The 57,671-nt window shown below is 38.8% G+C and carries 58 protein-coding genes (1 of these 58 running past the window's edge); 32 read left to right on the top strand and 26 right to left on the bottom strand.

The window, feature by feature from the left end; translation table 11 throughout:
* A protein-coding gene (gene htpG, locus DSM02_RS17200; protein WP_128766762.1) for a molecular chaperone HtpG crosses the window boundary here: on the bottom strand, positions 1 to 613 show its 5' portion. 1,277 nt of this gene lie to the left of the window's left edge; 613 of the gene's 1,890 nt are visible here — the first part of the coding sequence; its start codon is at positions 611 to 613; its stop codon lies beyond the left edge, outside the window.
* Between the two features lie 236 nt (positions 614 to 849).
* Here htpG and DSM02_RS17195 point away from each other — a divergent pair, with 236 nt between their 5' ends.
* Both DSM02_RS17195 and DSM02_RS17190 read left to right on the top strand, forming a co-directional pair.
* Entirely contained in the window at positions 850 to 1,536 is a 687-nt protein-coding gene (locus tag DSM02_RS17195) for a TetR/AcrR family transcriptional regulator (protein ID WP_128766761.1), read from the top strand.
* A gap of 6 nt (positions 1,537 to 1,542) precedes the next feature.
* Entirely contained in the window at positions 1,543 to 2,856 is a 1,314-nt protein-coding gene (locus DSM02_RS17190) for an ABC1 kinase family protein (protein ID WP_128766760.1), read from the top strand.
* Between the two features lie 79 nt (positions 2,857 to 2,935).
* On the opposite strand, the gene DSM02_RS17185 is transcribed toward DSM02_RS17190, so the two are convergent.
* From DSM02_RS17185 to DSM02_RS17135, 11 genes are all read right to left on the bottom strand, one after another.
* Complete coding sequence (locus DSM02_RS17185) at positions 2,936 to 3,757, bottom strand: Cof-type HAD-IIB family hydrolase (protein ID WP_128766759.1); 822 nt, start codon at positions 3,755 to 3,757, stop codon at positions 2,936 to 2,938.
* A gap of 88 nt (positions 3,758 to 3,845) precedes the next feature.
* Complete coding sequence (locus tag DSM02_RS17180) at positions 3,846 to 4,322, bottom strand: DUF4199 domain-containing protein (protein ID WP_128766758.1); 477 nt, start codon at positions 4,320 to 4,322, stop codon at positions 3,846 to 3,848.
* A 74-nt stretch (positions 4,323 to 4,396) separates the two neighbouring features.
* On the bottom strand, positions 4,397 to 4,753 hold the full coding sequence (locus tag DSM02_RS17175) for a DUF3140 domain-containing protein (RefSeq protein ID WP_128766757.1): 357 nt from the start codon (positions 4,751 to 4,753) through the stop codon (positions 4,397 to 4,399).
* A 98-nt stretch (positions 4,754 to 4,851) separates the two neighbouring features.
* Entirely contained in the window at positions 4,852 to 5,460 is a 609-nt protein-coding gene (locus DSM02_RS17170; protein ID WP_128766756.1) for a DUF1989 domain-containing protein, read from the bottom strand.
* 3 nt (positions 5,461 to 5,463) lie between these two features.
* Positions 5,464 to 6,177: a guanitoxin biosynthesis heme-dependent pre-guanitoxin N-hydroxylase GntA gene (gene gntA / locus DSM02_RS17165; protein ID WP_128766755.1), complete on the bottom strand. Its 714-nt coding sequence runs from the start codon at positions 6,175 to 6,177 to the stop codon at positions 5,464 to 5,466.
* A 229-nt stretch (positions 6,178 to 6,406) separates the two neighbouring features.
* On the bottom strand, positions 6,407 to 9,769 hold the full coding sequence (secA, locus tag DSM02_RS17160; RefSeq protein ID WP_128766754.1) for a preprotein translocase subunit SecA: 3,363 nt from the start codon (positions 9,767 to 9,769) through the stop codon (positions 6,407 to 6,409).
* Positions 9,770 to 10,011: 242 nt separating this feature from the next.
* The gene (locus tag DSM02_RS17155) at positions 10,012 to 10,233 is read right to left on the bottom strand and encodes a DUF2795 domain-containing protein (RefSeq protein ID WP_028374482.1); all 222 of its coding nucleotides are present in this window, start codon (positions 10,231 to 10,233) and stop codon (positions 10,012 to 10,014) included.
* A 152-nt stretch (positions 10,234 to 10,385) separates the two neighbouring features.
* Complete coding sequence (locus tag DSM02_RS17150) at positions 10,386 to 10,958, bottom strand: cob(I)yrinic acid a,c-diamide adenosyltransferase (protein ID WP_128766753.1); 573 nt, start codon at positions 10,956 to 10,958, stop codon at positions 10,386 to 10,388.
* A 44-nt stretch (positions 10,959 to 11,002) separates the two neighbouring features.
* Entirely contained in the window at positions 11,003 to 11,197 is a 195-nt protein-coding gene (locus tag DSM02_RS17145) for a hypothetical protein (protein WP_128766752.1), read from the bottom strand.
* Positions 11,198 to 11,228: 31 nt separating this feature from the next.
* The gene (locus DSM02_RS17140; protein WP_128766751.1) at positions 11,229 to 12,263 is read right to left on the bottom strand and encodes an RluA family pseudouridine synthase; all 1,035 of its coding nucleotides are present in this window, start codon (positions 12,261 to 12,263) and stop codon (positions 11,229 to 11,231) included.
* Complete coding sequence (locus tag DSM02_RS17135; RefSeq protein WP_128766750.1) at positions 12,250 to 12,873, bottom strand: PASTA domain-containing protein; 624 nt, start codon at positions 12,871 to 12,873, stop codon at positions 12,250 to 12,252. The genes DSM02_RS17140 and DSM02_RS17135 overlap by 14 nt, the downstream gene beginning before the upstream one ends.
* Before the next feature lie 321 nt (positions 12,874 to 13,194).
* Here DSM02_RS17135 and DSM02_RS17130 point away from each other — a divergent pair, with 321 nt between their 5' ends.
* The 4 genes from DSM02_RS17130 to DSM02_RS17115 all read left to right on the top strand — a co-directional run bounded on the left by DSM02_RS17130 (position 13,195) and on the right by DSM02_RS17115 (position 16,346).
* Positions 13,195 to 14,175, top strand: a complete 981-nt coding sequence (locus DSM02_RS17130) for a D-alanine--D-alanine ligase (protein WP_128766749.1) — start codon at positions 13,195 to 13,197, stop codon at positions 14,173 to 14,175.
* Positions 14,176 to 14,274: 99 nt separating this feature from the next.
* Positions 14,275 to 14,727 (top strand): pantetheine-phosphate adenylyltransferase, encoded by a 453-nt coding sequence (gene coaD / locus DSM02_RS17125; protein WP_073100355.1) that lies wholly within the window; start codon positions 14,275 to 14,277, stop codon positions 14,725 to 14,727.
* A gap of 52 nt (positions 14,728 to 14,779) precedes the next feature.
* Complete coding sequence (locus tag DSM02_RS17120; RefSeq protein WP_128766748.1) at positions 14,780 to 15,538, top strand: hypothetical protein; 759 nt, start codon at positions 14,780 to 14,782, stop codon at positions 15,536 to 15,538.
* Between the two features lie 28 nt (positions 15,539 to 15,566).
* Complete coding sequence (locus DSM02_RS17115) at positions 15,567 to 16,346, top strand: hypothetical protein (protein WP_128761854.1); 780 nt, start codon at positions 15,567 to 15,569, stop codon at positions 16,344 to 16,346.
* Between the two features lie 20 nt (positions 16,347 to 16,366).
* On the opposite strand, the gene DSM02_RS17110 is transcribed toward DSM02_RS17115, so the two are convergent.
* The 3 genes from DSM02_RS17110 to DSM02_RS17100 are packed head-to-tail and all read right to left on the bottom strand — an operon-like array spanning position 16,367 to position 19,697.
* On the bottom strand, positions 16,367 to 17,074 hold the full coding sequence (locus DSM02_RS17110) for a TonB-dependent receptor domain-containing protein (protein ID WP_128766747.1): 708 nt from the start codon (positions 17,072 to 17,074) through the stop codon (positions 16,367 to 16,369).
* A complete protein-coding gene (locus DSM02_RS17105) occupies positions 17,025 to 18,422 on the bottom strand; it encodes a TonB-dependent receptor (RefSeq protein WP_128766746.1) in 1,398 nt (465 codons plus the stop codon). The genes DSM02_RS17110 and DSM02_RS17105 overlap by 50 nt, the downstream gene beginning before the upstream one ends.
* Before the next feature lie 3 nt (positions 18,423 to 18,425).
* Positions 18,426 to 19,697, bottom strand: a complete 1,272-nt coding sequence (locus DSM02_RS17100; protein ID WP_128766745.1) for a PQQ-dependent sugar dehydrogenase — start codon at positions 19,695 to 19,697, stop codon at positions 18,426 to 18,428.
* Positions 19,698 to 20,128: 431 nt separating this feature from the next.
* Between DSM02_RS17100 and DSM02_RS17095 the strand changes: the two genes are divergently transcribed.
* The gene (locus tag DSM02_RS17095; RefSeq protein ID WP_128766744.1) at positions 20,129 to 21,673 is read left to right on the top strand and encodes a SulP family inorganic anion transporter; all 1,545 of its coding nucleotides are present in this window, start codon (positions 20,129 to 20,131) and stop codon (positions 21,671 to 21,673) included.
* 72 nt (positions 21,674 to 21,745) lie between these two features.
* Here the strand turns inward: DSM02_RS17095 and DSM02_RS20700 are convergent, their stop codons facing one another.
* The 11 genes from DSM02_RS20700 to DSM02_RS17045 form a co-directional block, all read right to left on the bottom strand.
* Positions 21,746 to 21,874, bottom strand: a complete 129-nt coding sequence (locus DSM02_RS20700; protein ID WP_262707738.1) for a hypothetical protein — start codon at positions 21,872 to 21,874, stop codon at positions 21,746 to 21,748.
* 94 nt (positions 21,875 to 21,968) lie between these two features.
* Positions 21,969 to 22,733 carry a tryptophan synthase subunit alpha gene (gene trpA, locus DSM02_RS17090; protein WP_128766743.1) on the bottom strand — a complete coding sequence of 255 codons (765 nt, stop codon included), beginning with the start codon at positions 22,731 to 22,733 and terminating at the stop codon, positions 21,969 to 21,971.
* A gap of 185 nt (positions 22,734 to 22,918) precedes the next feature.
* Complete coding sequence (gene trpB, locus DSM02_RS17085; protein WP_128766742.1) at positions 22,919 to 24,103, bottom strand: tryptophan synthase subunit beta; 1,185 nt, start codon at positions 24,101 to 24,103, stop codon at positions 22,919 to 22,921.
* Between the two features lie 86 nt (positions 24,104 to 24,189).
* Positions 24,190 to 24,909 (bottom strand): phosphoribosylanthranilate isomerase, encoded by a 720-nt coding sequence (locus DSM02_RS17080; RefSeq protein ID WP_449405356.1) that lies wholly within the window; start codon positions 24,907 to 24,909, stop codon positions 24,190 to 24,192.
* Between the two features lie 86 nt (positions 24,910 to 24,995).
* Positions 24,996 to 25,775 carry an indole-3-glycerol phosphate synthase TrpC gene (gene trpC, locus DSM02_RS17075; RefSeq protein WP_128766741.1) on the bottom strand — a complete coding sequence of 260 codons (780 nt, stop codon included), beginning with the start codon at positions 25,773 to 25,775 and terminating at the stop codon, positions 24,996 to 24,998.
* A gap of 1 nt (position 25,776) precedes the next feature.
* Entirely contained in the window at positions 25,777 to 26,772 is a 996-nt protein-coding gene (gene trpD, locus DSM02_RS17070) for an anthranilate phosphoribosyltransferase (RefSeq protein ID WP_128761862.1), read from the bottom strand.
* A gap of 143 nt (positions 26,773 to 26,915) precedes the next feature.
* Entirely contained in the window at positions 26,916 to 27,488 is a 573-nt protein-coding gene (locus DSM02_RS17065) for an anthranilate synthase component II (protein WP_128761863.1), read from the bottom strand.
* A gap of 1 nt (position 27,489) precedes the next feature.
* Positions 27,490 to 28,887, bottom strand: coding sequence for an anthranilate synthase component I family protein (locus DSM02_RS17060; protein ID WP_128766740.1), 1,398 nt, complete (start codon positions 28,885 to 28,887; stop codon positions 27,490 to 27,492).
* A gap of 207 nt (positions 28,888 to 29,094) precedes the next feature.
* On the bottom strand, positions 29,095 to 29,751 hold the full coding sequence (locus DSM02_RS17055; protein WP_128766739.1) for a YceI family protein: 657 nt from the start codon (positions 29,749 to 29,751) through the stop codon (positions 29,095 to 29,097).
* A 46-nt stretch (positions 29,752 to 29,797) separates the two neighbouring features.
* Positions 29,798 to 30,430 (bottom strand): NAD(P)H-dependent oxidoreductase, encoded by a 633-nt coding sequence (locus tag DSM02_RS17050; RefSeq protein ID WP_128766785.1) that lies wholly within the window; start codon positions 30,428 to 30,430, stop codon positions 29,798 to 29,800.
* Positions 30,423 to 30,881, bottom strand: a complete 459-nt coding sequence (locus DSM02_RS17045) for a MarR family winged helix-turn-helix transcriptional regulator (RefSeq protein ID WP_128766738.1) — start codon at positions 30,879 to 30,881, stop codon at positions 30,423 to 30,425. Before DSM02_RS17045 ends, DSM02_RS17050 begins: the two co-directional genes overlap by 8 nt.
* A gap of 206 nt (positions 30,882 to 31,087) precedes the next feature.
* On the opposite strand from DSM02_RS17045, the gene DSM02_RS17040 reads away from it, so the two are divergent.
* The 25 genes from DSM02_RS17040 to DSM02_RS16920 all read left to right on the top strand — a co-directional run.
* Entirely contained in the window at positions 31,088 to 31,621 is a 534-nt protein-coding gene (locus tag DSM02_RS17040) for a TlpA disulfide reductase family protein (protein ID WP_240674095.1), read from the top strand.
* A 10-nt stretch (positions 31,622 to 31,631) separates the two neighbouring features.
* Positions 31,632 to 32,252, top strand: coding sequence for a thioredoxin family protein (locus DSM02_RS17035; protein WP_128766737.1), 621 nt, complete (start codon positions 31,632 to 31,634; stop codon positions 32,250 to 32,252).
* 269 nt (positions 32,253 to 32,521) lie between these two features.
* On the top strand, positions 32,522 to 32,842 hold the full coding sequence (locus DSM02_RS17030; RefSeq protein ID WP_128766736.1) for a rhodanese-like domain-containing protein: 321 nt from the start codon (positions 32,522 to 32,524) through the stop codon (positions 32,840 to 32,842).
* Between the two features lie 35 nt (positions 32,843 to 32,877).
* Positions 32,878 to 33,081, top strand: a complete 204-nt coding sequence (locus DSM02_RS17025; protein WP_128766735.1) for a hypothetical protein — start codon at positions 32,878 to 32,880, stop codon at positions 33,079 to 33,081.
* Positions 33,082 to 33,261: 180 nt separating this feature from the next.
* Entirely contained in the window at positions 33,262 to 33,741 is a 480-nt protein-coding gene (locus DSM02_RS17020; RefSeq protein WP_128761871.1) for a UpxY family transcription antiterminator, read from the top strand.
* A 403-nt stretch (positions 33,742 to 34,144) separates the two neighbouring features.
* Entirely contained in the window at positions 34,145 to 35,512 is a 1,368-nt protein-coding gene (locus tag DSM02_RS17015) for a capsule assembly Wzi family protein (protein ID WP_128766734.1), read from the top strand.
* A 290-nt stretch (positions 35,513 to 35,802) separates the two neighbouring features.
* Positions 35,803 to 37,197 carry a nucleotide sugar dehydrogenase gene (locus DSM02_RS17010; RefSeq protein WP_128766733.1) on the top strand — a complete coding sequence of 465 codons (1,395 nt, stop codon included), beginning with the start codon at positions 35,803 to 35,805 and terminating at the stop codon, positions 37,195 to 37,197.
* A gap of 412 nt (positions 37,198 to 37,609) precedes the next feature.
* Positions 37,610 to 38,659 carry a dTDP-glucose 4,6-dehydratase gene (rfbB, locus tag DSM02_RS17005; RefSeq protein ID WP_128766732.1) on the top strand — a complete coding sequence of 350 codons (1,050 nt, stop codon included), beginning with the start codon at positions 37,610 to 37,612 and terminating at the stop codon, positions 38,657 to 38,659.
* A 150-nt stretch (positions 38,660 to 38,809) separates the two neighbouring features.
* Positions 38,810 to 39,673: a dTDP-4-dehydrorhamnose reductase gene (rfbD, locus tag DSM02_RS17000; RefSeq protein WP_128766731.1), complete on the top strand. Its 864-nt coding sequence runs from the start codon at positions 38,810 to 38,812 to the stop codon at positions 39,671 to 39,673.
* Positions 39,674 to 39,683: 10 nt separating this feature from the next.
* Positions 39,684 to 40,574: a glucose-1-phosphate thymidylyltransferase RfbA gene (gene rfbA / locus DSM02_RS16995; RefSeq protein WP_128766730.1), complete on the top strand. Its 891-nt coding sequence runs from the start codon at positions 39,684 to 39,686 to the stop codon at positions 40,572 to 40,574.
* Between the two features lie 7 nt (positions 40,575 to 40,581).
* Positions 40,582 to 41,112, top strand: coding sequence for a dTDP-4-dehydrorhamnose 3,5-epimerase (gene rfbC, locus DSM02_RS16990; RefSeq protein WP_128766729.1), 531 nt, complete (start codon positions 40,582 to 40,584; stop codon positions 41,110 to 41,112).
* 10 nt (positions 41,113 to 41,122) lie between these two features.
* Positions 41,123 to 42,142 (top strand): NAD-dependent epimerase/dehydratase family protein, encoded by a 1,020-nt coding sequence (locus DSM02_RS16985; RefSeq protein ID WP_317128256.1) that lies wholly within the window; start codon positions 41,123 to 41,125, stop codon positions 42,140 to 42,142.
* Complete coding sequence (locus tag DSM02_RS16980) at positions 42,135 to 43,391, top strand: oligosaccharide flippase family protein (protein WP_128766727.1); 1,257 nt, start codon at positions 42,135 to 42,137, stop codon at positions 43,389 to 43,391. Before DSM02_RS16985 ends, DSM02_RS16980 begins: the two co-directional genes overlap by 8 nt.
* Positions 43,392 to 43,411: 20 nt before the next feature.
* A complete protein-coding gene (locus DSM02_RS16975) occupies positions 43,412 to 44,317 on the top strand; it encodes a glycosyltransferase family 2 protein (protein WP_164918335.1) in 906 nt (301 codons plus the stop codon).
* Entirely contained in the window at positions 44,314 to 45,036 is a 723-nt protein-coding gene (locus DSM02_RS16970) for a glycosyltransferase domain-containing protein (protein WP_128766725.1), read from the top strand. Before DSM02_RS16975 ends, DSM02_RS16970 begins: the two co-directional genes overlap by 4 nt.
* 1 nt (position 45,037) lies before the next feature.
* Positions 45,038 to 46,030, top strand: coding sequence for a glycosyltransferase family 2 protein (locus DSM02_RS16965; RefSeq protein WP_128766724.1), 993 nt, complete (start codon positions 45,038 to 45,040; stop codon positions 46,028 to 46,030).
* Positions 46,031 to 46,040: 10 nt separating this feature from the next.
* A complete protein-coding gene (locus tag DSM02_RS16960) occupies positions 46,041 to 47,291 on the top strand; it encodes an O-antigen ligase family protein (RefSeq protein ID WP_128766723.1) in 1,251 nt (416 codons plus the stop codon).
* 59 nt (positions 47,292 to 47,350) lie between these two features.
* On the top strand, positions 47,351 to 48,622 hold the full coding sequence (locus tag DSM02_RS16955; RefSeq protein WP_128766722.1) for a hypothetical protein: 1,272 nt from the start codon (positions 47,351 to 47,353) through the stop codon (positions 48,620 to 48,622).
* A gap of 6 nt (positions 48,623 to 48,628) precedes the next feature.
* Positions 48,629 to 49,729 (top strand): glycosyltransferase family 4 protein, encoded by a 1,101-nt coding sequence (locus DSM02_RS16950; protein ID WP_205875167.1) that lies wholly within the window; start codon positions 48,629 to 48,631, stop codon positions 49,727 to 49,729.
* Positions 49,726 to 50,862 carry a glycosyltransferase family 4 protein gene (locus DSM02_RS16945; RefSeq protein WP_128766721.1) on the top strand — a complete coding sequence of 379 codons (1,137 nt, stop codon included), beginning with the start codon at positions 49,726 to 49,728 and terminating at the stop codon, positions 50,860 to 50,862. The genes DSM02_RS16950 and DSM02_RS16945 overlap by 4 nt, the downstream gene beginning before the upstream one ends.
* A gap of 3 nt (positions 50,863 to 50,865) precedes the next feature.
* The gene (locus DSM02_RS16940; RefSeq protein ID WP_128766720.1) at positions 50,866 to 51,813 is read left to right on the top strand and encodes a UDP-glucuronic acid decarboxylase family protein; all 948 of its coding nucleotides are present in this window, start codon (positions 50,866 to 50,868) and stop codon (positions 51,811 to 51,813) included.
* 89 nt (positions 51,814 to 51,902) lie between these two features.
* Positions 51,903 to 53,249, top strand: coding sequence for an exopolysaccharide biosynthesis polyprenyl glycosylphosphotransferase (locus DSM02_RS16935; RefSeq protein WP_128766719.1), 1,347 nt, complete (start codon positions 51,903 to 51,905; stop codon positions 53,247 to 53,249).
* Between the two features lie 57 nt (positions 53,250 to 53,306).
* The gene (locus tag DSM02_RS16930; RefSeq protein WP_128766718.1) at positions 53,307 to 54,107 is read left to right on the top strand and encodes a polysaccharide biosynthesis/export family protein; all 801 of its coding nucleotides are present in this window, start codon (positions 53,307 to 53,309) and stop codon (positions 54,105 to 54,107) included.
* A gap of 22 nt (positions 54,108 to 54,129) precedes the next feature.
* Complete coding sequence (locus tag DSM02_RS16925) at positions 54,130 to 56,499, top strand: GumC family protein (protein ID WP_128766717.1); 2,370 nt, start codon at positions 54,130 to 54,132, stop codon at positions 56,497 to 56,499.
* Between the two features lie 392 nt (positions 56,500 to 56,891).
* Positions 56,892 to 57,671: mannose-1-phosphate guanylyltransferase (locus tag DSM02_RS16920; RefSeq protein WP_240674094.1), on the top strand; the 780-nt coding region annotated here is incomplete at its 3' end.

Below are 57,671 nucleotides of genomic sequence, written 5' to 3'. Positions count from 1 at the left end.
TACCAAATTTAATTGGCACCGGCATAAACTTGTTGTATTTAGTAAGCAACTCGCTGATGCGATTTTCTTCTAAAAACTCTTCAGAATCCTCTGCGATATGTAAGATGATTTCGGTACCTCGCTCTGTCTTATCAGCAGGAGAAATGGTGAACTCAGGAGATCCATCACATTCCCATTTTACAGCAGGCTCCTCTTTAAAAGACTTAGTGATGATCTCAACTTTACGGGCAACCATAAAAGCAGAGTAAAAACCAAGACCAAAATGGCCAATGATCCCACTATCTTTAGCAGAATCTTTATACTTATCTAAGAATTCTTCAGCGCCAGAAAATGCAACTTCGTTGATGTATTTCTGAACTTCTTCTTCGGTCATCCCGATACCCTGATCTATGATACTTAAGGTTTTTGCATCCTTATCAACCTTAACTTCGATTACAGGGTTCCCATATTCAACACTAGCTTCGCCAATGTTAGTTAAGTGTTTCAGTTTTAAAGTAGCATCAGTTGCATTAGAGATTAGCTCCCGCAAAAAGATCTCGTGATCACTGTATAAGAACTTCTTTATCAGCGGGAAAATGTTCTCAACAGCAACATTAATTTTACCTGTAGACATAGTGTTATGTGATTTTTAGTACCGATTCTTTAAAATCGGATTATATGATTTTATTTGAAAGGTTTGCATTATAGCAAATCTGAAAGCTAAGAGTCAAAAAAAGTACCAAAGGCAGGTGCGTGACAAACTGACACAACTTTCATTTTTACTGAAAGAACTTTAACGTAAGGTTTTGTTTAAGAATTTTGAAATAATATTAAACAAGCTTAATTTTACTTATCTAAATCACTCAAGATATGGCGACTACCCAAAAGAAAACTACAGCTAAAAAGAAACCAGAATTAACTCAACAACGTGTAATGACACTGTATATGGAGTATGTTTTGGAACACGGTGAGCGACCTGCTTCAGTATTTAAATTTTGTAAAGATCATGGGATTGAAGAAGGTGCCTTTTATAACTTTTTTGGTTCTTTTCAGGGAATTCGTGAAGCTATATGGGTTGCATTCTTTGACAATACAAGTGCTGTACTTCACAAAAATAAAGAATATGCAACCTACCCTAACCGGGAAAAAATGCTTTCATTCTTTTATACTTTCTTTGAAGTTTTAACAGCAAACAGAAGTTATATACTTTTTGCTTTGCAAGAGCAAAAAGATAGTTTGAAGACTTTGGGACAGTTGAGAGATCTGCGATTAAAAGTGAGAAATTTTGCGGGAGACCTAATTGAGCAAGCCAACGACGAAAAGTCTTCTAGACTTACAAAAAATCCGGTTTCTGTATTTAGTGAAGGAGCTTGGTTACAAACCTTATTTCTTTTAAAATACTGGATGGACGACAACTCCGCACGTTTTGAAAAAACAGATGTTGCAATTGAGAAATCTGTTAATGCCATTTTTGACGTATTTAATACAACACCTTTAGAAAGTGTTCTTGATTTTGGAAAGTTTTTATTCAAAGAGAATTTCTCAAGATCTAAATAAACGCTTATGAAAACGATAGATCATATCCCGACTAATAAGTTACAGCGTGCTTCTAAACTGGTTAAAACAGGAGTGAAAGTGGGAGGTAACTATGCAAAATATTATGGAAAGAAAGCGTTTAATAGCGAACTTACCCGTGAGGAGTTAGATGATGATAATGCAGAAGATATATACGACGGCCTCAAAAGCTTAAAAGGAAGTGCGCTAAAGGTGGCGCAAATGCTAAGTATGGAAAAGAATATTCTTCCGAAGGCATATGTTGAGAAATTTTCGCTTTCGCAATTTTCGGTGCCACCGCTTTCTGCAGCATTAGTTAGAAAAACATTTAAAAAGTATTTAGATAAATATCCGGAAGAGCTATACGATACGTTTACAACCCAAAGTATAAACGCCGCGAGCATCGGTCAGGTGCACCAGGCGACGAAAGATGGGAAAAAACTTGCTGTGAAAATTCAATACCCCGGGGTTGCAGACAGTATCAGTAGCGATTTGGCTCTAGTGAAGCCAATCGCCAGCCGGATGTTTAATCTAAAAGGAAAGGATAAAGAGAAGTATTTTAAGGAGGTAGAAGATAAACTACTTGAAGAAACAGATTATATTCTTGAAGTAAAGCAGAGTCAGGAAATCACTGAAAAATGTGGCGTGATCCCTAATCTTAAGTTTCCAAAGTATTACCCGGAATGGTCTAGCGAGCGTATCATTACAATGGATTGGATGGTAGGGGAGCACTTGAGTGAGTTTACTGCTAGAAATACAGATCAGAATTCTGCAGATAAAATAGGGCAGGCACTTTGGGATTTTTATATGTATCAAATGCATCATTTGAAGCAGGTGCATGCAGATCCTCATCCCGGTAATTTTTTAGTGGATAAAGACCAAAATCTTATTGCTATAGATTTTGGTTGTATAAAGAAAGTTCCACACGAATTTTATACTCCCTATTTTGAATTGGCAGAGCCGGAAAACATCAATAATCCAGACATTTTTATGACAAAAATGTTTGAGTTAGAAATCTTGAGAAAAGATGATTCCCCAGAAGAAATCAAATTCTTTTCAGAATTATTTCACGAGATGCTGAGTCTGTTTACAAAACCTTTCCATCTAGAAGATTTTGACTTTAGTGATGAACGCTTTTTTGCTCAAATCGCAGACTTAAGCGACAAATATTCAAAAGATACTCAGCTTCGTAAAATGAACGGAAACAGAGGAAGTAAACATTTTTTATACATCAACCGTACATTCTTTGGTTTATATAATCTGATGCACGATTTAGGAGCAAAAATAAAGGTAAATAACTATGAAAATTATTTAAATAAATAGTTAGTAAGACTATTGGTTAGGTTGTTTGGAGAGGCGTACTTTTTGGTTGGAGTGCGCCTCTCTATTTTTAGCTGTTTACTTAATTAAGTATAAACTCTTCCAATGTCTTTGCTACAGCGTGCTCTTTGTTTGTAAACGCACTCACATAATCTGCAACATCTTTAACTTCTTGAGTAGCATTAGCCACCGCTACCCCAAAGCCAACGGTTTTTATCATCGTCGTGTCGTTAAAATTGTCACCAAAGGCAATAACCTGATCGAGCGTTAGCTTATATTTCTTTTCGATCAATTCATTTAATGCAGTGCTCTTATCAATATTTTTAGGTGTAATCTCAATATAAACATCCTTAGATCTGTAAAAATGCGCTTCGTCACCATGCTTATGTTGTAAAACCTCTATAAGGCTGTCTAAAGCTCGTGGAGAGCCCATACACATGATTTTATGTGGTTGCTCATCAATTTCTTTCAAAATCGCTATGTGCTCGTTAATCGGAGTTAAAAGAGGTTCTACTCGAGTACTTCGTATTTCACGTAAGGTCCAGTAATCTACATGTGCCGTGCGCCAAGTATCAGTACAATAGGTACTGATGTTGTAATCATATTTTTTTTGATGCTCAATAACAGTAGCAAGAAAATCTAAAGAAACGGTATTGCTTCTTAATTTTGTACCGTCAGTGTCTAAAACCAGTCCGCCATTGTAGCTGATTATTGGACTATTTATTCTGTTTAATTTTTCTTGTAAATAATACATAGCAGAAGGCATTCTTGAAGAGGCCAGAATCACCGGAAAATCTGCTGGTAACTTATTAATTGCATCAGCTGTTTCTGGAGCGATATCGCGTTTTGCGTTGAGAAGTGTACCGTCTATGTCACAACATAGCAGTTTAATTTGATCTTTCATTTTACAAAGATAAATGAAGCAAATTTCCCAAAGAAAATTCTGCGGGTCCTTGTTTGTTTGATATTAGAGAATTTAATATGGAGAATGCTTATTTTCTTTTTACTACAAGTGCTACCAAAGCACTAAAGACCAAGCCAAAAGTAAGACTACTTACCACAGCCTGTATAATGTAGCTCTGTAGATTGAAAAAACCTTCGGCTTCTTCAGGAGAAGTTTTTCCGGTTTCAATGGCATAGGCAATGACATTTTCAAAATAATAAGGCGTAATAAATGTGCTTATGATGTATTGGGCGGGAGCTGCCAGTACAGCTATAAATACAGTAAAAATAAGCCCTGATATGAAGGCTTGTTGAAAACTAATGATTCCGCCGTAAAAATTATTGCGTTTGTCGCTCAAAGCACAATAGTAGAGCACTGCCGCCGGAATGTAGAATATAAGGGTATAGATGTGATGCCTATCTATATGTGCATCGTGCCAACCCATAAGCCGTTCAAAGATCATCCACACCAATAAAAAGACGGTGTAGATAGCAGCCCATTTTAATTCAAGTTGATAATTATTCATAGATGCCCTTCAATATAAAAGATGAAGGTACTGCAAATCCTGTAAAAAGTAAAGCACTTGTAACTGATAAAAGCCTAGTAATAAGCTTTAGCCTTTTTAATAGTTTTAACCTGCTTTTTGATATCGTAGCCTAAATTGCGCAGGCTGTTTTCCCAGTCTAACCTTGCATAACGATCAGTACTGCGATTATTTTTAAGGTATTTAATGCGTTGCAAAATACTCTGAATAAAAAAGCAATCTGTTTTGGTTAGTTCGTCTGTAGATTTCATTAGAATCATCAGCAATCTGTTAGATTGATCCAGTGATGGAGCATCTTTATAATTGGCCACAGTAATAGGCGCAATATCGGTGCGTAACCAAGCGCGTAATTCTACTGCAGTCATATTTGTAGACTGTAATAACTCGTTGTGTAGACGTTCTTTAGAAAACAATATAATATAATTTTAGGTGACAAAGCTAGCGGTATTCACATAGCTCAAAAAGGCTGCAATATTAAGTTTATGTAAAGAATATACAATACCGTTTTTGATTAATTTTTAGGCTTGTCCTCTGATCCTAAAATTTGATATTGAATGGGTTTAAAAGTACCTCCATTGCTGTCTTCTGCACTACAGGCTGTCATTCCGATTATAAGATCCATTTGAGCTTCAAGAAGGACATAATCACCAGCTGTACTGGTAGGAGGTAAAACCGAAAGTTTACCATCTGGTTCAAATTGAACATTCATAAAAATATTGAATGCTGTGGGAATGTCGTCTGGTGTAATTCCGAAATTTTCCAAGTTGGTATGTAGATTCTCAAAACAACTGGGGTGATACCCCTTGTGATCATACATTATCTCAAAGGTTTCCGGGCTACAAGGTGCGAGTAAGATATCATTGCGACCATTTGTGTCTTTAATGATTTTCATCATTTTTCTGCTGCGGTTGCTCCACAGAAAATTATTTTCAGAAATCAGTATAGATTCTTCGAAATCCATCGTTTTTCCTGCGGAAATTTTTTCTCGAACATCAGCTTCATTAAAAAGAACAAGATCACTTACCTGGCCACCTTGTGGATCTATTACTTTCAGCAGTTGTCCTTTTTTAAGTCTAAAGGCACTTCCTGTTTGTTTTGCAATGGTAATTAAGTCACTCATGAGTTATCTGATTTCTACATTTTTATTTAGAAAGGGGCATTTCCAAGAATTATCAACAGCTCTTCCGCTATATTGTTTGGCTTCACTTTGTTTACCAAAATCTTTAAGCATCGGGTTAATACTGCCATTCGTTTCGGAATCGCGTTTTCGAATACGATCTCTTACATTATCATAAACATTCATCGTTCTTAATTTTTCGAACTGCCAATGTAGATTGAATACCAAAGTCGCAAATGGAGCTTTACGCGCATTTCTGGAGCTATCAGGATGCATCCCTACAATATAAAATGAAACGCCGTTAAGACTAAAGCTAAACTTCGTGTCATTAGGATCACTACTCACTGAAGTATCCCAGTCTTTAGTGTCCAGCTCGTGCAATGATTGTAGTTGTTTCCATAGTGCTTTTTCAAAACGACGCTCATCTTCTCTTGGGTGATTAGGAAATACAGCAATTAGTGTTTCAAAATCATTGTTTTCAAACTGATAAGATTCTATGTAATTTTTGACAGCAACTAATAATCTTGAAGTTACCGAATCTGAGTCAAGGCGCTCTTGAAACACCTCAAAATTGACTGACTTTTGTTTGAATGTGGTTTGGGCCATAATGCACGGATGATCATTCTTTAAAATGAAATCTTCAAACATCTTATAATAAGGGGTAGACCTGGATTTGGATTTAAGCGGTATGGATGTTTCTGGTATTTCGGTAGTTGTCATAGATAATAGATACTAGTATTCGAAGAATTGAAAAACAAAATTCAACTCAGCAATTATTATCTAAAACTATATTTTATTATCGTAGTCAAATTATCTATTAACAAAGATTGGCAACAGGTTTAATAAATATTTATAGGTTTTTTTAGGTAGAATCTTGTTGGGGTGGATTTAAAAGAAAAAGGCCTGCGATAACGCAAGCCTTTCAATATGATTATTATGAGTTATTATCTTACTCATCTACAAGCACCCAATCTCCTTTATCAAGAAGAGGAATAGCTTGTTTAAACTTCATTGTTTTATTTTCGCCATTCATGACGTGTTTTATCGTCACTTTGTCGTTACGGCCTATTTTAGGTCGCTCCCGCGTAATGGTTTCGGTAATTTGCTGACGTTGTGCTTGTGTATTACCGCTGGCAGCTCTGCTTTGTGCAGCACGCTCGTCAAGATTGGGGATTTCTTCTTTTGATGTTTGTGTCTGTTCTTTTTGCTGAATCTGGCGCGCTTCGCGTATCTGATTTTGCTGTTGAACCGGAAGCTCTCCCTTAAACAAGAATGAGATCACATCTTTATTCACTTGATCCATCATTTGTTTGAAGAGTTCAAAAGCTTCAAACTTATAGATCAATAATGGATCTTTTTGTTCGTGAACCGCTAACTGTACACTCTGCTTCAATTCATCCATCTTGCGTAAATGCGTTTTCCACGCATCATCTATAATGGCAAGAGTAATGTTTTTCTCAAAGTCTGTGATAAGTTGTTTCCCTTGAGATTCATAAGCCTCTTTTAGGTTTGTAACCACTTTGAGTTCTTTGTTTCCGTCAGAGAAAGGAACCACGATACGTTCGTAGTTGCTGTCTGGATTTTCGTAAACATTACTAATGATAGGAAATGCAATTGCTGCATTACGCTCCATTTTTTCTCTATAATGTTTTAGCGCAGCATCATACACTTTTACGGCAAGTTGTTTTGCTGAAGAACTACCAAATTCTGCTTCATCAACCGGACTACTCATTGAGAAGAAACGGATCAATTCAAATTCAAAATTCTTAAAGTCCTGAGCCATTTTATTGGTCTCAGCAATCACTTCTGAAGTGTCGTAGATCATATTTGCAATATCTACACGCAGACGCTCTCCAAATAACGCGTGGTAACGACGCTTGTAAATAACTTCACGTTGTGCGTTCATCACATCATCATACTCAAGCAAACGCTTACGAACCCCAAAGTTATTTTCTTCCACTTTCTTCTGAGCTCGTTCAATAGATTTTGAGATCATTCCATGCTGAATCACTTCACCTTCCTGAAGCCCCATTCGGTCCATCATTTTAGCGATACGTTCAGAACCAAACAAGCGCATCAGGTTGTCTTCAAGAGACACATAAAACTGTGAACTGCCCGGATCTCCCTGACGACCAGAACGCCCTCTTAACTGGCGGTCAACACGACGTGAATCGTGACGTTCTGTACCTATAATGGCCAGACCTCCTGCTTCTTTTACTTCTTTACTTAGTTTAATATCGGTTCCACGACCCGCCATGTTTGTAGCGATTGTTACCTGACCAGAGTTACCCGCATCAGCAACAATATCAGCCTCTTTTTTATGGAGTTTCGCATTCAATACATTATGAGGAATCTTTCTTAATGAAAGCATACGTCCCAATAATTCTGAAATCTCTACGGATGTTGTACCGATAAGTACCGGTCTGTTCTGTTCAACAAGATGCTGAACTTCGTCAATAACAGCGTTGTATTTTTCACGCTTGGTTTTGTAAACCTTGTCATCTTTATCATCACGGGCGATAGGACGATTTGTAGGGATTTCAACAACATCAAGTTTATAGATTTCCCATAATTCACCGGCTTCAGTTACCGCAGTACCCGTCATACCACTCAATTTGCGGTACATTCTAAAGTAATTCTGAAGGGTTACTGTTGCAAAAGTTTGGGTCGCATCTTCAATCTTTACATTTTCTTTTGCTTCGATCGCCTGGTGTAAGCCATCGCTATAACGACGCCCATCCATAATACGACCGGTTTGCTCGTCAACGATTTTCACTTTATTATCCATCACCACATACTCGGTGTCTTTCTCAAACAAGGTGTATGCCTTAAGCAATTGATTCATCGTGTGAATACGCTCACTCTTAACGCTGAATTCTCTAAAAAGTTCTTCTTTTTTCTCAGCTTCTTCTTCTGGAGATAAGTTGGCATTCTCGATCTTGCTGATCTCAACACCCATTTCTGGCATGATAAAGAAGTTAGGATCGTCTTTACCAGAAAGGTGGTCAATACCCTTATCAGTCAGTTCTATCTGATTGTTCTTTTCATCTATAGTGAAATACAGATCTTCATCAATCACGTGCATTTCGCGATTGTTGTCTTGCATATAGTGGTTTTCGGTCTTCTGTAAAAGTTGACGAATCCCATCTTCACTTAAATATTTTATAAGTGCTTTGTTTTTAGGAAGACCTCTGTAAACCCGTAATAATTTTATAGCTCCTTCTTTAGAATCTCCAGCAGCAATAAGTTTTTTAGCTTCCGCTAATACACTTGTTAATTGCTGACGTTGAAGGCTTACGATGCTGTCAATTTTAGGTTTTAAAGCGTCAAACTCGTGTTGATCTCCTTTTGGTACAGGACCTGAAATAATCAAGGGTGTACGCGCATCATCTACTAATACCGAGTCGACTTCATCTACAATGGCATAGTTAGGAGCGCGCTGTACCAAATCATTGGGTGCGTGCGCCATATTATCACGCAGGTAGTCAAAACCAAATTCATTATTAGTTCCATAGGTGATATCTGCTGCATAGGCCTTACGACGTGCTGCAGAATTGGGTTTGTGATAATCAATACAGTCTACGGTTAAACCGTGAAAGTTAAACAAAGGAGCCATCCATGCGCTATCTCGTTTTGCAAGATAATCGTTAACAGTAACAAGGTGAACTCCGTTTCCGGTTAAGGCATTGAGATAAACCGGAAGGGTAGCAACCAATGTTTTACCCTCACCTGTTTGCATCTCTGCAATTTTACCTTGATGCATTGCAACACCACCTATAAGCTGCACATCATAGTGAATCATATCCCAGGTTATTGGTTTTCCTGCAGCATCCCAGCTGTTAGACCAAATGGCATCATCACCTTCAAGTTGAACGTAAGCTTGTTCTGCGCTAAGCTCACGGTCAAAGGCACTTGCTGTAACTTTGATTTGAGGATTGTGGAAAAATCGTTTTGCGGTTTCTTTTACAACAGCAAATGCCTCAGGCAGTATTTCGTTGAGAACCCCTTCACTTATTGAGTAAGATTCGTCTTTAAGCTTGTCGATTTCAGCATAAATTTCTTCTTTGCGGTCTATATCGTCAGTCTCGTCTGCTTCTTTCTCAAGGGCGAGTAGCTTAGCATTTGTATCTGCAAGAGCAGCAGCTATTTTGGCTTTAAACGCTGTGGTCTTTTGCCTGAGTTCATCGTGAGACAATTTTTCAAGAGCAGCTTCAAAACTTTTTATCTGATCTACAATAGGTTGAATTGCGGCGACATCCTGTTTAGATTTGTCTCCTACAAATACCTTTAATACTTTGTCTAATAATCCCATAATTGGTATTTAAATTTATTCCCGCCAAAGGGTCTCTGGATCCCCGTGGCTCTTTTAACGGGAAATTAATTTCCTGTTTTTTTCCGCTCTGCGGAAGTAATAACCAGTATTAACCGGTTGTTTATTTTTAAATGCTTATTTAATCACTATAGTGGTAATCAAAACTTTTTTAAAGCGTTTCAAATTTAAGCAAAAAAAAAGCCTCATAGCGAGACTTTTTATGTGTTTACATGATGTAAAATCTAGTATTCATCCTCGTTCCAGAGGTAGTCGTCATCAGACGGATAGTCTGGCCATATTTCATCGATAGAATCGTAAGAATCACCTTCGTCTTCCATAGATTGTAAATTCTCTACGACCTCTAATGGTGCTCCCGTTCTAATCGCATAATCAATCAATTCATCTTTAGTTGCAGGCCAAGGTGCGTCGCTCAAATGAGAAGCCAGTTCTAATGTCCAGTACATAGGTTAACGTATTTATTTTTTTGCAAAAATAAATTTATTACCATAAAATCCAAGAAAATTGAAGATTATTTCAAAATTATTTTTAAGAACGTACGTAACCTCTTGTGATTACGAGCATTGAAGTTTCATTTTTTTAGGAGAAAACCTGAAAATCATTTCTTTTCTGGTATCCATTTAATCTCTTCTGCTTGTAGCTGTTTTGACAACATTCGTGCCAGCACAAATAGATAGTCAGAAAGACGGTTCAAATATTTTAAAGCGTTTTCTTCAAACGGAACTTCCTGATTAAGAGCTGTTGCAAGGCGTTCTGCTCTGCGACAGACTGAACGGCTTATGTGACAGAATGACACGGTTTGATGTCCTCCAGGAAGTATAAAATGGGTCATAGGCGGTAACTGCTCGTCCATAGTATCCATTTCATTTTCTAAAAAGGAAATATCGTCAAGACTTACTTTATCAATATTCAGGCGTTCTTTACCGTTTTTTAAAGTTGCTTTCTCAGGGTCTGTTGCTAAAATTGCACCGATTACAAAAAGTTTTTCCTGAATTTTGATCAGTACTTCTTTACTGTGTGCATCAATATTCTGATCTCGCAGCAGTCCCAGGTATGAATTGAGCTCATCTAATGTGCCGTAGCTTTCTATACGAATATTGTGCTTGGCAACACGAGTGCCGCCAAAAAGGGCAGTAGTACCATTATCACCGGTTTTAGTATAAATTTTCACAGGGATCGTTTTATTCCGCATAGCGGAAATTAATAGTAGAATCGCTATTTAGCCTTTTCTTGCTCTTCGCGTTCTAAAGCTTTTTTTCGCTCGATATAATCGGCTTTAAAACTGCGTTTTCTATGCTTACGTAATTTGCTTTGATTACGCTTGTTATTTGCCATTACTGCCAGAAAAAGCACTGCCAGTACGATAACAATTATAATGCATTGTAAATTTTCGGGTATAAAATCTAGCATAATACAAAGGTATAGTATTTATAGCGCAAGGCTATTCCATAGCATGCTTGGCATAGCTGCGCCACTTTTCAATACAAGCAACCATATCTTCTGGGAGTTCGCTGTCAAAACGCATCCACTCGCCAGTTTTAGGATGTTCAAATCCCAGAGTCTTAGCATGTAAGGCTTGTCTGGGTAATATTTTAAAGCAGTTATCTACAAACTGTTTGTACTTCGTAAAGGTTGTTCCTTTTAAAATAGCATCACCACCATAGCGCTCGTCATTAAAGAGGGTATGGCCAATATACTTCATATGCACTCTAATCTGATGCGTTCGACCTGTTTCAAGCCTGCATGAGATTTTGGTCACATAACCTAAACGCTCTAATACTGCATAATGCGTTACGGCTTCTTTACCCTGATCACCATCTTCATAAACGGTGTTTTGCATGCGGTTTTTAGGATGACGACCTATATGACCTTCTATAGTGCCGCTCTCTGCTTCTACATTACCCCAAACAATAGCGATGTATTCCCGTTCGCTGGTTTTGTCAAAGAATTGTTTAGCAAGATGGGTCATTGCAGCTTCGGTTTTAGCTACTACAAGAAGACCGCTGGTGTCTTTGTCTATACGGTGAACGAGACCGGGTCTGCCGCTGCTGTTTTCCGGTAGGTTTTCAAAATGATAGATCAGCGCATTGATCAGGGTGCCGCTGTAATTGCCGTGACCGGGATGAACGACCATTCCGGCAGGCTTGTTAACTACGAGAAGGGTGTCGTCTTCATAAACAATATCCAGAGGGATATCTTCCGGCGTCAATAAAAACTCATACGGCGGGTGTTCAAATAGCACGCGCACCACATCATCAGCTTTTACTTTGTAATTCTGTTTAACAACAACTCCGTTAACTTGGATATTTCCATTTTTTGCTGCTTGTTGAATTTTATTACGTGTTGCTTTTTCGATAAAATTCATCAAGAATTTATCTACACGTAGAGGTTCCTGACCTTTACCTGCGGTAAAGCTGTAATGCTCATACAATTCATCATCCTGCTCGTCTGGTCCTTCGGTATTAATATCCTGCATCTTCTAAATCATCTGCCTCGTTAATAGAATCTTCTGCTGCGTCTGCTGAAGTGCGATAACTGCCTTTGCCGTTGCCTACTACCATGTCAATAACAGAAGTTTTACGCAGGGCGTCACCTGCTTGTATTGTTTGTCCGTCGTGTCTCAATTCTAAAACTTCGTCTGGCGAAATATGATCGCGGTAATCTATTTTGCCTATTTTAAAACCAAGAGCCAAAAGCGTTGGTTCTACTTGGCGTTGTGTTCTTCCTACCAATTGTGGGATTTCAATCTCACGAAATCCACTGGGGTTGAGCACTAGATATATTTTTCTTCCTTCTTTTACAAATTTACCGGCAGCGGGATTTTGCTCTATTACAGAAAAAGTAGGATAGTCTGGGTTGTAGTTAGAAGAGTCTATAACGACATAGTTTAAATCTGCGTTGTCAAGCTCTTGTTGTACCAGTCCCAGAGACATTTTGCTGAGGTCTGGCACGGCAATGCGTTCGTCGTGATTGGTAGAAGCGCGCAGCCCATACAGGAGCACGAAGGTTAGTATAACAAGAGCTAGTACTGCGAGCACAAGCTGCATTAAAAAGGTCTTGCTAAATAAAAATTTAAAGAATCCCATAGGTACGCGATTTTGCGGCTACAAACTTAGTTTAAAATTGGCTGACGCTCAATTGCAATCATTTTTTTTGCCTATTTATTCTAAAAATAACGTTCTTTGAAGCCTTGTTTACTCGATAATCGAGGGTTGAATGAGTTGAAAATTATCTTCTTTTAAAATTTACTCGATAATCGAAGTTTAAATGTTTCGAGGCTTGCCTCGTAGTTAAAAAATTGTTTCATTTAAATACCTCGTAGGTTTGCCTGCAAGGTGATTTACTGAAAGATTTGAGCAATTTTGCCAGACTTTCTAAATACGTAACGTTAAGCTTTCTGTTTTACTATGTCAAAAAAAAATATTGCAGTCGTAATGGGTGGATATTCCAGTGAGGTGAATATCTCTATATTGAGCGGAAATACGGTTTGCAAACATCTTGATACTTCAAAATATGCGGTTTATCCCATTCATATTTTAAAAGAGGGTTGGTTTTGTAAGCACGCCGACCATAAACCCATTCCTGTTGATAAACACGATTTTTCGATACATGTTGAAGGAACTAAAATCACCTTTGACTGTGTGTTTAATTCCATTCACGGTACGCCTGGAGAGGATGGTATTCTACAGGCTTATTTCAACTTACTTGGTATTCCGCAAACTGCTTGTAATTATTATGAAGCAGCACTTAGTTTTAATAAACGAGACTGCATCAGTGTTTTGAAGGCCTATGGTATAAAAACGGCTACAAACTATCTGTTGAACACAGGTGATGCAATCAATACTTCAGAAATTGTTGAGAAGGTGGGGCTGCCGTGTTTTGTGAAAGCCAATAAAGCGGGTAGTAGTTTTGGGGTTTCTAAGGTTTATGAAGAAGAAGAACTTGAAGGGGCAATTGCAGTTTCTTTTAAAGAAGATGATGAAATTATTATTGAATCCTTCTTAGAGGGTACCGAAGTTTCTGTAGGTGTGATCAATTATCAAGGTAAGGTAATGGCATTGCCGGTAACTGAAATTGTTAGCGAGAATGATTTCTTTGATTATCAAGCCAAATACGAAGGGAAGAGTCAGGAGATCACACCTGCCCGAATCTCACCAGAACAAACAGAAGCGGTACAACGCGAGGCAGAAAAGGTTTTTAAACTATTGAAGCTAAAAGGACTTACGCGTGCAGAGTTTATTTTTCATAAGGGCGAACCGCATTTCTTAGAGGTAAATACCACTCCTGGGTTGAGTCCGGCGAGTATTATCCCGCAGCAGGCAAAGGTAGCCGGTATCAATTTATCCGATTTGTTTGACAATGTTATTCAGCAAGCGATCTCCAAGTAAGAAATGCAAAATATGAAGTCAGAGTTGTACTAGGTGAAACCTAAAAGCCAGCTATAATTTGTATTTTTATATTTCATTTTCAACCTTGAAAAACTAACTATGAAACGTGCTGTATTTCCCGGATCTTTTGATCCACTTACTTTAGGTCATTATGATATTATAGAGCGCGGACTCAAACTTTTTGATGAGATCATTCTGGCTATAGGTGTGAATGCAGATAAAAAATATATGTTCAGCCTGGAGCAGCGCGAGCATTTTTTGAAAGAGTCATTTAAAGATGAGCCCAAGATAAAAGTAATGACTTATAAAGGGCTGACAGTTGATTTTTGTAATGCTACAGATTCCGGGTTTATCTTGAGAGGTTTACGCAATCCGGGTGATTTTGAGTTTGAGAAAGCAATCGCACATACGAATAGAAAGCTGTCTCAAATAGAGACAGTTTTCTTATTGACTTCTTCGGGTAAAAGTTATATATCTTCTTCTATAGTGCGAGATGTAATACGTAATGGAGGTGATTATACCGGTCTGGTGCCAGACGCTGTGCGGGTATAAATTGATGCAACGCAAGCGTAAAACTCGGGTCTTTTAAGCACAGCTCTAGTTTATGCCAAGAATTTTCAGTTGCCTTTTCATTATTTTCTTCGGAATTAAAATCCATTCTCAGACTACTGCGGGTAAAGTATATGCTGAGGATAAGACTAAAGAAGGTGTACTTATCATTAATACTACTCAAGATAAAATGGTAGCTACAGATAAGTGGGGGAATTTCGACATCGCCGCAGCAGTAGGAGACTCTCTCATTTTTAGCGCTTCGTTTTTTGGGACTCAAAAATTTAAAGTGCAGCAGTATCAGCTTGAAGAGAAATGGGTCGTAGAGCTTAAAGAAGTTTTGAATCAATTAGATGAAGTGCGACTTACAAGCACCACTTCAAAAATCAAAGAATTCAGTGTGGTGGAATACGATAAGAATTTCAACACCTGGCTGCAGAAGGATATACAGGAAAATTACGGAAAGTATAGTCCGCCATCTTCGGGTTCAGGGATTGATTTTATTGCTATTGGTAAAATGCTTTTTAAAAATAATAAGAAGCCTAAAAAAGAGAAGTCCAATCCCAACCATTTTAGAATCCTTGAGCTAGAAGAACTAGTAGCTTTTTTTAAAACCGATGCTTTTTTTGATAAAAATCTATTGAGAAATCAATTAGAAATTAGCGCCAAAGAAGAAGGTATGTTTTTTGACTATTGTGAGAGTCAGCAAGTAGATGCGCGTTTGCTGCAAAAGAAAAATCAAATACGATTTTTAGATTATCTGTTAAAACGAAGTAAAGAGTTTCATAAGTTGTCGCAAGAAACTTTAAATTAAAAGTACTTTGTACAACCTAAACACACTTATGAGTATTAAGATCTTTTTTACAATTTGTTTTTTAGCTGTTTCCACTTCAGTATTTGCTCAGAATACAACGGGGAAGGTCTATGCAGGCGACAAACGCGTCCCGGGTGTTTTAGTGGAGAACAGGACTCAGAATAAGAGTACGGTTACTACAGATGCCGGGGATTTTAGTATTGCCGCACGGCTCAATGATTCTTTAGTGTTTAGCGCGCCTTTTATGGAAACACAATTTTTCACGGTTGAAAAATATCAACTGGAGAAAGTCTGGGTGGTGGAACTCAGTGAAAGTTTAAATGAACTTGCTGAAGTACGTCTTACCGAAGCACCAAAAGAGAAAAAATTTGATCAGACTGAATACAATGAGCAAGTAAATGAGTTGGTGCGTAATGATGTCAAACAAAGCCCGCAGGAGTACAGACCTAAATATACCAGTAACGGGATCGATTTTATTATGCTGGCGAAGCGATTTATAGGGTTGTTTAAAAAAGACCCTTCTAAGCAGCAAAAAGAATATGCTCCCATAACCTACGAGCAGTATCAAATACTGTTTGCCACAGATGATTATTTTGATCAAAAATTCTTAAATCGTCAATTGCAAATAGAACCCTATTATCAGAGTTTGTTTTTTGAATATTGTGATGCGATGCAATTACCGGGAGATTTGTTGTTACCCGAGCGTCAATTGGATCTTCTGGATGCCTTGATGAAGTTAAGTGGCGATTTTAGAGCCGAACTCAAAAAGTTTGAAGAGCAAGAAACTTCACTTCCCGAAGACAATTAGTAACTTCTACTTATTCTGAATCAATTCAAATTAAAATTCAATCCCACGTAAAAATTAATAGGTTCTCCCGGGTAATAATAACGAGGAGCAGCCCCGCCAAAACCGGTTGCGTTAGGTAACACCTGCGCTGCATAAGCGGTGTCAAACACATTGTTGACCCCAGCATAAGCAGCAGCTTGTAGCTTATTCAAAAAATTAAAAGTGTAATCGGTTCTTAGATTGACGAGCTTGTACGAATCGCTATAGATCGTGTTGGCATCATCCAGTGGAATGTTTCCATTATGTCTGTAATTGATATGGAATGAGTATCTGTTTTTATACTTCAGATCCAGCCCAAGGTTGATTACTTTGTCGGCAACTCCGGTCAAGTCGTTCCCGTTATAATTGATGTCGTTATCGGTAAATTCATCAAAAGAATAATCGTTTAAAGCTAGAGATCCATACGGCTGAACCATCCAGTTTGTAGTAAGATGGGTTCTGTAATTCACCAATACTTCTATTCCGTTGTGATCAGTAGCTCCGGCATTCCGTCCTACATATTGGTCATTGCCCACACGTTCAGCAACCAACAAATCATTTACTTGCACGGTATACAAAGCCAACTCGGTATACAGGCTTTTATCAAGCCATTGCGCTTTTAAACCCAGTTCATAATTCACTCCGGTTTCGGGTTTGATCTCAGGGTTTATGGCGCCTTCGGGAGTTAAAGTCTCTGCTAACCGTAGCATACAAAAACTTATCAGTCGCTACTTCATAAGACAAGCCAGCTTGCGGCAAAAAGATTCTTGGGTAGGTGTATACTCCACTATTATCTGTGTCAGATTTATTTAGATAATCATCTAAAATATATCTACTGTGATTATAGTTGAGCCCCAGATCTGCTTTAAGGCGTTGAGTAAGCTGCAGACTTATTTGTGCAAAAAGGTTGAGGTATTTTCGGTCTTGCTCCTGATTGCTAAAGCGAGCACCTTGCAAACTTCCGTTACCGGAATTGTCTTCGTATAAATTTTCAAAGAGCTGGGCTTTGTAGTTTTCATCAAAATACTCTACACCTATGCTGCTTTTCGCGGGAATATTAAAAATCGTAAACTGGGATTTGAGATTGCTTCTAATCCCAAAAGCAAAGGATTCTTCATCTAAAATATCAAAGGGGCGGGGCTCATAGCCATCGCGGTAGTTTCCAAAAACACTGGTTTGCCACAAATTATTTTCACTAAAATTCCAAGAATATGAAATACCGGCTAAGGCTTTATCATAGGATTCGTATCCCTGAGCTTGTCCCCAGGTGAATGCAGCATTTTGAGGACTATTGATTAAAGTTTCCTTATTGACAGAGCTGGGTATGAAAGCTTTTAAACGCGTGTAGTTCCCGAAAAAGCTAAGCGAACTGACGGCGTTTAAAGCTGTTTTCGCATAAGCTGTATACGTATTTCTATTGTAGTTGCTGTTTTCCCGATATCCGTCTTTCTCTAAATGATTATAGCTGATAAACCCCTTTGTTTTGGCAGAAGCTAAAGCCGCTGTTGCTCCACTTTTTAGCAAGCCGTATGAACCCGTGAGTCCGTTGATGCTGACAGTGGTTTTTTGGGGTTTGATGACTGAAATATTGATCGCCCCTCCTAGACCTGCACCATAGCTGCTGGAAGCTGGACCTTTAATAATTTCGAGACGCTCGATCAGGTTGAGGTCCAGATCTTCTAAAGTAGTCTCGCCTTCACCTGTAGTAAGCGGTATGCCTTCGATATAGGCTTTGACACGGTTTGTAGAATACTGGCTGCGCGCGCCCAATCCGCGTATGCTTATCCGGCTAGTGTTTAAGGCACCCTGTTGCATTTGAATTCCGGGATTTTTATTGATCTCGTTAGCTATTGAAAGTGGTGTGCCGCGCTGTAGGTCTTCAGCATTGATAAGGTTTACAGCCGCCGGAATGCGTTGCAATTTATCTTGAATAGGGGTAGAAGTCAGGATGACTTCTCCTAATGTGTTGCGTACTAAAACAGAATCTGCTGTTACCGATTCTTGAGCAAAAGCAAAACAAGAAAGTAACAGCAGAAAACTTAAAATATAGTTGCCCATATATTATTTTACAGATACACGCCAGATCACTCCGCCGTCATCATCGTTAACTAAAAGAGAGCCATCTGGAGCAACTGTAGTTGCAACAGGGCGACCGTAAACTTCATTTCCATTTTCATCAGGAACAAAGCCGGTTAGGAAATCAACAGGTTCTTTTGGAATCCCATTTTCAAAGGGAATGAAAACCACTTTGTAGCCTGAGAACGGTTCGCGATTCCAAGAACCGTGTTGCCCAACAAATGCTCCGTTTTGATACATCTGAGGAAATTGATCTGCAGTATAAAAGGTAAAGCCTAATGAGGCTGTATGTGGTCCTAAAGGCACATCTGGAATAATTGCTTTGTCTACCAAATCCTGATGCGGATCTTCATCCCATCTTGGGTCATTGATTTGACCATAGTAGCTATAAGGCCATCCATACCAGCCGCCTTTTTTTACACTTGTAGCATAATCAGGAACCAGATTATTGCCCAACTCGTCACGCTCGTTAACAGCAGTCCAAAGATCACCAGTAACCGGATTCCAGTCCATGCCTACAGGGTTTCTCAAACCGGAAGCATAAACGATTTCTCCGCTTCCGTCCGGATTAACTTCGAGAATATTCGCGCGGCGTTCTTCTTTCTCCATTCCTTGTTCCCCTACATTACTTGCAGAACCTACAGAGATGTAAATCTTATCGCCAGCTTCGTTCGTGATGATATTTCGCGTCCAGTGGTTGTTGTAACCACTAGCAGAAAGTTCTACTATTTTTTCTCCTTCACCTTCTAATTTGGTTTGTCCTTCGGTATAGGGAAAGCGATAAAGTCCATCTGTATTAGCGATGTAGAAAAAATCACCAAGAACCAGCATTCCGAAGTTTTGATTCAACTTATCCTTAAAAACAAAGCGTTCATCTATTTTTCCATCCTCGTCTGTATCGCGTAATAATGTGATTCGGTTGGCGCTGTCTTTAGTATTAGATTCTGCAACAAAAATGTCGTTATTAGGAGCTACATAGGTCCAGCGTGGATGCTTTAAAGAATCTGCAAAACGCTCTACTTTAAACCCTTCAGCAGCAATAGGGGTTTTCCCAGCAGGCCAATTAACGACCTTGCTTTGTTTGGTCACGGACTCTGAGGTAAAGGGAGCAGGAAGTTCCAAAGGACCAACAGTAGTTTGTACAGTAACCGGTCCATTGTCTGCAAGTTCTTCTTTTTCATCTTCAGAGACTTTGGTATCGTTTTTACAACTACCCAGAACTAATAAGCCGGCTAGTAAATATAAGTGTGCTTTCATAAGTATTCATTTTATACGAAAATAAGACATTGATACAGGCTGGCAACTCCACCAATCTGCATTAGTATAAGTTTAACGAGATTTTGAACTGAAACAGACCTGATCTGATAGCGAAATCCTTGTAGTGAAATTAGCTGATGTAAACCTTTACTTCTGAGTGCTAATGAGCAGGTTTATCGCTTTGCCTTCTGATTAAAAAAGCTATTTTTGCAGCCAAATTGAGAAGGATGTTAACAAGCTAAATTCCAATACGTTCAGTTTTTAATGGCACTGCCAAAGGGTTTACTACCCCTGAGGCTTGCCGCGAAATTGAAAATTTGTTTCTAACAAATGCCTCGTGGGCCTGCCCCGAGGTAGTTTGCTCTTGTTTTTTTAATCCACTTAACGCGTAAAGACCTAAAAACCGAAGCACTAGGCATTAAACTACCTTTATGAAAAAAGTATTCAACTTATTTGATCTCACTCAAAAGGTTAATTATAAAACAGAAGTATTAGCAGGTTTGACTGTTGCGATGACGATGATACCCGAGTCGTTATCTTTTGCTATCCTGGCTGGCTTTCCGCCATTGATGGGCTTATATGCTTCTTTTATAGCAGGATTGATCACAGCAATTTTTGGTGGAAGACCGGGAATGATCTCCGGGGGAGCAGGTGCTACTGTTATTACCCTGATAGCCTTGATGAATTCTAACGGACTGGAATACGTGTTGGCGGCTGTTGCTTTAGCGGGAGTTATCCAGATTTTTATAGGACTTTTTAAACTGGGAAAATTCATCAGGCTGGTCCCACATCCGGTGATGTTTGGGTTTGTAAACGGTCTGGCAATTGTGATTTTCATGTCTCAGATCAAGCAGTTTAAAACCATTGTAAATGGTGAAGTTTCCTGGCTGACCGGAACGCCTTTATTGATTATGGCCGGACTGGTAGCTTTGACGATTGCAATTGTGATCTTTTTACCGAAATTAACCAAAGCAGTTCCTTCTTCTTTAGTAGCAATTGTTGTGGTTTTTCTTTTGGTTTATTTCTTAGGGATTGACACCAAAACTGTAAAAGATATCGCTTCTGTAAGCGGTGGTTTTCCTCCATTTCACATTCCTGAAATTCCGATTTCTTTTGAAACTTTAAAGATTATCGCACCCTATTCTATGGTGATGGCAGCTGTAGGGCTTACCGAAGGTTTGTTAACCTTAAACTTAGTTGATGAGATCACAGAAACTAAAGGAAATGGTAACCGGGAGTGTATTGCACAAGGAAGTTCTAATATGTTGAACGGCTTTTTCTTTGGAATGGGCGGGTGCCCTATGATCGCTCAAACTTTGGTAAACCTTTCAGCAGGATCTCGCGCGAGACTTTCGGGTATTATTGCAGCACTTACCATCCTGATTATTGTTTTGTTTGGAGCTCCGGTAATCGAAAAAGTACCTATGGCGGCACTGGTAGGAGTTATGATTATGGTGGCAATAGGAACCTTTGAATGGGTGAGTTTAAAAATTATAAATAAAGTACCTAAAAAGGATGTCTTCCTTGTAATTATTGTGGCGGTGATCACTGTTATTTTGCACAACCTGGCTCTAGCTGTGTTAGTAGGGGTAATCCTTTCTGCACTCTTTTTTGCCTGGGAAAGCGCTAAACGCATTAGAGCTCGCAAGTATGTAGATGATGACGGAATTAAACATTATGAGATATTTGGTCCGTTGTTTTTTGCTTCAACGACTAACTTTATAGAAAAGTTTGATGTTTTAAATGATCCTGAAGAAGTGATCATAGATTTTAAGGAAAGCCGTGTTTCTGACATGTCTGCTATTGAAGCCTTAAATGTAATTACACAGCGCTATCATAAAATAGGTAAAAAAGTACATTTACGCTATTTGAGTAAAGATTGTATCCGTTTGTTGAAAAATGCGGAAGCCATAATCGATGTGAATATTATGGAAGACCCAACCTACAAGATTGTCGAAAACCGAATAGAATACTAGACGAAGAATCACATAAAAAAGCCGATTTAGAAACTCTAAATCGGCTTTTTATCTGAATTTTAATATATCGTCTTATTGCTTATTCTGTTGATCTTTAATGGTTTTTTCATCAATATCAACCTTATTTGTTTTCTCGTTTCTATTACCTGTAGGATTTGTTGGGTTCTTTTGTTCTACAGTTCTTTCAAATTTCTTATCCATAATATTTTCTCTTTTTTGTTATTCTAAAGATACAAAGAAGAGTTGTTAATTATTAATAAGGTCTTGCTAAGACAAGGTTAAGACTTGTTGTTAATCAAGGTCTTATTGATTTGATAAAGCTTGAAATCCCTTCAATTCCTTTTTCAGTAAGCATTTTTATAAATGCTGAACCAATAATGGCGCCTTTTGCGGTTTTAGTAGCCGCTTTAAACGTCTCTTCATCTTTTATTCCAAAACCTACGATCTGTGGGTTTTTAAGATTCAAAGCATCAATTCGTTCAAAATAATCCCTTTGCACGTTGCTGAAGCCTGAAGTTTTACCGGTAGTGCTCGCACTACTCACCATATAAATGAAGCCGTCACTAGCAGTATCTATCTGTTTAATACGCTTGTCTGAAGTCTGCGGTGTGATCAAAAAGACCATTTTAAGATCATACTTTTCAAATGTAGCTTTGTAATGTTCTTCATATTCAGCAAGCGGCAGATCTGGCATGATGAGTCCGTCAATACCGATTTCAGAACATGCTTTGCAAAATTTCTCAACACCGTACTGAAGCATGGGGTTGAAATACCCCATAACGATTAAAGGAATGTCAACCGTTTTTCTAATGTCTTTGATCTGATCAAAAAGCTTTGCGGTGGTCATTCCGTTTTTTAGCGCAGTAGTAGAGCTCTCCTGAATGGTAGGTCCATCTGCTAAAGGGTCACTAAACGGAAGCCCAATCTCAATCATATCAACTCCGGATTTAACCAACTCTTCCAATACCGGTACTGTATCTTCCAATTTGGGATATCCTGCCGTAAAATAGATAGAAAGCAACTTCTTGTCTTCCTGTAATTTTTTATTTATTCTGTTCATTTATATCTTTTTTTAGTCATTACCGTCCTTCGACTCACGCTCAGGATAATCCTTAGGCGGAAATGTTATTTTAAAGTTTGCGTTAGGGAATTAGGCTTTGTTGGAGCTCTTTTTTAAGTGGTTTTTATCATAAAATAAAAGCGACTGCCGAAAGCTCGCCTTGCGCAATAGCACAAGGAACACCCTTATGCAAGGTCAAAATATTCTATATAGGTATTCAAATCTTTATCACCTCGACCACTTAAATTAACCACAACTACATCATCTTTCCTGAACTTTCGGTCTTCAAAAATGGCAAGTGCATGAGACGATTCAATTGCCGGGATGATGCCTTCTAGCTTACATAAGTCTAAACCGGCTTGCATTGCATCCGCATCCGTTACGCTGATGAATTCACCGCGGCCACTTCTAAACAAATGTGCGTGCATGGGTCCAACTCCCGGGTAGTCCAATCCTGCTGAAATGGAATACGGCTCGGTGATCTGACCATCATCGGTTTGCATCAAAAGGGTTTTGCTTCCGTGGATGATGCCCTCTTTACCTAAAGCTGAAGTCGCAGCACTTTCTCCAGAGTGTATTCCTTTTCCGGCAGCTTCAACAGCAATAATGCCTACTTCAGGTTTGTCTAAGTAATGATAAAAGATCCCTGCAGCATTACTCCCGCCACCAACACAAGCCACAACATAATCCGGATTTTCACGTCCTTCTTTTTCCAGCAACTGCTTTTTTACCTCTTCAGAAATCACACTCTGAAAACGTGCAACCATATCTGGATACGGATGTGGACCCACTACACTACCTATGATATAATGCGTATCTGTAGGATTGTTGATCCAGTCGCGAATGGCTTCATTAGTAGCATCTTTAAGTGTTTTACTACCAGATTCTGCCGAAACTACTGTTGCTCCCAGCATTTTCATACGGGCCACATTAGGAGCCTGGCGTTTGATGTCGATAGCGCCCATATACACGATACACTCTAAGCCCATTAATGCGCAAACCGTGGCCGTTGCAACTCCATGTTGACCGGCACCGGTCTCAGCGATGATTCGATTCTTACCCAAGCGCTTTGCCATTAAAATTTGTCCAATGGTATTGTTTACTTTATGCGCACCAGTGTGACACAGGTCTTCCCGTTTTAGATAGACTTTAGTACCGTATTTTTCAGAAAAACGCTTCGCATAATAAAGTGGAGTAGGGCGACCTACATATTCTTTCAAGAGCTCTTTAAACTCCTTTTGAAAATCAGGTTCTTGCATCACTTTTATGTAATTCTGGCGCAATTCTTCTACATTTGGATACAGCATTTCGGGTATGTAAGCGCCTCCAAAATCACCGTAATATCCTTTTTCGTTTACGTTGTAGTTCATTTTTTATTCTATATTTTCATTTCCGCCCTTCGACTATCGCTTAGGATAAACTCGTAGCTGAAATCTTTTATTGCTATTTCTATTTTTTATTCTGCTCTTTTAATAGGTTCAAAAGAACCCATCAATTTATTTAGATTTTCGATATTCTTCAATCCAGGTCGGTCTTCAAATTTGCTATTTACATCAATAGCATACAGTGGTAAATCCGTTTTTTGTAATTCTTGCACAGCAGCTAATTCTTCCAAACCAATTCCGCCACTTAGGATGAACGGTTTCTGAGCCTTGTAATCATTTAAAACGCTCCAGTCAAAGGTATAGCCGTTACCACCTTTTTCTTTGCCTTTGGTGTCAAATAAAAATTTGTCAACCACAGCCTCATAGTCTTCTAAGATTGAAAAATCAAAGGTGTCTTTGATGCTGAAGACTTTCCAGATATCCATTCTAGATCCATACTCTTTATCAATTAATTTTTTGTCTAATTTGTGATTCAGTTCCTCACAATATTCAGGAGACTCGTTCCCGTGGAGCTGAATAACATCAAAATTGAATTGATCGATTTTTTCTAAAACAAAATTCAGGTCAGCATTTACAAACACACCCACTTTTTTAATTCCGAGCGTGAGCGAAGGAATTTCAGAAAGGTCGTAATTACGCGGACTCTTTTCGTAAAAAATAAACCCTAAATAATCCGGTTGAAGCTGTGCAACTTCAGCAGTATTGTATTTCATTCCGCAAATTTTAAGCTGCAGCTCGGCAGGCTTTAAAGAAGCTGAAGGTTGATTTTTAGTTGTGTCCTGATCTTTCATTTTATAATTCTTATCAGAGGGAGTATAACATACCCTGTTTCAGTAAGCTGAAATTTCCCCTCCTTGGAAAGGAAGGGAGCTTTTTATCAAAGGTTTTTTATAAACTCGGTTGCACTTGCGCCCGGGTTGTCTGTTTTCATAAAGTTTTCGCCTATCAAAAACCCTTTGTACCCATAAGGTTGCAATTCTTTAATAGCGTCGATCGAGCTGATGCCGCTTTCAGAAACTTTCACAAAATCATCGGGAATTTTAGTTGACAAGGTTTTACTGGTGTCTAAACTCACCTCAAAAGTTTTAAGGTTGCGGTTGTTGACGCCCAGCATATCTAATGAAGGCATAATTGACTTTTCTAACTCCTCCAGATTGTGGACTTCTAAAAGTACATCCAGTCCTAAAGACTTCGCAAATTCAGAAAAGTTTTTAATCTCTTCACGCGTAAGAACCGCAGCGATCAGTAAGATCACATCAGCACCATAGGCTTTGGCTTCTAAGATCTGATACTCATCAATAATAAATTCTTTGCGCAAAAGCGGAAACTTGCTTACTGCGCGGGCTAAAAGCAAATCATCTAGGGAGCCACCAAAATATTTTCCGTCTGTAAGCACGCTCATACCACAAACACCTGCATTTTCATACCCGGTTGCTACATCCTGAACATTGAGGGTATGATTGATAACCTGCTTGCTTGGAGAGCGGCGTTTGTGTTCTGCGATAATCCCAGAATTACTCGTACTTAAAGCGGTAGCCAATGATGGGGATTTCCGGTCAAAAAGAACCGATTGCTCCAGTTGACTAGCCGGAATAAGCTGTTTGCGTAAGGCAACCTCCTTAAATTTATCTGCAACTATTTTATCTAAAATGTTCATTTTACTTGCTGCTGAGTTCTATTAATTTATTCAGTTTTTCTAATCCTTTACCACTAAGCAACGACTCTTTAGCCAGATCAAAACCTGCTTTAGGTTCCAGGTTTTTTACTGTGGCAATGGCCATACCTGCATTTGCGGCAACCACATTGTTTTGCGCTTCAGTGCCTTTACCGCTTATTACCTTTTTGAAGATTTCCGCTGAAGATTCAACACTATTACCACCATAGATGTCTTCTTGTTTAATAGTTGAAACCCCAAAGTCTTCTGCACTCAGCATGCGCTCGCTGTTGTTTCGGATCGCTTTGGTATTTCCGGTCAATGAAATTTCATCATAACCATCAATACTGTGTAGAATCGTAAAGTTTTTATCGGTCTTTTGATATAAATAACCGTACAGTCTTGCTAATTCCAGATTGAAAACACCTACCAATTGATTCTCCGGAAAAGCAGGATTAACCATAGGGCCGAGCATATTGAAAAAGGTTTTTACGCCCAGTTCCCGACGGATGGGTCCCACATTTTTCATTGCCGGGTGAAATAGGGGAGCGTGTAGTACACAAATGCCCGCTTCATCCAGACAACGTTTTAAAAAGTCTTTATCATTGCTGAACTTGATGCCCAGATGCTCCATCACATTACTACTTCCGCTCACAGAAGATACGCCGTAATTGCCGTGTTTAGTGACATTTATTCCTGCACCCGCAGCAACAAAAGAAGATAAGGTAGAAATGTTGAATGTATCTTTACCATCCCCACCGGTACCACATAAGTCGATCGCATTATAGCCTTTAAAAGGCACAGCGATACACAGATCCTGCAACGCATCCCTAAAACCTGCCAACTCCTCGACAGTAATGCTACGCATCATATAGACCGTTATGAATGCAGCGATCTGGCTGGTGTTGTACTTTCCTTCTGATATGTTGACCAGCACGTCACGTGCCTCTGATTTGTTGAGTTGCTCGTGATTGATCAGTCTGTTTAATAGTATTTTCATGTCCCTCTCTGCCCTCCGGGCATCTCTCCACAAGGGAGAGTGCTTTTTTAATGTTTGTAGTTCTGTTTTAAGAGATTTCTGCCTTCGCGGAAATGTAATTTTTTTTAATTGAGATTTCCGCCTTTACGGAAATGGAAAAACGATTAGCTCGTTACCCAATTTTTGATCATTTTCTTCCCTTCCGGAGTTAAAACCGACTCGGGATGAAACTGTACGCCGCGCACATCGTATTCTCTATGGCGTAATGACATGATTTGACCGTTAACATCTACAGCAGTAATCTCGAGATCTTTTGGGAAATTTTCAGGGGCAACCACCCAAGAGTGATACCGGCCTATTTCAAACTCCTCAGGAATATCTTTAAATAAAGGTTCGTCTGTAACCAATTGCTTAGCCGAGGTGGCCACCCCATGAAAAACCTGATCGAGATTAATAAGTGTTCCACCAAAAACTTCGCCGATAGCTTGTTGCCCCAGGCAGACCCCAAACATACTTTTGGTAGCCGCGTAGGTTTTGATGATGTCTTTTAAAAGTCCGGCTTCATCCGGTATTCCCGGTCCCGGAGATAATAAGATTTTATCATATGCAGCGACTTCTTCCAGTTGGAGTTGGTCGTTACGTTTTACAGTTACCTGGCAGTCCAGATCTTCTAAATAGTGAACCAGATTGTACACAAAACTGTCGTAATTGTCGATTACTAAAACTTGTATTTTCATTTTATATTTCTTCAGCCAGTTTAAGTGCTTTAGTAAGCGCTCCTAATTTGTTATATACTTCTTCGAGTTCTTTTGAAGGGACACTGTCGCTTACAATACCAGCACCTGCCTGATAATGCAATTGATGGTTTTTACTTAAAAAAGAACGAATGATTATGGCGTGATTGAAGTTTCCGTTAAAGTCCATAAAGCCTATGGCGCCACCGTAGAAATCTCTATTTATCGGTTCGTATTTCTCTAGCAATTTCATCGCATTATGCTTGGGAGCTCCGCTTAGTGTTCCTGCCGGGAAGGTGTCTGCAACCACCCGCATCGTAGAGGTTTCCGGGTGTTTGGTCCCGGTTACTTTACTAACCAGGTGAATCACATGGGAGAAGTATTGTACCTCGCGGTAGGTTTCTACTTTTACATTGCTTCCATTACGGCTGAGGTCGTTGCGTGCCAGATCAACCAGCATCACATGCTCGCTGTTCTCTTTTGCATCTTCTGATAATTTTTTAGCTAAAGCAGCATCTTTCTCATCATTACCGGTACGTTTAAAGGTGCCCGCGATGGGGTGAATTTCGGCTTTGCCATCCTGAACAATTAGTTGCGCTTCAGGCGAACTGCCAAAGATTTTGAAATTTCCGTAGTCAAAATAGAACAGATACGGAGAGGGGTTTACACTACGCAGGCTTCGGTATACGTTAAATTCATCACCGCTGAAACCCTGTGAAAAGCGTTTAGAAGGTACAATTTGAAAAACATCCCCTCGCTGACAGTGCTTTTTGCAGGTGTCGACCAAAGCAATAAACTCCTCATCTGTAATCACCGATTTTTGCTCCCCTTCTAACTTGAAGTTGTATTCAGCAAAACTCTTTACCCTTAATAATTGTGCAATCTGATCCAGATTATTTTCGCTCTCGTAGGTATGTGAAAAAATATGCGCTTCGTTGTTGAAGTGATTGATCGCAATGATGTTTTGATACACTGCGTAATACATATCGGGAATATCAAGAGCGCCTTCTTTTTTAGTGATCTCAATATCTTCAAAATACCGAACACCATCATAACTCATATAGCCAAAAAGACCATTTTGTATGAACTTTTTCTCGTTGGTGTCCGTTTCAAAATTTTTAGCAAAACCTTCAATAATGCCCACAACATCAGTGTCTGATTCTATTGGAGTAACCTGCAAAGTTCCATCAGGAAACGCTTCTTTTATTTCCTCATTTTTAATGGAAATAGAGGCGATAGGATTACAGCAAATATAACTGAAGGTGTTGTCATTAGCTCGATAATCACTACTCTCCAGGAGTAAACTATTGGGAAATTTATCTCTCAGGCGCAAATAGACCGAAACGGGAGTTATCGTATCGGCCAGGATCTTTTTGCTGTGTGTTTTTAAAATGTACTTCATCTTGGGTTGATATGCTGGTAAAACAAAAAAGGCCTGTCGTGAGACAGGCCTTTTTTTTATTTGAAATTTAAATACAAGGTTGCTTCACGACGTTACTGTTGCGAGATCCACCACCAAGTATTTACTGTTTTGTTTTTCATAATGAGCACCAAAGATAAAAATTGATGCTGAAGCGGCAAACAAAAATTTCAATTAGTTCAAAAAATATTAAATAGATAAGTTGATATCTAAGGTGAAATCATCGTAAATGGTTTTATCACCTAAATTATCAAAGAAACTTCCTGAACCGTAACGTACATTGTATTTACTTCGGTCTATAGTTAAAGTGGTCGTGAAGGTATCACCCGCTTTTTCTAGTTCAAAAGTAACAGGCTCTGTAGTTTCTTTAATTGTTAGATCACCGCTTACTGCATAAGAATTGCCTTCTTTTACTGCTTTTGTAATCACTAATTTTGCTGTAGGAAAGTTTTCTACTCCAAAGAAGTCATCGCTTTTTAGGTGACCTTCTAACTGGCCTTTGCTGTCTCCTTCCAGGTCAGTACAAACAATGCTGTTCATGTCTATAACAAATTCACCGCCTGTAATGTTCTCGCCATCCATTTCAAAATAACCTTCTTTAAGGTCGATGGTTCCCATGTGTTTTCCGGTAACTTTTTTACCTAACCAAGTGATCGAACTGCTTTTTACGCTTACTTTTTCCATAATAGTTTTTGTTGTAAATGATGCAGCGGCAACGCCTACTGCTAAAATTAATATTGATTTAACGCGATTATCGCGGTTTAAGAAGTTGAAGGCTTTTTTCGAAGCCGAGTTTAGTTTTTCTAAACCTTGATCAAAGTTGTTGAAAGGATTCTGAATTTTCATAGTTGTAGGGATTAAAATTGTATGTACATGTGTTGAATTAAATTTTTTAAATAGTGATGAAGAGCTCTTCCTGAGGTCTTCTTACTTTTTGGGCATGTTGCATTTTATCATCGGCGCTACGGTATCCAACAGCGGCAACAACTACGGCGTGCAAGTTTTGATCTTTAAGGCCTAAAATGCGGTCAAAAGCGTCCGCGTCAAAACCTTCCATAGGGCAGGTATCTATTTTGTGAGCTGCGGCGGCACTTAATAAATTACCCAATGCGATATACGCTTGTCTTGATGTCCAGCCGGCTTTTGCCTCTTGTGGTAGGTTGAGCAGTGCGTTTTTCATCAAGTCAGCATATTGTTCTAAGGAACCTGCTTCTACTTGTTGGATGCGTGCTGCATGGTTGATGTAAGAGTCTACCAACTCTTTACCAAAATCTGTCTGATGTGCAAATACAAAAATCGCAGAAGCATCTGTAAATTGAGATTGATTGTACCCGGCTTCTTTTAATTGTTCTTTTACAGTCTCCTCTTCTACAACAACAATTTTATAGGGTTGTAGGCCATAAGAAGAAGCAGACAGTTGTACTGCGTCTTTCAGCATTTGTAGGTCTTCAGCAGATACTTTCTTTGAAGCATCAAATTTTTTTGTGGCATATCGCCAGTTTAAATTTTCAATATAGTTACTCATCATTTCTTAATTTATCTAATAGATCATTTAAAGTTAAAAGCTCATTTTCGGTTAAGTTAGATGCATTTTCAGCATTTGTTTTTTTGGTAAGCGGATCAAGCTCTTTCAAAAGATCCAGGCCCGGTTTTGTGATTTCAATTTCTACCTTTCTTCGATTTGCAGGACAAATACGTCTTTCAACCATTCCTTTGGCAATGAGCTTATCAACCAATCGAGTCGTATTGCTGCTTCGGTCTACCATACGTTCCTGAATACACGCTAAACTGGCAGGCTTACCTTTTTGCCCCCTGAGAATGCGTAATACATTGAACTGCGGGGTGCTTAAGCCGTGCTCTTTAAGTAAGGCTGCAAATTTCTCTTCGAGTAACCTTGACGTGTATTGAATATTAATCAAGGTTTTAGAAGATAAATCTAAACCGCTATTGATTTTTAAAGCTTCTTCAATTTTCATTGCATATGTTGTTACAACATTTGTATGTACAAATATATAATTATTTTAGATATGCCTGCTCTATTTCTTTTCGTTTTAACTGATTTTTAGAATATTTTATCTAATAACGGGTTACTATATCCTTGTAGTTGTTATACAATTCTTAAATTTCGGACGAACACTATCTAATTGGCTAGTTTTACACGGGATTTCAAAAATCACCCAATTTGAATAAAGGATTACTCGTTTTTATGGTTGGAATACTGAGCCTGGGTTGCAAATCGTCAACAGGATCTGTAGTTGAACCTTTAAAAATAGTCGATCAGGAAGGCTATAAATTAGCTGTTTATGATTTTGATCATTTTCAGCAGCTTCTTGAGGTTGAAGAAGCAGGCACCGTACGCGTTGTGAATTTTTGGGCAACCTGGTGTGAGCCGTGTATAAAAGAGTTGCCTGCTTTTGAAACGCTTTATGCAGACTATAAAACCAAAAAGGTCGAAGTGATTTTGGTGAGTCTTGATTTCCCAGATCAAGTTGAAAGTAAATTAATTCCCTTTATAAAAAACCAAGATTTCAAGATGCCTGTGGTTTTTTTAGACGATCCGTATACCAATGAATGGATCCCGAAGGTTTCTCCTAGTTGGAGCGGTGCACTACCTGCAACTGTGATTATCAGTGAGGATTCTTATAAGTTTTACGAGCGCTCTTTAGATTATGCTACCTTAGAGGCTGCCGTTTTAGCTGTAAAAGACAATTTTTAAACTTCTTCAGATGAAAACACTTAAACTATTAATCGGACTGACCTCATTACTGGTGGTATCAGCATTTGCTTTTGCCGGCTTTGGTGATTTTGCCAATGGCTATGATTTAGGTGACACCGTTTCAGATTTTAAACTACAAGACGTTTCGGGCAAACAGGTTTCTTTATCCGATTTTCCGGATGCGAAAGGAATTATCGTTGTGTTTACCTGTAACACGTGTCCGTTTGCTTTGGCTAACGAAGCCCGTATTTTGGCTTTAGATCAAAAGTATAAATCAAAAGGTTTTCCTGTACTTGCAATCAATCCGAATAGCCCGGAATTGAAAGCAGGCGAAGATTTTGAAGCGATGCAAGCACGAGCAGCTGCCCAAGGATATACGTTTCCGTATCTATATGACGAGAGTCATACGGTGTATTCCCAATTCGGAGCGACGAAGACCCCGCATATTTATCTATTAAATAGAGAGGAAAATGAGTTGGTGGTGAGGTATATCGGGGCGATTGACGATAGCGTACGAGATGCTGAAACCGTTACCAAACGCTTTGTAGAACAAGCAGTAGAGTCGTTACTGAATGATGAGGCGGTAGAGCCTGCAATCACTAAGGCTATAGGGTGTTCTATAAAAGCTTAACGTAGTCACTTGCCTGGGGACAACTGCGCTAGCTGTTAAGAAAAGCAGCTTTTGATTTTTATCGGTACTGCCAAAGGGTTTCATACACCGTCCAGCTAGTTATCGGGATGCCTCGAAATTGAAGAATTGTTCTAACGTATGTCTCGTGAGCATGCTCTGAAGTGGTTTAGGCAAACCTTAGCGTGTTTAAATCCTGATTGTCGCGTAACTCTTGGGCAAAAGGTCGCTACGATGTATCTTTGAAATTCCAAATACTAAAATCAAAGAAGATGAAAAATATAACACAAGAAGAGTGGGAAGAATTAGTAGCTTCTGATGACCAAGCCTATATATTAGATGTGCGTACGCAAAATGAAGTGGATGAGGGTATAATACCCAATTCCCATCATATTGATATTTATGAAGGTCAGGGATTTATTGATAAGGTGAATGAATTGGATAAATCTAAAAACTACTACATCTATTGTCGTTCGGGAAACCGAAGCGGTCAGGCTGCGCAATTGATGGATCAGCTGGGTTTTGAGACTACCTACAATTTAGTAGGAGGATTTATGGAATGGGATGGAGACGTTGCTGAGGCTGAAGAGTAACTTTCAAACTCTATAAGACCTAAAAAGGAGCCCTTTTGGCTCCTTTTTTTTTTGGGTATTCTCGTTCAGGGTTTGAATGTGAAATTGAGAAAATCAAAAAGGCGTCCAGCAGTATTGAAGCCGGACCCATTATTGCTCGCATGCTGTCACTCTATTGCGATGCTTTTCTTCAAAAGCATTTTAAATACACCGATCAATCTGAAAAGCAGCAAACCGTGCCTCAGGTTAATAAAATATAGATACAGTATTGGGTGTTAATGTTCAATCGTTTTCGAGGGGAGCAGGCGGTCTGATTCTTGATTTTTTCGTAAAATTAAATGCAAAATTATCCTTGTTTAGTTTCCCGTTTTACTTATTTTCGCTTCGTTAGCAGTTAGAAATCCCCTAAATTTTTCAAACTCTATAAAGCAGTTTACTTAATGAATTGGTACGTACTATACGTTAAACCGCAATCAGAAAAAAAAGTCGCTTCGGCATTGAAGCGAATAGGGGTAACAGTGTTCTGTCCAACAATCACAGAAGTGAGAGTATGGAGTGATCGCAAGAAGAAACTAGAGGTTCCTCTGTTTAAATCCTATGTCTTTGTACAGCTTTCTGAAAACCAGCGCAATCGCGTGTTTGAGGTTCATGGCGTGGTGCGTTATTTGTTTTGGTTGGGTAAGCCGGCTGTAGTTCGGGATGCAGAGATCGAAACCATTAAAAGTTGGTTGGCTGATGAAAAGCTTGAAGATTTTGAGGTGAAGCAGTACCGTCCCGGAGATGCTGTAAAGCTATCGAGCGGACCTTTAAAAGATAAAAAAGCGGTGATTCATGAAATAGGACCTAAAACCATGCGTTTGGTTCTTAAAGATCTTGGGGTAGTGGTTGTCGCTTCTATTCGGGATGTGAGTAAAGTATAACATAAACTTCTTAAAGAAGTAAATTCAAAGACAAGGCAACTCGTGCTTTGTCTTAATTTTTTTAATTGCTGTGAGACTCAAAATGGGACTCATACGGCGAAGCCATGGGAGTAGGTTGGAGATAAGGCTTGTAACTGATAGGTAGTTGCTCTGGATTTTCCTGACCACTTTTTATAAGTTTTAAGTGATTTCATTTAACCTTTGGTTCTCTAAGGCACTATCCTCTCGATAGCTATCGGGATCACCCGAACTGACGAGACGTGTCCTTTGTGTACATCTAATGATGTGTTAACGGAGCTAAATGAGTATCGAGATGTCCACCAGGAGTCCAATGGGCTGTCTCTTTGATTGTGTCACACTGAGCGCAGTCGAGAACTATAAAAAAAATTAGATATTCAAATACGTGTATAAAAATAACCTATATAAACTAGTCGCAAGCCTGATGCTCGTGTGGAGTGCTGCGGGTGCACAGGATCAGGATCAGGAAGCAAACGGGTTTGTGCTTGCTGTAGAAGGAAAAGGATTTGCAGCGACCGGATCTGAAAATCCCTTTTGGATGTACTCCAATCAATACGGGCGTTTGGATGCGGAGACTAACGTACTCGGTTTGGTGCAGGCGTCGTATGCAGCCCAATTTAATGAACAGAACCGACTGGAAGTAGGTGGTGGGCTTTTGGCAAACGACGGGCTGTATGACGGGGTGAAGCTCGATGAGTTGTATGCGACCTATACCTGGGGAATCGTAGAAGCCAGTGCGGGTATGAAGCATCGTAAAGAAAAACTACGCGGGATCTCGAGTGTGGGTGGCGATATCATCTGGAGTAACAATGCGCGGGCGTTACCGGGAGTGTATATACAGATGCTGAAGCCGCTAAAGATCTTCAAGTGGTTTGAAGCCAAAGCCACGTTTGGTCATTACTTTTTAGAGGAAGACCGCTATGTGACTAATGCGCAGGTGCATCATAAAAGCCTAGAGCTGGCGCTGGTGTTTAGTGAGAACGACCGCCTGAGCGGGAGTATGAAACACTATGTGCAGTTTGGAGGGACTTCACCAGTTTTTGGAAAACAACCTTCATCATTTTCAGACTATATCAAAGTGTTTTTTGGGAGTTCGGGTGGCAGTGGCGCGATTGAAGGGGATCAGATCAATAGTTTGGGAAATGGGCTTGGGTCTTATGAGTTGGCTTATGACATGACCCGAGAAAATTATAACCTGCGCTTGTATCATCAGAATTTATTTGAAGATGCTTCCGGGATCGAATTGAATAATTTCCCCGATGGGGTTTGGGGCGTGTATCTGGAACCGAAAAAGGTATCATGGTTGGATGCGGTAGATCTGGAGTATGTACAGACCGTTTCGCAAAGCGGGCGTCCAACACCGGGTATTTTTGGGAAAGAAGGGGATAAGTACTTCTTTAATGGAGTGTATGGCACGGGGTGGAGATACAAGGATCGAATTATAGGACTGCCATTTATTATTGCTCGAGCAGAAGGTGTGGGGAATCTGAATGACCGGAGTTATGTCATGCACCTGGGGGCAACCGGAAGCTTCGGGAACTTGCGATACCAAGGAAAACTGAGTTACGCGACCAACCTGGGGACCTATGATGTAGCCTACACGCCCCGCGAGCATGCGGTGTACAGCTATGGGGAACTGGGGTATACCACTTCCTTTGGGATGTTTACCGGCTATGCTGGATTGGACTGGAGCGATCGTACTCAGAATACGTTAGGTGTAGGATTAGGGTATCGGTATCAGTTTAAAAAGTAAGGGATTCCCTTCTAAATTTACCCTGAGCACTAGTCGAAGGGAGGGAATTGAAAAAGAATTTAATTTTGAGAGATTGCCTTCTAGATTTACCCTGAGCGCTAGTCGAAGGGAGGGAATGAGAAAATAATATAATTGAGGTTTCCACCTTCGTGGAAACGGACAAAAAAATGTTTTTCTGTCTTCACGGAAACAGAAAAATAAAGTTTTCCTGTCTTCAAGGGACTTGAAAAAAGAATTTAATTTTGAGAGATTTCCTTCTGTAAGGGAATGATAAATAGAACTGAGTTATCATGAAAGTTAAAAACATCTGTTGTATTGGGGCTGGGTATGTGGGTGGGCCTACGATGGCCATCATCGCCCAAAAATCCCCTGAAATTACCGTAACGGTAGTAGATATCAATGCCAAACGTATCGCGGCTTGGAATGATCCGGATGTGGAACAAATCCCGATCTACGAACCGGGCTTGTCTGAAGTGGTCGCCGAAGCACGGGGTCGTAATTTGTTTTTTTCTACGGATGTGGATGCAGCTATTGATGCGGCGGATATGATCTTTATTTCGGTAAATACCCCCACCAAAACCTATGGGATGGGTAAGGGGATGGCTGCGGATCTGAAATACATCGAACTCTGTGCACGCCAGATCGCCCGGGTGGCTACCACCGATAAGATCGTGGTGGAGAAATCGACCCTCCCGGTGCGTACAGCCGAAGCCTTAAAAAATATATTGGATAATACCGGAAATGGCGTGAATTTTCAGATCCTTTCGAATCCGGAGTTTTTAGCAGAAGGCACTGCGGTAAGTGATTTGCACAAACCCGACCGGGTTTTGATCGGGGGGGATCTGGATACCGAAGCAGGACGGGAAGCGATACAAGCTTTGGTAGGCGTCTACGCCCATTGGGTGACGGAGGATAATATCTTAACCACCAATGTGTGGTCTTCGGAATTGTCTAAATTGACTGCCAACGCGTTCTTAGCCCAACGGGTTTCGAGCATCAATGCCTTGTCTGAACTGTGTGAGGTAACGGGAGCTGATATTCAGGAAGTTTCTAAGGCAATTGGTATGGACAGCCGTATTGGACCGAAATTCTTACAGGCTTCTGTTGGTTTTGGCGGTTCTTGCTTTCAGAAAGATATTTTAAATCTGGTGTATATCGCCAAATCTTTTGGGCTGCATGAAGTAGCAGACTACTGGGAGCAGGTTATTATTATGAACGACCATCAGAAACGCCGTTTTGCTGCTAAACTGGTTAAGACCTTATACAACACGGTTTCCGGTAAGCGAATCGCGATGTTGGGCTGGGCGTTCAAAAAAGACACCAACGATACTCGGGAATCGGCTTCGATCTATGTAGCCGACTATCTGCTGAATGAGCAGGCTACGGTGGTGGTGTATGATCCTAAAGTGACCCAAGAGCAGATCTTAGCAGATCTGGATTATTTAGGGACGCGTTCTGAAACCGAAAACCGGGCACTTATCAAAGTGGTTAATTCTGCTGAAGCAGCTTGTGAGCAAGCGCATGCGGTGGCCCTGATGACCGAATGGGATGCATTTAAAACCTTAGATTGGAATTCAATATATGCGCAAATGCTGAAGCCAGCCTTTTTATTTGACGGGCGCAGGCTGCTCGATCGTAAATTGCTGGAGGAGATCGGGTTTGATTTTTATGCGATAGGGAGTTAACGGGTTTCCTCGTCTCCAGCTCTTCTTCCTTAGGGAGAAGGGTATTGACTGCACACTTCGACAAGCTCAGTGTGACGGGCGCTAATTGATAAAGGATTGTCACTTCGAGTGCATGAAGCGGAATGGTGACGGAGCTTGATTTGTATCGAGAAGACTTTGTATTAATTAAGTTTACTAGTGTTGCGTTACTTTTAGTTTAGTAGCTTCTCGATACATTTATTTCAACTCTTGTGGTCTAATCCCGGTAGCTGTCGGGATAACTTGAACTGCCTCTGGGTTTTGTGATGATATTTTTTAGAGAAATCTGTGGTGCTTGAAAACGCACTCCTTACTTTAAAAATGCTTTTCGTCAGGAACAGGCTCTTTTTATTTAAACACGTATTTTACGTTATTATAACTTAACTGATTACTTATGAAGATACTTATCACCGGTGGCGCCGGATTTATCGGTTCGCATGTGGTTCGGCGTTTTGTGCTTAACTACCCTAATTATCAAATTTATAATCTGGATGCCTTGACCTATGCCGGAAATCTGGAGAATATTGCTGATATCGAGGAGCAGCCTAACTATACCTTTGTTAAAGGCGATATTACCGATGCGGCTTTTATAGATAACCTATTTCAAACCGAGCAATTTGACGGAGTCGTGCATCTGGCTGCTGAATCTCACGTAGATCGCTCTATAAAAGACCCGTTGGCTTTCGTAAAGACCAATGTTTTGGGGACGATGAATTTACTGAATGCTGCTAAATCTATTTGGGAGGGGGCTTATGCAGGTAAACGTTTTTATCATGTGAGTACCGATGAGGTGTATGGAGCCTTAGGTGCTGAGGGCTTATTTACGGAGACCACCTCTTACGATCCGAACTCTCCCTATTCTGCTTCTAAGGCCAGCTCTGATCATTTTGTACGCGCTTATGGCGAAACCTATGGCTTGCCTTATGTGATCACCAATTGTTCTAACAATTACGGGCCCAATCATTTTCCAGAAAAGCTGATTCCGTTGTTCTTGAACAATATCATTCAAAACAAGCCGCTTCCGGTTTATGGAGATGGCAACTATACCCGCGATTGGTTGTATGTAATAGACCATGCCCGGGCAATAGATCTGGTGTTTCACGAGGGTAAGCATGCTGAAACCTATAATATTGGAGGTTTTAACGAGTGGAAAAATATAGATCTCGTGAAGCTCTTGTGCGCGCAGATGGATCAAAAACTGGGGAGACCTGAAGGAGCTTCAGCTGAATTGATCACTTTTGTAAAGGATCGCCCCGGTCATGATTTGCGCTATGCGATCGATGCTACTAAGATCAAAAACGAATTGGGATGGGAGCCTTCCGTGACTTTTGAAGAAGGGCTTCAAAAAACCATCAATTGGTATTTTGACAACCCGGAGTGGTTGGCTAATGTGACCAGTGGCGCCTATCAAGAATATTATACGAAGCAATACGAGGAAGATTAGTAGAGACTCTTAGCAGTTAGCTATATTCACCTCTGATAATTATCGGGTCATTTGGATTGACCATTTGCTGTCACTTCTAGCGCAGTCGAGAAGCATAAACTATTATCTATTTAATGAGTAGAGCGTACTCTAGAAATACGAAAAAGAACAATGAGTAAACGAATTTTAGTTACCGGAGCTCACGGGCAATTGGGGCAGGAGTTGCAGGGGTTGGCTGTAGCCCATCCCGATGATCGCTTTGATTTTGTAACCCGGGCCGTATTTGATCTGGAAGACGAACTGCAGATGCGCGACTATTTAGAGCAGACGCAACCGGATTACCTGATCAATTGTGCCGCTTATACGGCTGTAGATCGGGCAGAGTCTGAACCTGAAAAGGCAGATATCATCAACCATAAAGCAGTAGGCTTTTTGGCAGGCTGGTGCGCTAAGAACTCTTGTAGGTTTTTACACATTTCTACCGATTATGTCTTTGACGGGGCTTCAGCAAAGCCCTATCAGGAAACCGATGTTACGCATCCGCAAAGTATATACGGGCTTACGAAGCTGAAAGGAGAGCAGGCCGCTCAAGCCATGAATCCTGATGTGATTATTATCCGTACCGCGTGGGTCTATTCAGAATTTGGCAATAATTTTGTCAAAACCATGCTACGGTTGATGCAAGAACGCGATACCTTAAACATCGTTAAGGATCAGGTAGGAAGCCCCACATATGCGGCCGATCTTGCGCAAGCGATTTTAAAGATCGTTTATAACGTAAATTGGATACCCGGTATCTATCATTACTCGAACACCGGACGTATCAGCTGGTTTGATTTTGCACAAACCATCAAAAATGTGGCACAATTGGATTGTGAATTGCACAGTATCCCAACAACATCCTATCCCACCCCAGCTAGTCGTCCGGCATATTCTTTATTGGATACCAAAAAAATACAAAAGATCTATACGGTTAGCATCCCTGATTATGAGAGCAGTTTAATCCGTTGCCTAAATCAGCTTAACGCACAATAAAAACTATAATATGAAAGGAATTATTTTAGCCGGAGGCTCCGGTACCCGACTATACCCCTTAACCCGTTCTATTTCTAAGCAGTTGATGCCTATTTATGATAAGCCGATGATCTATTATCCGCTTTCCGTATTGATGTTGGCAGGAATCAATGAAGTTTTAATTATTTCAACACCCCACGACTTGCCTAATTTTAAAAATTTATTGGGTGATGGTTCTGATTTTGGGGTGCAGTTGAGCTATGCCGAGCAGCCCAGTCCTGATGGATTGGCGCAGGCTTTTTTAATCGGGGAGGAATTTATTGGTAATGATGACGTGTGTTTGATCCTGGGGGATAACATTTTTTATGGCCACGGACTTACGGAATTGTTAGATGCAGCGGTAAAAAATGTCAAGGAGGCTCAAAAAGCTACTGTTTTTGGGTATTATGTACAGGATCCCGAACGTTATGGGGTCGCAGAATTTGACGAAAGCGGGACCGTAATCTCTCTGGAAGAGAAGCCATCAGAACCTAAAAGCAACTATGCGGTAGTAGGCTTGTATTTCTATCCCAATTCGGTAGTGGAAATTGCTAAAGGGATAAAACCCAGTGCCCGTGGAGAATTGGAAATTACTACTGTGAATCAGGAATATTTAAAGCAAGAAGCTCTCAAAGTAGAATTGATGGGGCGTGGCTATGCCTGGTTGGATACCGGCACGCATGAATCCCTCCTAGAGGCTTCTAATTTTATTGAAACCATCGAAAAAAGACAAGGTCTTAAAGTAGCATGTCTTGAAGAGATCGCTTTTGAAAAAGGCTACCTTTCTAAAGAACGCTTATTGGAATTGGCAGCGCCTTTGCGTAAAAATGAATACGGACAGTATTTATTGCGCTTAGCAGCAAAAAAAAACAAAAAAAAATAAAGACAGTATGCAAGCAACAGAAACAGCTTTAAAAGGCTGCTTTATCCTGCAACCACGTGTTTTTGAAGATGATCGTGGTTATTTTTTTGAAAGTTTTAACAGGGATAGCTTTGAACGAGCTATAGGCTATCCGGTAAACTTTGTGCAGGACAACCAATCCTATTCGCAATATGGGGTGGTGCGTGGTATTCATTTTCAACAAGGCGCTTATGCACAAGCCAAACTTGTACGGGTTTTGGAAGGCAGTGTTCTGGATGTGGCGGTAGATTTACGCAAGGATTCACCTACCTATGGGGAGCATATTGCAGTAGAACTCAGCGCTGAAAATAAGAAGCAGTTGTTTGTACCTCGGGGTTTTGGACATGGATTCTCTGTTTTGAGTAAAACAGCTGTTTTTGCCTATAAGTGTGATAATTTTTACCATAAAAAATCTGAGAGAGGTATCATTTATAATGATCCTACTCTGAATATAGATTGGAAAATCCCTGAAACTGATACAATAGTTTCTGAGAAAGATTTAGAACTCTCAAAATTTTAAAATTTATTTGATGTCAAAAATATTAGTAACCGGAGCAGCAGGTTTTATTGGGTTTCATTTAGTTAAATCTTTATTAGATGCGGGTAACTTTGTTGTCGGTCTAGATAATATTAATGATTATTATGATGTTGATTTAAAATATGCTCGATTAAGAGAGACAGGAATTTTAAGATCTGAAATTGAATGGGGGCTAGAAGTAATAAGTGAACGAACTGAAAATTATATTTTTAGTAGAATGCATCTCGAAGATAAAGCAAATCTAAAAAGCTTATTTGAAAAACATAGCTTTGATGTAGTTGTGAATCTTGCTGCTCAAGCTGGGGTGCGTTACAGTTTGGAGAATCCTGAAGCTTATGTTCAAAGTAATGTAGTAGGTTTTTTAAACATCTTAGAGTGTTGCCGACATTTTAAAATAAAGCATTTGATATATGCCAGTAGCTCTAGTGTGTATGGTCAAAATGAGAAAGTGCCTTTTGCGGTAACAGATCCGGTAGACAATCCTATTAGTTTGTATGCAGCTACAAAGAAAAGTAACGAATTGATGGCTTATACCTATAGTCATTTGTATGGGATACCAACTACCGGTTTGCGTTTTTTTACGGTTTATGGTCCTTGGGGTCGGCCGGATATGGCCATTTACCTTTTTACTCAGGCTATTTTAAATGGAGAATCCATTAAAGTTTTTAATAATGGCAAAATGCGACGGGATTTTACTTATATCGATGATATTATAGCAGGAATTGATATAGTGTTAAAGAATACTCCTGAAAAAAATGAATCAACACCTGCTTATAGTCTCTACAATATAGGAAATGGGAAACCGGAAGCCTTAATGGACTTTGTTGATGCTATAGAAACTAGTCTGGGTATAGAGGCTGTAAAAGAGTTTTTACCAATGCAGGCTGGAGATGTACCCCAAACCTGGGCAGATACATCAGCTTTAAAGGTTTTGGGTTATACTGGGAATGTGTCTATAAGGGAAGGAGTAGATAAATTTATTAAATGGTATAGACTTTATCATAATGTTTAAGAAAACATTCAATAAGCTGTCTTTCCATAAAAAGCTAATCCATAACTTTGGTTATTTGTCTGTATTGCAGGTGTTTAACATGGTGTTGCCTTTGGTTACATATCCCTATTTAATACGTGCTTTAGGTATAGATACCTATGGTTTAGTTGTATTTGCACAAACAACAATAAGTTATTTAGTAATTATCGTTTCTTTTGGTTTTAATATTAGTGCAACAAAGGAGGTAAGTATTTATCGCAATGATCATAAAAAATTAAGTGAGATTGTAAGTTCTACTTTCATCATTAAATTTTTTTTACTTTTATGTTCTTTCATTATTCTTCTACTCCTTTTTTATGTAATACCTCAAGCCTCAGATTATAAGTTGCTTTTCACCTTAACCATGTGGTTATGTGTTTATGAATTTCTTTTCCCAATCTGGTATTTTCAAGGAATTGAACAAATGAAGTATATAACTTACTTAACTTTGTTTAGCAGATTAATTTTTCTTGGATTAATCTTTTTATTTATACACAATGAAGATGATTATCTCTACGTACCATTAATTAATGGTTTGGGAAGTATAATAGCTGGCTTGGTTTCTTTATACATTGTATTTAATAAGCATAAGATTACATTTAGCATTGTTAATTTCAAAATTTTAAGATATCATTTTCTAGATTCATGTCCTATTTTCGTCTCCCGAATATCAAGTTTTAAGGACAATACACCTGCTTTTTTATTAGGTGTTTTTGTGGGTAATCAAGCAGTTGCCTATTACGATTTAGCCTACAAAGTTTTTAGAATTCTAATAAGTGTGTTTGATAATATTACAAATGTCGTATTCCCACTGATTGCTCAAAAGAAGAATTTTAATTTTCTGAAGAAAATACTAAGACTTGAAATACTTGTTTTATTTTTTTCGTATTTAATATTAATTCTTCTAAGAAAGCCCATCGTTTTACTTCTCGGAGGCCAAGATTTATTACCAGCAGCTGACTTATTTTTTGTAATAGGGGTACTACTCCTAAGACCATTTAGTTCAATAGTGGGGTCTTGTGTATTAATCCTGAAGGGCTATAATAAGTCTTTTATGATGAATTTAATTTATTCGACTTTATTCTATTTCTGTTTTACCTTGATCTGCTGGAGGTTTTTTTCAATAACTCTCTATAATGTGGCGTGGGGTATCGTATTGGCTCAGCTATTTGAATTATTCCATCGATTTTATTTAATCAAACGTAAAAATTTAATGTACCTAATTAGATGAATCTACCCTTAGTCACTATTATGGTCCCAACTTATGGGCAAGAATTGTTTATTGAGAAAAGTGTCAGAAGTGCGATGGATCAAGATTATCCAAATCTTGAGATTATAATATCTGATGATTGTTCTCCTGACAATACACGTAGAATTTGTGAGAATTTGGCTTTAGAGGATGAAAGAATCACATATTATTATAATTCGAAAAATTTAGGAAGGGTGAAAAATTATCATGAAACACTATACCATCGTGCAAATGGAGATTATGTAGTTAATCTCGATGGAGATGATTGTTTTGTTGATAATGAATTCATATCTAAAGGTTTAGGGTGTATTATTGGATTTAAGGAAAAGCAAAAACCCTTAGTTTATGTAGCCTGTAAACGTTTAAATTATATCGATCATCAAATTGATGTTGTGCATGATATAGAAAATAATACTGAGGTTTTGAGTGGTGAGGATTTTTTATCAGGTATGTATACGAAATATAAATTTTCTCATCTTACAACCATTTACAACCGCGATCCTGCGTTAAAATTAAATTTTTACAGTAAGGATTTTATTTCTTCGGATACAGAATCTTTAGTTAAGCTTATATCACTAAGTAATGTTATAGTATCTAAAGATATAGTAGGCCAATGGAATGCTGTTGGGAATAATGAAAGTTTAGTTCCTGATTTTAAGAAGAATTTAAATAATCTAAATTGGATAGAATCTTCAAATTCATTTTTAAAAAATAAAATAAATACAAAAAAGAGAATTATCTGGAAATATAAATCTATTTATTTCTATTCTAAAACAGTTTTAAAAGTATTATCGAATGGAAATTTAAATTTAACTAATTTTTTTAGGTTAGTTAGACATTCTTATTTTATCAATATTTTATTGATTTTACCTGTTATAGTATTGAATTCATTGCTTAGAAAGATATGAAAAAAGTAATTTTTACCTCTTTAGTGGGAGATTATGATATTTTAGAAGAGCCATTATACATAATGCCCGAGTGGGACTTTATTTGCTTTTCAAACAATACAATAAAGACTGTAGAGGATAGTGTATGGCAGATACGACAAATTCCATCAACTATAAAAGATAACAGAAGACTTTCTCGATATGCTAAACTTTTGCCTCATAAAGTCCTTGCTGAATACGATATTAGTGTCTATATAGATGCAAATATTATAATTAAAACAGACAAACTTGAGAAAAGAATACAAGAATTGGTAGAAGAGGGAACAAAGATAGCTATAGCCAAACATCCCGACCGAAATTGTATTTATGATGAAGCAGAAATGTGTAAGGGGAAAGCGCTCGAAGGTAAAAATAAGATTGACGAGCAAATGATTTTTCTTAAAAATGAACGGTTTCCCAAACAAATGGGGCTCTATGAAAATAATATTATCTATCGGCAGCATAATGAACAAAGTATAGTCAACTTAGATGAATCTTGGTGGAGTATTTATAACGAATATAGTCAGAGGGATCAGTTGAGTCTAGTTTATTTATTATGGAAGCTAGAAATTTACTGCGAACAATTATTTGAAAATGGATTTAACGTAAGAGATTCAAAGGATTTTATTTATAAGTTTCATAGGATAAGTTTTTTGGATGATATTAAAAGAAAGTTTAAGGTCATTTTAAATAAATTTTAAGTTGAAAGTTTATATTATAATACTTAATCATAAAGGTTGGAAAGATACCGTTGAATGCTTAGAAAGTGTTTTAAAAAGTACTTACAAGAATTTTCAATTACTTTTAGTTGATAATTCACCCAATAATGAGGATGTTGAGAAGATGATTGAGTGGTGCAATGGTGGCATAACTCAAATACAAACTTTATGCAATTCAATCGTTTATCCACTTGAAATTAAACCTATAGCATATCGATATTTAACTGAAGAAGAGTTATTGAATGGTAAGTTTAAGGAGCAATTGTTAATTATTAAAGCTGAAAATAATTGTGGTTATGCTGCAGGCAATAATATAGGTTTGCAGTACGCTCTAAAAAGTGATGATTTTAAATATTGCTGGTTATTGAACAATGATACCGTTATTGAACCTACTGCTTTGGAAAATGCAATATGCTTTATGGATGGGAATCCAAAAGTTGGTCTTGGGGGTTCTCGATTGATGTATTATGATCGACCTGATGTTGTACAGGGTATAGGTGGGAGCTTTAACTACTGTTTTTCTGTGGGTAACCACGTCTTGGATAATATTTCATCAGAGCAAATTGATTTTGACAAGGAATATCATATTGATTATCCTATAGGAGCTTCTATGCTAATATCTAAAGAATGTCTTGTGGAGATAGGATTATTGGAGGAACGCTATTTTTTATTTTATGAGGAGATTGATTGGGCTGTAAGAGCTAGAAAAGTACACTTTGATATTAAACCCATTTTAAAAAGTATTGTATACCATAAGGAGGGGGCAACCATACATAAAGAGGAAAAAGAATATATTAAAAGTGAGTTTGGAGATTTAATGTCGCTAAGTAGTCGGTTAACTTTTGTTAAGAAACTGAATCGTAAAAATATGGCAACCACCTATTTGGGTTTTGTAGGGGTAATCGTAAATCGTATTAGAAGACTCCAGTTTAAAAGGGCTATAAAAGTTGTTCAATTGATTGTCAAATCTTTTTAGATAGTACTTGATGAAACTCCAACATTATATTCTCGCATTTGCTATAGCAAGTAGTATGCAACTGACTGATTTTAAATTGGGATTGGTTAAAGTTGGAGATCTTTTTTCTGTAGTACTTATATTTTACTATTTTTTAAATATAGGGCGAAAGCATTTTTACAAGCCTTATATTCAGCTTTTCAAACTATTTGTGTTCTATTTTATAAGTTCTATAATTGTCATGATTTGGGTGAAAATTTATTTGCCTAGTAGTGATTTAAGTATTTTAAGGCAGCCTGGTTGGATTAGTATTTCAAGATTAATTCAGCTATTGGGTTGTGTTTGTTTTGGATTAATAATACATGATATCTTAGTAACTAATTCAAAAAGATTTAATGATAAATTTCTGAAGCAAATTGATCAATTTGTTTTTTTGTTTTTTTGTTTTTTTATTTTGATGTATGTATTGAGTTTTATCGGTGTTGATAGTCCATTTGTATATGGGGGTGGCCGATTAAGAGGGGGGTATGTTGAAGGCGGGCCATTTGGTTTATTCGTTGTTTTTTATTTTATAGTCCGAAATTTTTTATTTGGAAGAAATTTAAAATGGTTGGTGCTTGTTATAATCCTAATAGCAGCAACACAATCTAAAGCATCGGTCCTTTTTTTTATTGTTGCACTTATTTTACAACAGCTGTATAAACAAAAAATATCAATTCCAAAAGTCATTGGAACTTTATCGGTTCTATTACTTTTTACCGTAATAATAAACAGTTATTTTGACTTTGTAGATAGAATAGAAGGTTATATTTCCGATTATAATGAAATTGAGCTTCAAATTGCTAAAAGGCCTGATGATGCTAATTTAATTATGGGCAGAATAGCAGCAACTGTAATTGCCCCTAAAATGATAGAAGATAATTTTTTACTCGGAGTAGGACTGGGTAATTATTCTTTAACTCGTAATAACCCTAATTATTTGGGGGTTTTGCCTAGTGTGAAAGAATGGGATTTAACAGGTTTGGGTGGTATTACTAATTTATTAATAGAAACAGGCGTTATTGGAATTTTTTTATTTTTTAGAATATTATACATTTTATATCGTAAAACTAAATATAAGGTTTTGAAATATTTAATTCTGATTTTTATTATTGTCCAGTTCTTCGGGGTCCAGACATATTTTCAATACATATGGTATTTATTCGGAATCATTACGGCAATATTTTACTGTAAAGAGCGATATCTAGAAGAACCACTTACTATGAATTTAACTATTAAATGATATTACGACATATTTGTATATACATAATTTTTGTTTTTTTTACTAATTCTTATTCTCAAGTGAAGGGAGAGAAAGACGATGTGCAGATATCTCTTTTATCAAAATTGAAAAATTATTCACGTGAAATATCTAGTCTCAAAGGCCAAATAAAGAAAGGACCTAGAGTAACTGTTAATTATAAAAACGTAATTGTTTGTAGCTCTTTTGAAGAGCTTGAAGCAATAAAAACTGATGAACTTGTATTTGTAGAAAACGGTATTTCTTCTGGATTGTTTAAATTAATATCTAAGTCAAATTCAACTAATTTAGACCGTGGTGTATACTTTAAATCGTCAATTACAAATTTTATATGGAAGAGGGTTTTTGATGGGGATGAGATTTTAGTCGATTGGTATCGTCATTCGATTAGCGATGATATTACTGATGAAATTAAAAGAGCAATGCGTACGGCTGCTTTTTTGAAAAAATACGTAAGTCTACCTGCAGGGGTATTTAAAATTTCAAGACCCATTATTGTACCTATGGGTTTATTAGGGGTTTATGGTAAAGGAAAACTTGCTACGATTTTAATACCTCGTAGTGGTTTAGAAGTTACGTTTCATATAAAATATTCTGGTAATTATAGTGATTTTACTATTGGTGAGTATAGACCTTTAAATAATCGTATTAATAGTAATGGGATTTTAATAGAAGGTGAATTAGCTTCAGAAGCTGTTAATAATTCTATTGTCTTATCTACATTTGAAAACATTCGTATTCTTGGTTTAAATGGTTATGGCTTTAAAATAGAAAACGTATATGACTCATACTTTAAATCTATATCAGTAGAGCTATGTGGAAACTCAGATGAATACGCTTTTAGTGTTAACTCAATTAATGGGGAAACTACCAATATGTCTACTTGGGATCAATTACAAGTGGAACAATCTGATAAAAAAGCAATATATATCGGACCTGATGTTTTTAGTTGCGTTTTTTCAAATATCCATTCTGAAAGAACTTCTGATTCTAAAGACATATTTTCTTATGTGTTAGGAGGGAATAGATGTTTATATGAGAGCATTCGTATTCATAATAGAACAGAGAAATCTTCTTTAAGAATAAGTGGCTATAATACGACTTTTATTAATTTTGGTGTTGAAAGCCCTAATACACTTTTGTTAGAAGGGGTAAATGGAAGTGACCTTAATTTTATCAATTCGTATCTTCCTTTTTCGGAATTATCAACTGTTCGAAATCAAATAGGTAACATTTATTTCAATTCTGGAACTTTTAGAAAAGGTATTAATAATAATCAAAATTTGCATTTCGAATATGGATTATTTAAATAAATTTAAATGCAAAACATTCTAGTTGTAGATTGTAGAATGTATCAATCATCTGGTATTGGAAGGTATTTACAAAATATTGTACCTGGTTTAATTAGATACTACAAAACCAGAAGTACTACAATAATCTTATTAGGGAATCTGAAAGAATTACAATTCTTAGAAACCTGTGTAGAAGTAATAGAATTTGCAGAACCAATCTACTCAATTCGCGAACAATTTGTTTTTCGGAAACTTATATCCAAATGTGATATTTTTTGGTCGCCCCATTATAACATACCAGTTTTTTCAGTGCCAGCAAAACATTTAGTTGTCACTATTCACGATGTTTTTCATTTAGCTCACGCAAAAAGTTTAAATTTAAAACAACGGGTTTATGCACATCTGCTTATAAATTTAGCTACCCATAAAGCTGAGGATGTTATTACTGTTTCTGAATTTTCAAAATCTGAAATACAAGCACGTACATTTATTAAGCCGAAGCGTATTACTCGTATTTACAATGGTGTCAATTGTTTATCAGAAAATTTGGTCAGTATACCTGATGATAATTATTTTTTATATGTTGGAAACGTCAAGCCTCATAAAAATTTAAAAAATGCTATTCTGGCTTATAAGAAATTTTTAGAGTTTGAACCGGTAAATAGGGCAACAAAAAAGTTTGTTATTGTAGGAAAAAGAGAGGGCTTTATAACAGGAGATGAAAATTTAATAAACTTGATAGAAACTGATCTTTTGTTGAAAGATAATGTTCTGTTTACGGGTTATGTTGATGATGATCATTTAGCAGGTTATTATAAAAATGCATTTTGTTTAGTGTTTCCCTCTATTTATGAAGGTTTCGGCCTTCCTCCTTTGGAGGCTATGCTATATGATACGCCCTGTATAGTGTCAAATACGGCAAGTATGCCTGAAATATGTGGTGATGCGGTATTGTACTTTGATCCATTTGATTTTGAATCCATTTTTAATCAAATGCGACAAATTTCTAATGAGGATGGAGTTCGAATTGAATTAATTGAGAAGGGGCGTAGACGCATTGATGAATTCACGTGGGAACACTGCTTAAGAGAACACATTCAACTATTTAATTCTTTGTTGACTTCATGAAAGTAGCTCTTGTACAAGATTGGTTAACAGAAATGGGTGGAGCTGAGCAAGTCTTTAAAGCCATTTACCAGCTTTATCCTCAAGCCGATGTCTATACGTTGGTATATACACCGCAAATTCTGGAGAAATTGGATATACCTGCAGAGCAGGTAACCGCCTCGTTTATTCAAAAATTTCCGTTTGCGAAAACCCAATACCGAAATTACCTACCTTTTTTTAGCCTAGCCATTGAGAGTTTTGATCTTTCTGAATATAATTTGATTATCAGTTCTTCGTACGCCGTAGCGAAAGGGGTTATGACCAACAGTAAGCAATTGCATATTTGTTATTGTCATTCTCCAGTACGTTATGCCTGGGATCTGCATCATCAGTATATAGCGGAAGCGGGTTTGCAGAACGGGATAAAGGGTTTTGTGGTAAAATATTTTTTACATAAACTGCGTATCTGGGATGTGATCGCGTCTAATCGGGTAGACCACTTTATAGGAAACTCCAATTATATTGGCAAGCGCATCGAAAAAGTATACCGAAGAAGTGCTGAAACCATTTACCCGCCGGTTGCGTTTCAGGATTTTGAGTTTCAGGCAGAGAAAGAGGATTTTTATTTCACATGTTCCAGACTGGTGCCCTATAAAAAAATCGATTTGATCGTTGCAGCTTTTAAGGAACTCCCGGATAAAAGGCTGGTTGTGATCGGTGACGGGCCTGATATGGGGAAAATCAAAAAACTTGCAGGAACTAACGTAAAAATTTTAGGATATCAACCTTTTAGTGTTCTAAAAGATCATATGAAACGGGCTAAAGCTTTTGTGTTTGCTGCTGAAGAAGATTTTGGAATCGTTCCTTTAGAGGCTCAAGCCTGCGGGACTCCTGTGATCGCTTACGGGAAAGGAGGCGCTTTGGAAACCGTTGTCGATGGAAAAACCGGTATGTATTTTAAAGAACAAACTCCTGCTGCTCTTATTGATGCCGTAGCGCGTTTTGAGGGTGGTGGTTTTCAATTTGATCCCGCTGTAATTCGTAAACATGCTGAGTCATTTGAGGTAGCTGAATTTAAAAATAAATTGTCTCAATTTGTCCGATCAAAATATGCAGCTTTTTATAATGAGAGTCTTAGAACATCTAATACGTAAATTTTGAAAAAAATACTTGTCACTGGGGGTGCCGGATTTATCGGTTCGCATTTGTGTATGCGTTTGCTAGCCGAAGGTAATGAGGTGATCTGTCTGGATAATTATTTTACCGGGAGTAAGCAGAATATCCTTGAATTGTTAGAGAATCCGTATTTTGAACTGGTGCGGCATGATATCACCGAACCGTATTATGCGGAGGTGGATGAGATCTACAATCTGGCCTGTCCTGCCAGCCCGGTGCATTATCAGTATAACCCCATCAAGACGATCAAGACCTCGGTGATGGGTGCGATCAACATGTTGGGCTTAGCGAAGCGGGTTAAAGCGAAGATCTTACAAGCGAGCACCTCTGAGGTGTACGGGGATCCTGCGGTACATCCCCAACCCGAAATCTATTGGGGGAATGTCAACCCCATTGGCCCGCGCTCATGTTATGATGAAGGCAAGCGCTGTGCCGAGACCTTGTTTATGGATTATCATACCCAGAATGGAGTGGCCATCAAGATCGCCAGGATCTTCAATACCTACGGGCCGCATATGAATGTCAACGACGGGCGGGTGGTTTCTAATTTTATCGTACAGGCGTTGCAAGGGAAAGATTTAACGATCTTTGGAGATGGAAGTCAGACCCGTAGCTTTCAGTATGTAGCTGATTTGGTGGACGGGCTGCTAGCATTGATGCAAACCGATGCCTCAGTCACCGGACCTGTGAATCTGGGGAATCCCGATGAGGTTACGATGTTAGAATTAGCAAAAACCATCATAGATTTGACCGGGTCCTCTTCAAAATTGGTATTTCAGTCTTTACCTGAGGATGACCCCAAACAACGCCAGCCGGATATACAACTCGCAACTCAACTGATTCCCTTGTGGAGACCTCATACTGCATTGCAGCAGGGGTTGGAGCAAACCATTAACTATTTTGAGCAACAACTTGTTTATACTAATTAAAAAGGATTCAACGGTATCTCTTAATAAAAAGTTAAGTTGCATCGACATTCGTATACACTCTTAGTACCAACAACTAGCAAAAACAGCTGATGAAACGTTCTGCACTCATCGTCCCCATAAGTATCCTGATCCATTTAACGCTGTTGAATGGTTTTTTAGCATGGTTTATACCGGAGGTGTATCTCAATATCAACTCGATCCTGTTTTACAATGCTTCCTGGTTGATGAGTGCGTATGCGATAGACTATTATCCCACCTCGCGGAAGGAGCGGTTTTTTACCAATCTGCATAAGCCACTGCAATTGTATATTTTATTTACGCTCGCTTATTTTGCCTGGTTTAGTCTGAGTAAAATCCGTATGGGTTCTATTGGTTATCATACAAACGTGTTGCTGGGGTTGTTTGCATGTTTACTACTCTACCGGATTTTGTTTTATTATGCCCGGGCGCGGTATCGTGAAACCGGCGGGAATGCGGTTCATGTTGTGGTGATCGGACGAGATCGCAATTTGAAAAAGATCCGGAAGGTGTTTGATGAACCTGATCTGGGGTACCGGTATCTGGGGTATTTTGACAATAGCGACTCCAAGAGTCCTACCTATCTGGGGAAAGTAGAAGAGTGTTTTCGCTACATACGCGAGCATCAAATACAACAGATTTTTTGTATCGCCTCGCGTTTGTCTCAGGCCCAACTCTTCAATCTGATGGCATTTGCCGATAATAATCTGATCAAACTGAAGGTGGTACCCGATAATAAGGAAATCTTTACCCGGGCCATGACGATCGAATTGTATGACAATGTCCCCGTGCTCAATCTGCGGGAATTGCCCCTGGAAACACCCTATGCTAAGGTGGTGAAGCGCTGTTTTGATGTGGTGTTTGCCCTCTTGGTGATCGTCGGGGTGTTGTCATGGTTGAGTCCGTTGGTTTATATTTTGCAGCGTTTTGATTCGAATGAGCCCTTATTCTTTAAGCAAAGACGGCATGGGGTGAACCGGAAGGTGTTTTGGTGTTATAAATTCCGTTCGATGACCACAACGGCGGATGCCGATACCAAAATGATGACCAAAAACGACAAACGGGTGACGAAGCTGGGGCGTATTTTACGACGCACCAGTATTGATGAATTGCCGCAGTTTTATAACGTTTTGCTGGGGGATATGAGTGTGGTGGGTCCGAGGCCGCATATGGAACTGCATACCGAAAAGTATCAAACCTCCGTAGATAAGTATTTGGTGCGCCACTTTGTAAAACCCGGGATCACCGGCCTGGCACAAGTGCGCGGTTATCGGGGCGAGATCGTACAGCAGGCTGATATCGTCAACCGCACCCGATTGGATATTTTTTATGTGGAAAAATGGAGTTTATTGCTGGATGTCAAGATTATCATCAAAACCGTCTTAAATGCAGTTCAGGGCGAAGAAAAGGCCTACTAAATACAATTAAATGTTTGCCCTTTAAAAGATAATCTTATTTTTGACCAAAGTTTACAGATGAAGAATTATCAAAATTTTACATGTATTTTTATCATGAGTCTGCTGCTGTGCAGCTCTTGTGTTTCCCGTAAGGATACCACCTATTTTTACGAACCGGATGAATTGGCTATTCCCGCACAAATCTCAATGGAGCAGCCGGCGAAGTCCTTTTTAACCATACAACCCAATGATGAGTTAACGATAACGGTAAGTGCGATCGAGCAAGAAGCCGCACTGCCTTTCAATCCTCCTGTCACCGGCTCTAATAATGTAACCGGGGGTACTGTAAATGTGGGGGGGGCTGCTCAACTGCAAACCTACTTGGTGGATCAAAACGGGAATATTGAATTTCCGGTATTGGGTACGATTCAGGTACGCGGGTTAACGCGGGTCGCTTTAGCCGAAAAGTTAAAGAATATGATTACCGATTATGTAGCCAATCCCATCGTGAATGTCAAACTCTCTAATTTTCAGGTCTCCGTCCTAGGGGCAGTGCAACGACCGGGAACCTATACGATCTCCAATGAATATTTAACCATTCCTAAAGCCTTGGGTCTGGCCGGGGATATGCAAATTTACGGGCGTCGCGATAATGTCTTGGTCATGCGGGAAGAAAACGGAAAAGTGACCAAGGCGTATTTAGATCTAACCAATAACAGTGTTATCGACTCCGAGTATTATTACCTGAAGCAAAACGACGTATTGTATGTGGAGTTGAATGGTTCGCAGCGGCAGGCCGGGAGTTTAAACCCGAATAGTGGGTTGTTTATTTCTGTAGCTTCCGTGTTGATTTCCTTAGTAGTATTATTTGTAAGATAATTATATATAGTAGAAAGAACATATGAATGAACTGAATGAAGAGATCAACCTAAGGGAAGAACTGGATAAATACCTGAGGTATTGGCCTTGGTTTGTCTTAGGGACACTCAGTTGTTTGCTTATAGCATTTATTTATTTACGTATAAGTGTACCCGTGTATGATACGGTAGCCAGTGTAATTATTAAAGATGAAGAGAGTAAAGGCGGGGGGCTAGGCGCCGGGGCAGCGGAATTTGCAGATTTAGGTTTATTGGGCGGGATGAGTACCAATTCTATTGAAAATGAGATCGGATTGCTAAAATCCCGGCGTTTGATGATCAATACCGTGCGCGCGTTAAACTTAAATGTGAGTTACTACGATCTGAATGGCTTTAATTCTGAAGAATTGTATGCGGATACTCCCTACTTAGTTGAGGTGGTCAATTTAAATAAAGAAGAACTGACCGAAGCTGACGAAGCAGATTTGAATCAGTTTAGCATAGAACCCATACAGAGCTCTGAAAAGCTCCAGCTTAATTTTACAGAAAGTGGAGAAACTTTAGAAGTTCAACCTGATGAATTGGTTACCCTACCCTTTGCGACCATCATCATCCGTGATAATCCGGAGTCCAGTGACAAAGAATCGGTCCTGGTGAAAATCCAAGCTGTAACGGATGTTGCTGATACCTATCGGGAAGCCGTAGAGATCAATCTAATAGATGATAATGCCACGCTGCTGGAATTTAATTTAGGAAGCCCCGTCAAGCAAAAAGCGCAGGATATTCTGGATCAGCTGATCTTTGAGTATAATAAGGAGGCTATTGAAGATAAGAATGAGGTGGCGGTGAATACCGCCAAGTTTATCGATGAGCGTTTGCAGATCATCAGTGGAGAGTTGGATACGGTAGAAGTGGGCTTGGAAGATTTTAAAGAGACCAACAATCTTACGAATATTGAAGCCGAGTCTCAGCTCATTGTGGAAAATGCGAGTGATTACCGGAAGCGGGAACAAGAAATTCAAACCCAGCTTTCGGTAGCGCAGTCTATTATATCTTATTTGCAGGAAGAGGGAGCAGAATCCGGCTTGTTACCGGCGGATATCGGGTTGGAAGGGGAATCGGTGAATGCCCAGATCGCTAGTTATAATGATTTGGTGTTGGAACGCAACCGAATCTTAAGCGGAGCGACGAAGCTCAATCCCACAGTTACCCGCTTGAATCAGCAAATCGAGCAGTTGCGGCAAACCATTATGGGCGGATTGGAGCGCACTGTAAACAGTCTACAAATCGCACAACGCGGGTTGCGGCAGCAGACTAATTTAATCGGTTCAGAGATCGCTCAGGTACCCGCTAAAGAGCGGCAATTTCGGGACATTTCCCGACAGCAGGAGATCAAAGAAGCTTTGTATATCTTTCTCTTGCAAAAACGGGAAGAAAATTCCTTATCCCTTGCTGCTACTTCCCCTAAAGCTAAGATCGTAGATTCAGCATATACATTGAATACGCCACTTTCTCCCAAACCGAAGATTGTTTTAGCCGCAGCGGTGTTAATAGGGTTGGCCATACCCTTTTTAATACTCTATGTTCGTCGTTTACTCAATAACAAAATCGAGCGCCGGGAAGATCTGGAGAAAATCACCCGAGCAATTCCTATTGTCGGTGAATTACCGCGGATCGCTAAAGGGGATTCGGATCTGATCGAGGAGAATGACCGGTCGGTACTCGCAGAATCCTTTAGAATCCTCACCACTAACCTGCAGTATTTATTGGTTAATGCCAAGCATCAAGACAAAGGCTATTGTTTGTATACTACCTCTACGGTAAAAGGGGAAGGGAAAACTTTTACCAGTATCAATCTGGCGATGACTTTGGCCAATACCGGGAAAAAGGTGGTGTTGATCGGGGCAGATTTGCGGAACCCGCAACTGCAGCGCTACGATACCGAATCGAAAAGTCTGTTGGGGGTGAGTGATTACCTCGTAAATGATGATCATAAGTTGGAATCGCTGATCCATGATTCTAAGTTTCATACCAACTTAAAATTGTTTTTATCCGGTAGTATCCCACCGAATCCTTCAGAGCTCCTACGCCAATCGAAATTCGGGCGTATGCTCGACGAACTACGAGAGAAGTATGATTATGTGATCGTGGATACCGCCCCGTCGATGCTGGTGGCCGATACCTTCCTGATCAGTAAATATGCCGATCTGATCCTGTATGTTACCCGTGCCGGGTATACCGAGAAAAAACTGATCAACTTTGCGGTAGATGCACAAAACGATGGAAAGTTACACGATATCAGTTTTGTGATCAACGATGTGAAAACCGCCAATTTTGGGTATGGAAATAAATACGGGTATGCCTATGGACAAGATAAACCCTCGTTTTGGGAACGCTTTAAAAGCAGTTTATAGACTTAACCAGACTAGATACATAAGATTTTAGATACTAAAAAAAAAGGATGCTCCAAGGGGTGTCCTTTTTTTTGTTTTTCTTATTCCTTGTTCCTATTCCTTATTTTTACGGCTACTTGTATTGTTGCTCACCTTTAATGGGTCATTCTATATTAGTGAGGTGCATACCTTTCACCTCATTTATACTTTAACTCCAAACACTAAACATCAAGCAGACTATTACTGGCACTAATACAATAATTTAAATACCTCGTCTACAAGCAGTGCTAGCCTTCAGTTATTCAAAACATTACGAATTAAAAACCCTATCTAAACCGGGTTAGAAAATACTATATTTACGATTCCATAAACGACTTATAGAATTACAACATCAACGCTATTAAAATCAACAAATGAAAAATCCTAACTACTATGCAATTATTATGGCCGGGGGAGTTGGTTCCCGATTTTGGCCACTCAGTAAAGCTTATTATCCCAAGCAATTTCATGATATTTTAGGTGCAGGAGAAACGCTTATAGAGCGCACCTTTGGTCGTTTATCTCAAACGGTTCCTGCAGATAATGTTTTGGTTCTGACTAATGAGAACTACAAAGCTTTAGTAAACGAACAATTGCCACAGGTTAAAGATGAAAATATAGTTTTAGAACCCGCCATGCGAAATACTGCGCCTTGTATTTTGTTAGCAGCTTTAAAGATTTATAAGGCGAATCCAGATGGGGTGATGATCGTAGCGCCAAGTGATCATTGGATCGAGAATGAGTCGGCATTTTTAACGGATCTAGAAACGGCTTTTAAGGCTTGTGAAACGGATATTTCTGAAGAAAAATTATTGGTTACGCTAGGTATTGAACCCACATTCCCACATACGGGTTATGGATACATTCAGTATGCTTCTGGTGATTCTGCAATTAAGAACGTAAAAGCATTTAAAGAAAAGCCAGATTATGCGACTGCAAAGCAATTTTTGGCAGCAGGAAATTACTCTTGGAATGCCGGTATTTTTATCTGGAGTGCAAAAGCAATTATAGAAGCGTTTGAAAAGTATCTTCCGGAGCTGTATGCGCTTTTTAATTCAGGGTATGAAGACTTAAATACTGAAAAAGAGGAGGCTTTTATTCAGGAGCATTATGAGCAGGCTGAAAACATCAGTATTGATTATGGTATCTTAGAG

The sequence above is a fragment of the Leeuwenhoekiella polynyae genome (assembly GCF_004104075.1).
Lineage (GTDB): Bacteria > Bacteroidota > Bacteroidia > Flavobacteriales > Flavobacteriaceae > Leeuwenhoekiella > Leeuwenhoekiella polynyae.
The sequence above is the reverse complement of the archived record's forward strand: the minus strand, read 5'-3'. Positions and strand labels throughout refer to the sequence as shown.

Bases quoted from the DNA above. Each gene is read 5' to 3' on its own strand.
- DSM02_RS17195 (WP_128766761.1), top strand. From the start codon at position 850: ATGGCGACTACCCAAAAGAAAACTACAGCTAAAAAGAAACCAGAATTA.
- DSM02_RS17190 (WP_128766760.1), top strand. From the start codon at position 1,543: ATGAAAACGATAGATCATATCCCGACTAATAAGTTACAGCGTGCTTCT.
- DSM02_RS17185 (WP_128766759.1), bottom strand. From the start codon at position 3,757: ATGAAAGATCAAATTAAACTGCTATGTTGTGACATAGACGGTACACTT.
- DSM02_RS17180 (WP_128766758.1), bottom strand. From the start codon at position 4,322: ATGAATAATTATCAACTTGAATTAAAATGGGCTGCTATCTACACCGTC.
- DSM02_RS17170 (WP_128766756.1), bottom strand. From the start codon at position 5,460: ATGAGTGACTTAATTACCATTGCAAAACAAACAGGAAGTGCCTTTAGA.
- gntA (WP_128766755.1), bottom strand. From the start codon at position 6,177: ATGACAACTACCGAAATACCAGAAACATCCATACCGCTTAAATCCAAA.
- secA (WP_128766754.1), bottom strand. From the start codon at position 9,769: ATGGGATTATTAGACAAAGTATTAAAGGTATTTGTAGGAGACAAATCT.
- DSM02_RS17155 (WP_028374482.1), bottom strand. From the start codon at position 10,233: ATGTACTGGACATTAGAACTGGCTTCTCATTTGAGCGACGCACCTTGG.
- DSM02_RS17145 (WP_128766752.1), bottom strand. From the start codon at position 11,197: ATGCTAGATTTTATACCCGAAAATTTACAATGCATTATAATTGTTATC.
- DSM02_RS17140 (WP_128766751.1), bottom strand. From the start codon at position 12,263: ATGCAGGATATTAATACCGAAGGACCAGACGAGCAGGATGATGAATTG.
- DSM02_RS17135 (WP_128766750.1), bottom strand. From the start codon at position 12,873: ATGGGATTCTTTAAATTTTTATTTAGCAAGACCTTTTTAATGCAGCTT.
- DSM02_RS17130 (WP_128766749.1), top strand. From the start codon at position 13,195: ATGTCAAAAAAAAATATTGCAGTCGTAATGGGTGGATATTCCAGTGAG.
- coaD (WP_073100355.1), top strand. From the start codon at position 14,275: ATGAAACGTGCTGTATTTCCCGGATCTTTTGATCCACTTACTTTAGGT.
- DSM02_RS17120 (WP_128766748.1), top strand. From the start codon at position 14,780: ATGCCAAGAATTTTCAGTTGCCTTTTCATTATTTTCTTCGGAATTAAA.
- DSM02_RS17115 (WP_128761854.1), top strand. From the start codon at position 15,567: ATGAGTATTAAGATCTTTTTTACAATTTGTTTTTTAGCTGTTTCCACT.
- DSM02_RS17110 (WP_128766747.1), bottom strand. From the start codon at position 17,074: ATGCTACGGTTAGCAGAGACTTTAACTCCCGAAGGCGCCATAAACCCT.
- DSM02_RS17105 (WP_128766746.1), bottom strand. From the start codon at position 18,422: ATGGGCAACTATATTTTAAGTTTTCTGCTGTTACTTTCTTGTTTTGCT.
- DSM02_RS17100 (WP_128766745.1), bottom strand. From the start codon at position 19,697: ATGAAAGCACACTTATATTTACTAGCCGGCTTATTAGTTCTGGGTAGT.
- DSM02_RS17095 (WP_128766744.1), top strand. From the start codon at position 20,129: ATGAAAAAAGTATTCAACTTATTTGATCTCACTCAAAAGGTTAATTAT.
- DSM02_RS20700 (WP_262707738.1), bottom strand. From the start codon at position 21,874: ATGGATAAGAAATTTGAAAGAACTGTAGAACAAAAGAACCCAACAAAT.
- trpA (WP_128766743.1), bottom strand. From the start codon at position 22,733: ATGAACAGAATAAATAAAAAATTACAGGAAGACAAGAAGTTGCTTTCT.
- trpB (WP_128766742.1), bottom strand. From the start codon at position 24,103: ATGAACTACAACGTAAACGAAAAAGGATATTACGGTGATTTTGGAGGC.
- DSM02_RS17080 (WP_449405356.1), bottom strand. From the start codon at position 24,909: ATGAAAGATCAGGACACAACTAAAAATCAACCTTCAGCTTCTTTAAAG.
- trpC (WP_128766741.1), bottom strand. From the start codon at position 25,775: ATGAACATTTTAGATAAAATAGTTGCAGATAAATTTAAGGAGGTTGCC.
- trpD (WP_128761862.1), bottom strand. From the start codon at position 26,772: ATGAAAATACTATTAAACAGACTGATCAATCACGAGCAACTCAACAAA.
- DSM02_RS17065 (WP_128761863.1), bottom strand. From the start codon at position 27,488: ATGAAAATACAAGTTTTAGTAATCGACAATTACGACAGTTTTGTGTAC.
- DSM02_RS17060 (WP_128766740.1), bottom strand. From the start codon at position 28,887: ATGAAGTACATTTTAAAAACACACAGCAAAAAGATCCTGGCCGATACG.
- DSM02_RS17055 (WP_128766739.1), bottom strand. From the start codon at position 29,751: ATGAAAATTCAGAATCCTTTCAACAACTTTGATCAAGGTTTAGAAAAA.
- DSM02_RS17050 (WP_128766785.1), bottom strand. From the start codon at position 30,430: ATGAGTAACTATATTGAAAATTTAAACTGGCGATATGCCACAAAAAAA.
- DSM02_RS17045 (WP_128766738.1), bottom strand. From the start codon at position 30,881: ATGAAAATTGAAGAAGCTTTAAAAATCAATAGCGGTTTAGATTTATCT.
- DSM02_RS17035 (WP_128766737.1), top strand. From the start codon at position 31,632: ATGAAAACACTTAAACTATTAATCGGACTGACCTCATTACTGGTGGTA.
- DSM02_RS17030 (WP_128766736.1), top strand. From the start codon at position 32,522: ATGAAAAATATAACACAAGAAGAGTGGGAAGAATTAGTAGCTTCTGAT.
- DSM02_RS17020 (WP_128761871.1), top strand. From the start codon at position 33,262: ATGAATTGGTACGTACTATACGTTAAACCGCAATCAGAAAAAAAAGTC.
- DSM02_RS17010 (WP_128766733.1), top strand. From the start codon at position 35,803: ATGAAAGTTAAAAACATCTGTTGTATTGGGGCTGGGTATGTGGGTGGG.
- rfbB (WP_128766732.1), top strand. From the start codon at position 37,610: ATGAAGATACTTATCACCGGTGGCGCCGGATTTATCGGTTCGCATGTG.
- rfbD (WP_128766731.1), top strand. From the start codon at position 38,810: ATGAGTAAACGAATTTTAGTTACCGGAGCTCACGGGCAATTGGGGCAG.
- rfbA (WP_128766730.1), top strand. From the start codon at position 39,684: ATGAAAGGAATTATTTTAGCCGGAGGCTCCGGTACCCGACTATACCCC.
- rfbC (WP_128766729.1), top strand. From the start codon at position 40,582: ATGCAAGCAACAGAAACAGCTTTAAAAGGCTGCTTTATCCTGCAACCA.
- DSM02_RS16985 (WP_317128256.1), top strand. From the start codon at position 41,123: ATGTCAAAAATATTAGTAACCGGAGCAGCAGGTTTTATTGGGTTTCAT.
- DSM02_RS16980 (WP_128766727.1), top strand. From the start codon at position 42,135: ATGTTTAAGAAAACATTCAATAAGCTGTCTTTCCATAAAAAGCTAATC.
- DSM02_RS16975 (WP_164918335.1), top strand. From the start codon at position 43,412: ATGGTCCCAACTTATGGGCAAGAATTGTTTATTGAGAAAAGTGTCAGA.
- DSM02_RS16970 (WP_128766725.1), top strand. From the start codon at position 44,314: ATGAAAAAAGTAATTTTTACCTCTTTAGTGGGAGATTATGATATTTTA.
- DSM02_RS16960 (WP_128766723.1), top strand. From the start codon at position 46,041: ATGAAACTCCAACATTATATTCTCGCATTTGCTATAGCAAGTAGTATG.
- DSM02_RS16950 (WP_205875167.1), top strand. From the start codon at position 48,629: ATGCAAAACATTCTAGTTGTAGATTGTAGAATGTATCAATCATCTGGT.
- DSM02_RS16945 (WP_128766721.1), top strand. From the start codon at position 49,726: ATGAAAGTAGCTCTTGTACAAGATTGGTTAACAGAAATGGGTGGAGCT.
- DSM02_RS16935 (WP_128766719.1), top strand. From the start codon at position 51,903: ATGAAACGTTCTGCACTCATCGTCCCCATAAGTATCCTGATCCATTTA.
- DSM02_RS16930 (WP_128766718.1), top strand. From the start codon at position 53,307: ATGAAGAATTATCAAAATTTTACATGTATTTTTATCATGAGTCTGCTG.
- DSM02_RS16925 (WP_128766717.1), top strand. From the start codon at position 54,130: ATGAATGAACTGAATGAAGAGATCAACCTAAGGGAAGAACTGGATAAA.